Raw genomic sequence first — 56,874 nt, forward strand, 5'->3', positions numbered from 1 at the left:
ATATTGTGCGTTTGGTTAATTGGTGGCAGGGAGTTCCATTTGCAGCTACCCGATGTTCTCGTTTTGCTGCTCTTGGGCCGACCGGTTGACCTATGTCTAAACAAATATTAATTTCGCCAGCGGTATCAATTTTGGGGGACTTTTAGAAGCAAATTGACTCTTGTTCCCCCCAAAGTTGGGGGGCTAGGGGGGCAAAATTCAGTATCAAAAAACTTGGGAGATATCCTCTTAAACCTGTAACCTTCAACCTGTAACCTTCAACCTGTAACCCAATCCAACGTTACTTAAGAGAAAAGAATCATGACCAATCAACAACCGATCACTGCTCCTCAAGACCCAGTTAATTCCGGAGATACCGAATCAATGATCATCGCTCAAGATGTTCATAAGTGGTACACCAGCAACCAATTTCATGTTCTGCGTGGTGTCAGTCTAGAAGTCAAGAAAAAAGAAGTAGTGGTGATCATGGGGCCTAGTGGGTCTGGAAAATCCACGTTTATTCGGACATTTAATGCTTTAGAAGACTATCAAAAAGGAAAAATTGTTATTGATAGCATTGAACTCTCCCATGACTTGCGAAACATTGATACCATTCGCAAGGAAGTGGGGATGGTGTTCCAACAATTTAACTTATTTCCTCACCTGACTGTACTGCAAAATGTCACCCTTGCTCCCATTTGGGTGCGCCGCTGGAAAAAGGCAAAAGCTGAAGAAATTGCCATGCAGCTGTTAGAAAAAGTCGGTATTCTCGAACAAGCCAAGAAGTATCCCGGTCAACTGTCAGGGGGACAACAGCAACGGGTAGCTATTGCCCGTGCTTTGGCAATGCAGCCTAAAATTATGTTATTTGATGAGCCTACCTCAGCTCTAGACCCCGAGATGGTGCGAGAGGTACTCGATACCATGCGATCGCTTGCTGATTCTGGGATGACTATGGTTTGCGTTACCCACGAAGTAGGTTTTGCTAGAGAAGTGGCAGACCGAGTGGTATTAATGGCTGATGGGAAGTTGGTGGAAGAAAGTACACCCCAGGAATTTTTCAACAATCCTCAACATGAACGTACTAAGCAGTTTTTATCCCAAATTTTATAAGATTGATCATACTGATCATACTTATAAGATACAGTGAATTTTCTTACCCCTACTCCCTACTCCCTACTCCCTACTCCCTCTTAGAAGGTATATAACCTTCTACAACATAATCCGATCCTATCTGACGCCAACTGACTCGTTCTAAGGTTAGAGCATCAGTCATGAGTGTCAAGCCCAAATCTCCTACCGGTGAGGGACCACCTTGACCACCGATGATTTTGGGAGCAATAAAGGCTACGATTTTTTGGACTGCACCATCTGCGATCGCATTTGCAGCTAAGATACCACCACATTCCCATAACACACTGGAAAGCTGCCTGTCATATAAATATGCCATTACTTGAGAAGGCGTCAGGGGATTCAATACCACCACCTCTACACCCTGGTTGACCAGATGTTGATATAAATCTCCCTCAGTTCCGACCTCTGTAAACACCAACGTAGGTACATCATCCGTCTGCCAAACACGAGCATCTCTGGGTAAGTCGAGGGTGCGACTCATGATCACCCGTAGGGGATTCGGTGCGTTTGGATTGTGGCTAGTCAAATTGGGGTTATCCTGACGCACCGTATTACCGCCCACAATCACTGCATCGCAAGCTGATCGCAGTTGATGCACCCAACTGCGGGACTTTTCCCCTGTAATCCATTTGCTGTGACCACTAGTAGCAGCAATTTTGCCATCTAAAGTCATGGCATACTTGAGAATTCCCAATGGACGCTGGTAAAGAATGCGATGAATAAAGCCTTCATTGAGCTGACGGCAAGCAGCCTCTTCCACACCTACCACCACTTCAATCCCAGCCGCCCTTAACCGTTCAATACCTTTTCCAGATACCCGTGGATCAGGGTCCACCATCCCCACCACTACTTTAGCGACTCCAGCCCTAATTAACGCTTCTGTACAAGGAGGGGTTCTACCATAGTGATTGCAAGGTTCCATATTCACGTAAACCGTTGCTCCCTCGCCATTTTCTCCAGCCTCTGAGAGGGCAAACACTTCCGCGTGAGGTTGACCAGCAGCGGGATGAAACCCTTCCCCAACAATTTCCCCATTCCGGACAATTACACAACCGACTAAAGGGTTGGGTGTAGTACGTCCCTCGGCTCGCCTTGCTAGTTGGATGCACCGCTGTATCATGGCTTGCGCCAAGGGAGTTTCAGGAAAAGATGTCACAGGAGAGTTGTCCATTCGTCTCTTACTATTGAGATTTTATTTGTAATCATCAGCATTTAATTAACTTTAACTCTAAACTTCATAAAATCAAAATTGCTCGCAAACAGCTCACCCAAACTAATTACTTACAAACTAATTACTTAACTGTGGAACCTGCCAGAGTTTGATTATCTTTTTCCCACCACTAGTAGCAATTGTCTGGCAATCAGGACTAATCGCAAAATATTCAATTGGATTTGGAAAACCATTTAGAGTATAGATTAGTTTTTCATTAGCAAAATCCCACACTTTTATCGTTTTATCTGCACTTCCACTGAACAACTTCTTACAATTAGCACCGATAGCTAGTTCTTCCACATAATTGGTATGATCATTTAGACTGTTGACTTCTTCCCCAGTATCTAGATTCCAAACTTTGATAGTATTGTCAGCACTAGCACTAAACAATCGTTGTCCATCCGGACTTATAGCTAGAGAATTAACAAAGCTATCATGACCTTTGAGAGTCCGGAGTACTTCCCCAGTGTTGATATCCCAAATTTTAATCGTCTTATCGGCACTCGCACTAAATAGTTCTTGCTCATTCTGACTAATTAATAAAAAGTTAATTGAACTTTTATGACCTTGGAGAGTGCGGATTTCTTCTCCCGTGTTGATATCCCAAATCTTAATCGTCTTGTCGGCACTAGCACTAAATAATTGTTGTCCATCCGGACTAACCGCTAAATGATTAATATAACTTTTATGACCTTCGAGAGTGTGGATTTCTTTTCCCGTGTTGATATCCCAAATCTTAATCGTTTTGTCGGCACTAGCACTAAATAATTGTTGTCCATCCGGGCTAATAGCTAGATAATTAACAAAGCTATTATGACCTTCGAGAGTGTGGATTGCTTCTACCGTGTTAATATTCCAAATTTTAATCGTTTTATCGGCACTAGCACTAACTAATAATTCGCCATCTTGACTAATGACTAGATAATTAACCCAACTTGAATGAGCAGTAAAGGTCTTAGTGTTAACTACAGATATTTCTTGAGATTTTCTCAGGGAAGGATTGTAGGCTTGATACAATAGCCAACCACCAGAACCAAATAAGCCAACCACCAGAGCCAATATCCCTCCTAACCACCCTCTTCTTCTTGGGGGTGTTACAACTTCTGTTTCTATAGAAATATTGGGTTGAGATTTAGTTTTAAATCTTTGGTTGGTTGTACTCGCTTCTATATTAGTCTTAGCCTCCGAAATACTAATCAAAGAATAAATATTAGCTATATCATTTAAAATTTGCTGAGTCTTCTGAGGTCGAGCTGCTGCCGTTGGAGCCATCAAATTATCAATAAAGTCGGCTAGCTGCTCAGATATTTGAGGAGCATGCTCACGCCAATGAAATTGATCATTTAACGGATCATAAACACTCTGATCGGTGACTGATTTACCAGTCAGTAAATAAACAAAGGTTCGCCCTAGAGCATAAAAATCAGACTGTGGGACTGCATACCCTTTTTCTTGCTCTGGGGGAGTATAGCCATGGGAACTAATCTTGGTAACACTGCCTCCACCACCAATTTCTGCTAGGTAGGTATAGGTCAACTCTCTAGCAGTGCCAAAGTCAATCAATACCAATTGCCCATTGGCACGGAGCATGATGTTTTCTGGCTTGATATCGCGATGGAAATAGTTTTCTTGGTGAACAAGATGCAAAATCTCTACTATCTGCTTTAACCATTTAAGGGCTTGCGGTTCTAGAATTGGGTGATTGCCCTGTTGCCTCATCCACTGCTTCAAGTTAAGTCCATCAATTTTCTCCATGATGATGCAATGCAGGGGCTCTTTACTATGTCTAGCAAAAAACTGAAAGTACCCCTCTGGATCGATTTGAGGGATACCGGGATGAGTCAGCTTGCTCAATACAGCTGCCTCTTGGCGAAATAGTTCAATAATTCTCGATTTCGAGTTGTGCTCTGGCTTAAGCACTTTCAGAATTTTTGGTACTGCCCCGTTGTAAGCTTCGTAAACCTTACCAAAGCCACTTTGGTCACTCAACAGGCGCATCACCCGATAGCGACCTTGTAATAACAAATCTGAGCCACAATGGCGACAAACCAGATTCGTCATGTTCCCTGGGTCATCTGGCTGAAGGCACAGGGGATTGATACAGTAGCTCATGCCTAGCTACAAAGAGATAGTGGTCTTATCCCAATATTAGGATGGGGGTCTTGAATTAATCTACTCAAAGCAATATTTTCGCTCATTACGCCCCTAGTAGCTCAACAGCAGGATTAAACAGATCAATATATATATAGGTTTTTTTCTATATCCTAGTATAAATTGGCTGTCATGGAATGCAATTGTTGCCTAATTTTGTCTAAGTGCTGCTCCAGTTCCTTAGGCAAAAAGTTAGCTTTTTTTATTTAACTATTTATAGTTAAAATTAAACTATCAACCGTCAACCGTCAACCTTTAACATAGTTACCTCAAAGAATACAAAATGGTATCAATGTCCCCTCAAGCAGGTGGCAATCTACACTAAAGCTGGTAAATTGTAAAGAAGTATGTCAAAAAGCCCAGCCCAGCCCAGAACTAATCTATGAACTGTGTTGCTGCCCCAGACAGGCAATTATCCCGATTTTACCTGCCTCAAAATACAGTCCCCTACTTGCAACAACTGACCGTATTCTGTGATTTTGACGGTCCCATTGTTGATGTTTCCAATCGCTACTACACCACCTACCAGCTAGCACTAACCGATACTCAAGGGTTCTACCAAGCTCAAGGTATAACCTTACCGATCCAGACCATGAGTAAACAGCAGTTCTGGCAAATGAAGCAAGAACGCATCCCTGACGAGGAAATTGCCATGCGCTCAGGGTTACGAGGAGAGCAAATCGATTTCTTCTTGGGGCGTGTGATCAAGATTGTGAATCAATCTGCCTTATTGAACAAAGATCAGCTGCAACCAAACGTAAACTGGGCCTTAGCTCTGCTGCATTCTTATGGCATCCGACTCGTTCTGGTGACATTGCGTTGCACATCCCAGGTCAAACAGATATTGAGAAATTACGGTTTAACTCGTCTTTTTAGCGGCATTTATGGGACAAGAGAAAACCACCATGCTTATCAAAACTATGCTCAGGTCAAACAGGAACTTCTCCAACAAGCACTGTCTGAGCATTGTTCTTCTTCCTATACCGAACAATCTCCGCTGGCTGAACCGTCCGTATCTGCTTGGATGATTGGTGATACAGAAGCCGATATTCTCGCAGGACAAGCCCTCTCAATTCCCACCATAGCTCTTACCTGTGGCATTCGTTCTGAATCATATCTCAAGCGGTTTGAACCCACTCATATCTCTAGCGACCTACTTTGTGCCACCTCTTATCTATTAGAAATTTCTAGAGCTGTTGGCTCTACCGAACTTGCTCTGTAAAAGCGATGCAGTGGCTCTACAGGCGTTTCCCTCACTCGCGCTTTGGATCAAGACACTGTTATAAAATAATTAGTATAATCCTGATTGAGCGGGAGTTTTAGTTTTTGATCGAATAATTTTTTATAAATCAACCGCCCAATCATAAATTAGTGAGCAATAAGCGCGGTTTTATCGATACTAGGTGCGGTAGAGCCATAACCTGCTAACCTTAAACCTCCAACCTGCTAACCTTAAACCTGTTAACCTGCTAACCTTAAACCTCCAACCTGCTAACCTTAAACCTGTTAACCTTCAACCTGTTAACCTTAAACCTGTTAACCTTCAACCTGCTAACCTTAAACCTGTTAACCTTAAACCTTAAACCTGTTAACCTTCAACCTTCAACCTTCAACCTTCAACCTTCAACCTTCAACCTGCTAACCTTAAACCTTGGCCTTTCGGCCACGCTACGCGAACAACCTTCATAAAGCATTAGGATTCCTCCATTGAATTGCACCACTGCCACCATCGATTGAGTGGATAGTAGACGACTGGTGCCCAAAGACTACTGAGAATGGCAGAACAGATGGCAATACGCTGATGGTCTGTCCAGATTTGTGCTAATTGGCGAGAGCCTTGAAAACTATGCTGAATAGCAGTCACTGTTTCCCCAACAATCGCCATGCCAAAGACAATTAAAGCTACTGAAATAAAATCTTCCTGAATATACCGTTGCTTTTGAATTAGAGCAGTCAAGACCCCCACGATGGCAAGGCTATAGACATGGGTAGGCTCAGGGAATGTCATACCATCTTGCACTAATCCCAATACCAACCCTGCAAATGCTCCTTGAAACGCTGTGCGTTTAATGCTCCAGGCCACAACCCAAATCAACAGCCAGTTGGGAGCAATTCCCAGTAATTCCATTCCCGGTAAACGTGTCAGTAATAATATTGAGCAGAGGATAACTGAACTAACAGTCACTGCCCAATTGATTGTGCGACGAACCCAAATAGAAAACTCAGACGTGTTGGTCATGGTTAATTAGTCATGGTTCATTAGTCATAGGTCATGGGTCATTTGGATGAATAATCACCCACTCCAGATAACTCATCGGGGCTGTCAGCTCAATAATCGCTTCTGGCGCTGGACTTTTGTCAAGAATAACAGACTCTACACGTCCTAGGGGTAAACCAGCTGGGAAAAGCTGGCTGACACTGGAGGTAGCCACAGCATCACCAGGACGCACGTTTGGCAGTTTATCAAAAAACTGCATTATTGCCCGATTAGTTCCTTGTCCACCCAAAAAACCCATGCTACGGCTACGGCTGATCACGGCACCTACCTTACTAGTGGGGTCACTGATCAGCAAAGCACGACTGGTGTGGGGTGTCACGCTAACGACTCTACCCACTACACCCCCAGGTGCCATAACAACGAAGCCCTTTTTGATCCCAGCTTCACTCCCTCTTCCCAGAATGATTTCTTGCCACCAACTATCAGCGCTACGTCCCACAACAGGCGCAACAATTCTTAGTTTATTCTGGGTTTTTTTATAACCTAACAGCTCTTTTAGCTTCTGGTTTTGAGTTTTGAGTTCCTCTACCTGCTGTTGTAGTTCCAGTGTCCGCGCATTAGAGAGGCTTTCTTCTTTAGCAGGTAGCGATTGAAAAGGGCGGCTTATCAATTGATAGATTTCAAAAATTGTTGCACCCTGAGTTCTTCTAAGTAACCAAGCAGCAATGAGGGTAAGACTCCCCAGCATAATTGCTACTCCATGTCTCCCCCACCAGCGACGCAGCATGTACATAGCCTATCCATAAAATAGTCAGATTTTGGCTAACCAGTAAGTTTTTACACTAGCCACACTCAATCTACACTCTTCATATATTTAAGAAAAATACTCTTTAAGGTTGATGTTTAATAGCTGACCACTACATATTACGGGAACGCCCACTAAACACCCGCTCTAACTGTTTGTAGTTCTCTAATACTCGACCAGTTCCCAAAACAACACAGCTGAGGGGATCAGCTGCCACATGGGTGACAATGCCACTTTCATGACTAATAAGTGTATCTAATCCTTTCAATAAAGCACCACCACCCGCCAGCATAATACCTCTATCAATAATATCAGCCGCTAGCTCGGGGGGAGTCCGTTCTAGAGTGCGCTTAACAGCATCAACAATAACAGAAAGGGGTTCTGCCATACTTTCACGAATCTCTGGTCGTTTGATCGTGACAGTTCGTGGTAAGCCAGACAGCAAGTGTAATCCTCGCACCTCCATGGCAGCTTCATTATCCTCAGGTGTTGGATAGGCTGAGCCAATGCGGATTTTGATGTCTTCTGCTGTCCGTTCCCCAATCACTAGGTTATGGACTTTTTTCATATACTGAGTAATCGCTTCACTCAGTTCATCTCCCGCCACACGCACTGATTCACTTAGAACTGTTCCCTGCAAACTGAGAACTGCTACCTCAGTGGTGCCTCCACCGATATCAATAATCATGTTACCGGTTGGTTCTGCTACAGGTAATCCAGCACCAATGGCTGCTGCTACTGGTTCATCAATTAACCTAACTTCTCTAGCACCAGCCTGTAATGCGGCTTCCATGACGGCTCGTCGTTCCACACCTGTGACACCGCTAGGGATACCAATCACAATCCGAGGTGAAACTAGGGCTTTGCCTTCGTTTACCCGCTGGATGAAGTGCTTCAGCATCAGTTCAGCGGTATCGAAGTCGGCAATCACACCATCCCGTAAAGGACGTAGGGCAACTACATTACCTGGGGTTCTTCCCAACATCTTTTTTGCCTCTTCGCCTACGGCTAGAGGAAGCTTTTCGTCTTGATCAATGGCAACCACAGAAGGCTCTTGAAGAACAATGCCCTTACCAGATACATAGACTAAGGTGTTAGCTGTACCCAGGTCTATACCCATGTCCCGTGACAGGGAAAAGTGATTCAAAATACTCACTAGTTTCTACGCCTCACAAAATGCTGTGTACAACCGAAATTGCACCGGAACTGTAACTGAGGTGGATTCTATTATGTTTTTTCCAGTTAGTCTAGTACGCTAGTACACTAGGTGATCATGATTCTCCGGATACTATTTGGAAGAAATTTCTGCAAATACACCTAGCTGCAAATACATAACGGTTTCACCGGCTCAAGTTAAGCTCAAGTTGACTAGAATACTCTGGATGATTGACTTGCTTCGGTCACTTAAAATAAGTCTTAAAATAAGTTAGTAATTGTTATACACCAGCTCAATCTGCTATTGTAGAGCCATAATCAGTACAAAAGTACCAATATAACTATGAGTCTCAATGTTGTCCATTTAGTCGGTCGTGCAGGTACAGACCCAGATGTTAAGTATTTTGAGTCTGGCGGTGTATTGTGTAAACTGGCCCTGGCAGTGAGACGACGGACACGCAATAGTGATCAGCCTGACTGGTTCAACTTAGAGATTTGGGGGAAGACGGCGGAAGTAGCTGCTAATTATGTGCGTAAAGGTAGCTTAATTGGTGTAAAAGGGTCTTTGAAAATTGACACTTGGAGCGATCGCACCACCGGAGCTGATCGCTCACAACCTGTGATCCGAGTAGAGCGCCTTGATTTACTTGGCTCTAAGCGTGATAGTGATCCGAGCGCTGTAAGTAGCTATGATAACACCGAATTTTGAATAGTTTTGATTTACACTCACACCTCTTTACTAGTCTAGCTATTAGCTTCCCAGGAAGCTAATAGCTCATGAGTATAGGTAACGCGAGTTCTTCCTTCGGTCGTCGCCCTAAGTATAAGCTAAAACACTTATGGCTAAAATACTTATGGTTAAAATACTTAGTTCTACTGCTTAACTAATGCTATGAACTAGATGTATTGCTTTTCAGCCAATTCCTGTGTAATGGTTATTACTTACCAGTTGCCGATCACTAGTTGCACATCCTTAAGACCACATTTTCTGATCCTACAGGTTCACCAAGAAGCCGTCTTACCTCAGTTTATGACCTGGCTAACCAGGTGGGCACCGTCGAATCTCGCTTGAAGTTTCTGGGTATTTTCCCAGTCTACTGCCGCCAATCCGATTAGTTCCCTTATATAAATGAGCATAGATCAAAAAACACTATTGGCAGTCACCAACTTCCCAGTAAAACCTGCTGACTCTATTGTAGTAGTTGATCAAAATATGTGCAACATCTAGGTGTTTGAGCACGGAAATGCCTAGCAGGAGAAAATAGTGTAAGACTTGACTGATTTTATTGATATTGGAACTATTGCGTGACTACAATCATTTCCTTAAATACTAACCATTTCCAAACCTTAGACTTGTCTCCAGCTCAGACAGTGATTGAAGGGTGGCTGCAAGACGGTGCGATCGCAAACTATGAGCAGCAGCTAGGCTTTAAGATTGATTTTGATTGCGATCCTGAGGATCCTCGGGAATTCTCAGAAATCCCAGAGGTGCGGTTATGGTTTGTGCGCTTGGATGCTACCTATCCCTGGTTACCTTTTCTACTAGATTGGAAATCTGGGGAATTCGTCCGCTATACTGCTATGCTAGTGCCTCACCAATTTAATCGTACAGAAGGCATCCAGTACAACTCTGAAGCCTTAGAAATCTTCGTGATGCAGAAAATCTTTGTACTAAGTCAGTGGTTAAAGGAGTGGGGTATACAGAGCCCATCCCGCCTCAAGTCGATGGCTCAGTTACTCGGCTATGAACTTGATGATACTTTGTTTGATCTGATCGAGACTTCAGGGGGTGATATTAAGTCCGGTTGAATACCCATCATAAAGAAGATTGATGGGGAGATGGGTAGATGGAGCCGGGGCTGATAAGTATAATAAACGCTATAGTTGGAGAAGAGATACTATCAAAGGGCAGTTTATGCCTGCGCAAAGTACCTGTGCAAAGTATAACTCCACATCGGGTTGATGATCTATCTTAATCAACCCCTATAGCGTCAGCTTCCCATCTTAAACAGAGTTTGGGGAAAAGAGAAAAGCGGCTGATGATTTCCTCAAGACATACTGGTATACTAGCTACCCCAAATTTGCTCTAATACAGTTTCCGGTTTGATATCGGCAATCCGACCGGTAGGTGATTGAATACCGTATACCCCCTCCTTGGCAGGTAGTAGTTTGTTTGCCTCTGTCGGACCAAACAAGGCAATGGTAGGAGTACCAACAGCTACAGCTAGATGCATCGGTGCACTATCGGTACACAGCATCAAATTAGCACCGGCAATCATGGCTGACAATTTACCAATATCTTCTGGAGCAGTAACCTTGAGGTCACGATGGTACTCCATCATCGCCTGGCACCATTCTGCATCCTCTGGCCCTTTTAGCAAGACAATGGGCAGATCTGGTTGTTTTTGGCGAATGTCTTCAACAATCTTCTGCCATTTCTCAACTGGGTAGATTTTATCAATTCCTTGGGACAGAGCGAGTTGACTAGAACCGCCATGAATAAGAATGTAGCCAATTTCTGGAATCTCTAGCTGTTGCTGTTGAGCTTCTGCCCATTCAATATCTGATTTGGGAACCCTAACAGCGAGTTCTTGACAAGGAACGTTAATACCGAAACCTAGTAGTAAGTCATGGTACATATGGGCAGCATACTGCTCAGTTTTTAGGGGCACAGGGTTGGTAAAAAACAAATCCCTTGAACCAGCTTGGTAACCAATTCGACGCACAATACCAGTCATCCAGAGCAACAGCCCAACTGACCACCGACGTCCTAGGGTCATGGCAGCATCGTACTCGCGATCGCGGATCACTCCCAACAAGTTACCAAAATCTGCGAGACCATTGCGGTCTTTAAAATCAAAGGTTAGAACTTCATCGACTGACTGACAAACCCGATAAGCCCCCTTGGCTCGCGGTTCCACAATAACGTCAATCTCAGCTTTGGGATAATACTGTTTTAGTTGTGAGAGGGTGGGAAAGAACAGGATTTGGTCGCCAATTCCACCAGGAACAAGGGCTAGTATTCTCATCTCAAATTGCTTGAGCTTACGGATCAGATTAATTTTAACTTGACGCTGGAAGGACTAATTCTGAATTCTATCGAGGGCATATTATCCTAAGCTCAGGCATGAAGCAGCAGCTAAGAGGTAGAAAATCGTGCATTTATTAATTCCAGCAGCCGGAATGGGACGACGGATGGGGAGCGATCGCAATAAGCTTCTTTTAACACTTCTAGGTAAACCAATACTGGCTTGGACACTGCTAGCAGCAGAGAAAGCCAGTAGTATAAGCTGGATTGGGATCATGGGACAACCCTATGACTGGCCAGAGTTTAAAGCAATTCTAGCTGAACTTGCCCTATCTAAACCTGTGGAGTTGATTGAGGGGGGGGAAACACGGCAAGAATCTGTCTATAATGGCTTGCAGGCTTTACCAGCAGAAGCCAAAAGGGTGTTGATTCACGATGGTGCTAGATGCTTAGCTACCCCTGAGTTACTGGCACGGTGTGCCGAAGTCTTAATGGGTTGTCCCGGTCTAATTGCCGCTGTGCCAGTGAAGGATACGATTAAAGTGGTGGATGAAGCCAATCTTGTTCAAGATACACCGGATCGGAAGGGATTGTGGGCAGCACAGACACCCCAGGGATTTGAGGTGAAGTTGTTGAAACAGTGCCATGACCAAGGACGTAAGGCTGGCTGGGAAGTTACGGATGATGCCGCTTTGTTTGAACGGTGCAGCTTGCCAGTCAAGATTGTGGAAGGGGAGGAGACGAATTTGAAGGTAACTACCCCAGTTGATTTAGCGATCGCAGAATTTATCTTGCGCCAGCGTTTTGATCTCAGTGAGACCAAATCTAGTTAATTAATTAATTGATTATAATTAATCATCGTTTATGTTGCGCCAGGGAATGGAAAATTTCCACGTACCAAAAATAAAATTACTATGGACATCCAACAACGCCACCCTTGGCCAGTCAATAGTGAAGAAGCTAAAGCAATTCAACAACAACTACAACCTGAGGTAATTTTTGAAGATCAGTTGGGGGAAGTGCAGTATGTTGCGGGTGTAGATGTAGGTTTTGAGGAGGATGGCGCTATATCACAGGCAGCAGTAGCAGTTTTAAGCTTTCCCGACTTGCAGCTGAGGGAAAATGCGATCGCATCCAGACCCACTACCTTTCCCTATGTACCAGGCTTCCTATCATTCCGAGAAGTCCCTGTATTACTGGATGCTTTGGAAAAAATTAGCATTATCCCTGACTTAATTTTGTGTGATGGTCAGGGCATTGCCCATCCTCGTCGCTTTGGTCTTGCCTGCCATCTGGGGGTACTGACAGATATTCCCACCATTGGTGTGGCTAAGTCCCGATTCATTGGTGATCATGAGGATTTGCCCGAAAACAAAGGTAATTGGCAACCGCTGAGCCATGATGGAGAAATCATTGGAGCCGTTGTGCGTACTCGGACTGGAGTTAAGCCAGTCTATGTTTCCATTGGTCATCGCATCAGCTTACCCACAGCAATTGATTATGTGTTGCGCTGCACATCTAAGTATCGATTACCAGAAACAACTCGCTGGGCTGATCAACTAGCATCAAAGTGAATTTAGAATTTAGAATTTAGAATTTAGAATTTAGAATTTTCCATTCTTCCTTCTTCCTTCTTCCTTCTTCCTTCTTCCTTCTTCCTTCTTCCTTCTTCCTTCTTCCTTCTTCCTTCTTCCTTCTTCCTTCTTCCTTCTTCCTTCTTCCTTCTTCCTTCTTCCTTCTTCCTTCTTCATTCTTCCTTCTTCCTTCTTCCTTCTTCCTTCTTCCTTCTTCCTTCTTCCTTCTTCCTTCTTCATTCTTCATTCTTCATTCTTCATTCTTCATTCTTCATTCTTCATTCTTCATTCTTCATTCTTCATTCTTCATTCTTCATTCTTCATTCTTCATTCTTCATTCTTTTGGTAATACCTCTTCTTCTAATCGATTAACCCGTTCCTTGAGTTCTATTACTAAGGTAGCGAGACGCTTAAACATTGGGTGCTCAGGGTCTACCCTGCTATAGGTATCAGTTGGTGATTGTATGTGGTGTTGACTGGGTCGATTACTGTCAGGAATTGACTGGCTGACCTGACGTAACTGAGACTCTAACTGATTGATTTTAAATCTCAAGTTAGTTATCTCAGATTCAACAGAAGCAATCCGGGATTCTACAACAGTTATAGAAGCTGTGGCGGGTGGAACAAACTGTGAGATAAAAATTCCTAAGATTAATCCAAAACCGAGTATTACGATTGTTCGTTTCAAAGTACTTCCACCCCATTAGTTATCTTACTACCCATTATGACTATAGCAGTTTTCAATTAGGTGAGGTACAAATTTTTGGGTAATAGGTAATAGGTAATAGGTAATAGGTAATGGGGAATCCGGAATCGGGAATCCGGAATCGGGAATCGGGAATCCGGAATCGGGAATCGGGAATCGGGAACAGGGAAAAAATCCTGTGTACCTCATTAGGTTAGAACCCGCTATAGTTCATGTGGACTTTCATTGTAAGCATTGAACTATTAGCAGTTAGCTGAAGGGCTAAAGGCATACTATTAATGGCTGATAGCGGATAGCGGTAGGCTGAATAGTTACATTGATAGTTACATTGGGATAGCCAAGATCTAACAAAAAGAGCGAGTCACTTATGAAATCGCTCTTTTTGATAAGGGGATAAATAGTTAAGGACAAAGTAGAATTATAAATTTGTCTGAGGGATATTTTAACCCAAAGACATAGCTCCTTAGACATAGTTTGTCTCTCCTCCCTGATTGATTGATCAGGTTTTAGGCTGTTTCCAACCAGTCATAAATTTTATCTAATTGCTCCAGAGTTACCAAACCATACTGCCAAAGAATCATTGGCCAAAGTCCTGGATCTTGTTCCCGGTGTCGTTGTGCGATCGCAATTGAATCTCTTGAAATTGCTAACTCTTCTTGGAGAAAATGCAAGAATTTTGTATAGGTTTTTGGTGCCATTAGTTGTCTTTCACCTCCTTTAATAGGCTCTATTTTGGAATTAGTAATCTGAATGTGTAAACCATCAGTAGCCACTATCTCATCTGTCCACTAGGAAATTACAAGCGTCGGTTATAACTGACATAGAAACAGTCAGGAATTTTCAGGTTTTAAGGATAATTAATCCCATAGGAAAAGAGTTAACTTTCCCAATCATCACCCGACTAGGGTTTAGGATGACAGGACTAGCACTCTAGTACCCCTGTGTAAATTTTCAGGGTTACAAGGCTGATTACCTGTGTCCTAAATCACTGCCAACCTGAGATTTTCGTCAACCTAGAACAGCAATATTATGTGTCTTGATGCAGTCGCTCATGGGGGAAACCCCCGCAGGTCGGCGCTGCATCGCTTTCTTTCCAGTATCGAGATGAAATACCCTACTAGCATCACCCCTAGACCTTGCCAACACAGTGAGTTGGCAAGACCCTGGTAGCTCATATGGTTAAGTCAAGCAAAATTCGACAGTTTTAAATACACACTCCCTAAGGCGCTTGAGTGACAAGCGTCTGTCAAGTTAAAAACTTTGGCTGGCGTACGCTATAACTGACTACTCTCTCACACCATCAACTTAGCGATTCACCGCTAAGACTCAGTAGCGTCACCCCTACCCTTGTTTTCCCAACCTTGATTAATTATGTCAAGGGTAGCCATTAGTAATCAAGGGTATAGTCATTTGCGAGATTTTTACATCTGTCTTAGGAAAGATTACCCTAATTTAGCTTAATCCGCCAGAAGCCCCACGACAGAGGTAAGCATTTAACTATAGATCCGAAACGTAAGTAATCGCTTACTTCTGACTTCTGACTTCTGACTTCTAACTTGCGCGTAGCGCTATATTAGTTAGGTGCGGTAGTACTCCCATCCAGAAATTTGACATTTACCTGGTCACCTACTTTCAGACCCAGTTCAGCCGCACGTCCGCCACGAAGTTCAATCACTTGGTCAATAATTTTCATTCCTGGACCATAGGTAGGGCATTCATCGGTTTCGCAGGGGGGGACAGATTTTGCGATCGCTTTTACTTCCCCATTTCTTAGAAAGACCATATCCAGCTCGATTTTAACATTCTTCATCCAAAAGCTGACAGGTCGTGGTGGGTAGAAGCCAAATAACATGCCCCGATCCGGTGCTAGAGATAGGCGATACATCAACCCCATTGCCTTTTGCTCACGGGTCTGTGCCACTTCCAGCGAAATCCGCTCACCTGCGATTTCAGCTTCAGCAGAAATTGGTAACATTTGACCTAATTTGGTTGGTGATTGTGATACTGATGGCGCTGTTGCTGGCGGTTGACCAGATTTGACAGAGTTACTATTTATAGTGTCTTCTGGAACTGACCCTGCTGAACAGCCCATCAGTAAAATACTTAGTGCTATTGAACATAGAGTGATTTGAAACTTCATAGCCCTTTTCCCTATTATCAAGTATCAAGTATCAAGTATGAAGTGGGGAGTCGGGAGTCGGGAGTCGGGAGTCGGGAGTCGGGAGTCGGGAGTGGGAAGTGCGAACCATGGCATTGATTGGTTACTCAGCCACTAGTATAGTTTCACCCAACACCGTTCAAGCTCCAACTTCTAACCTCCAACCTCTAACCTCTAACCTCTAACCTCCAACCTCCAACCTCCAACCTTCAACCTCCAACCTTCAACCTCCAACCTTCAACCTTGGCCTTTGGCCACGCTACGCGAACAACCTTCAACCTTCAACCTTGGCCTTTGGCCACGCTACGCGAACAACCTTCAACCCCACAACCCTAAGCCTCCCGCAACACATAACCAACACCACGCACCGTCTGGATTAATCGCCTTTCACCTTCATCTTCAATCTTGAGACGTAAATAGCGAATATAGACTTCGATGACATTGGACTCTCCCATAAAGTCATAACCCCAAACATTTTCCAAAATTTGTTCGCGAGTTAATACTTCCCTCGGATGGCTGATCAAATACTTGAGCAGTTCAAACTCTTTCATGGTCAAATCAATGACCCGTCCATTGCGCATTGCTCTACGCTGGCTTAGGTCTAACGTTAGTTCTCCAAACCTAAGCTGCTCGGAGCCTCCTGTTTTTGGCTCTAGATAAAGGCGCACCATTTTTACAAATGGCTCGGTACGATAGGGTTTAAGGAAATAATCATCAGCCCCTGCTTCTATACAAGCCACTCGATCCTCTACTCGGTCATGAGCCATCAGCATGATTACAGGTACGCGAGAGCCTTCACGTCTGAGCTGATCGCATAATCTCAGCCCTGATTCTCCTGAAAGGGCTCTATCCACAACCACCATTGCTGGCTGGAGTTCACAAGCTTGATGGCAAGCAATGGCGGCATCAAGGGCAATGACGGTATGATAACCTGCTTCTTTCAAGTCCTGACTCAGCCGTTCCGCCAATATTTGATCGTTTTCTACAACTAAGACACAGGGATTCCTTTCCAGGGTCAGATTTGGCATAGATAATGCTTGTCAGCACAAGCTGCATATAACTATGGTGAATACCAACCCTGTTTTAGCATGTCCTCATTAAATATTGCTGAGTGGGTAAGTTGTAAAAAAAATAGCCGTAGAAATATTATCCACGGCTATTTAAATGACTTATGTCACTTAGTTCCCAAACCGAAACTGATGTGATCCTATTTGATTGACCTTGGTCTTTCGGCCACCCTACGGGACCAGACCGGAGCCAAGGCTCTGGGGGGAAGCCCCCCCAGAAATTTAAGGTGTTATGGCAACAGCCAATACTTCATCATGGTTGTCTTCACTTCTCCTGGCGTTTCAGTAGGCTCCAGAGGGCTCCAGTCGGCAATCTCCCCATAGCCAAGGGAATAAAACCTTTGCATACTATAGATTACGGCTTGACGAGGACCTTTTAGAGTGTGCTCAACAGGTTGTTTCTTGAGGTTTTGGTTAATTTTTTTTGACATAAGTCGAAACTTGAAATCATTGTTGCTTTATATTGATTATTGTAATGATTATATTTTGATTTGTCAAGGGTTTTTAAAAATATTTTTGGGTAAGTTTTAGAGGTAATAAAAAAAAGCGTTTGCGTAGCGTCTCTTTCAAAGAATACCGTAAGCTAATGCGCTACGCGCACGCTATGCGAACAGCTATCAGCTATCAGCTTAAGCGCTACGCGCACGCTACGCGAACAGCTAATAAGTCGAAGCCTGTGCCACCAATTCCCGATTCCCGATTCCCGATTCCCGATTCCCGATTCCCTTGTTTTCAGCTAACCGCTGACCGCTGACTGCTTACAGTTTGATTAATTTCAACTTCTGCAATCGGACGCTCAAATTCTGTGATAGTCTTGCTAAAGTTGACTTGACCGATAACTTGCCATTTTAGTTGAAGCTTAGGGGTATTATTCAGATAATCGTAGCTACCTTCAAGGATAGTAATTTGGCTAATCGTGTGGCTTGTAAATGTTTGTTGAGCTTGATACTTGTTAGCTGTTGATAAATTATAATTTTCGATTAGTTCTTTGTAGTTATTTAAAATAATCCCTGTAGTTAGGGAAGCCAATTTTTCTAAGTTAGTTAGGTCAGCGTCGTAGATATCGATAAAAAACTCTTGTTTAAATTCCCTGGATGTAGTAATTATTGTGGGGTTTTGTTGCTCCGGATGTAACTGTTGTGGATGGGTTGATCTAAATGTTGAGGAAATTTCCCATTTACCGGGATAGATGCTGATGTGTGGTAGTGTTGTTGGTGATTCGGTAATGGGTTGAGCAACAATTTCTATTTGAGGTGTAGAGATGTCTTGAATTAGTTGTTGCTTAAGCTGCTCGCTGATTTGGGATAGTAAGTGTTGAATCATTTTTTTTAGATAATGGGTAATAGGTAATAGGTTATGGGAGTTAGGCAGCCGTTTTTGAGGTCTGATTCTGTGTGATTTTACAAACAACAGTCTCTAGGGTAAGGAATTGTTTCCTAGATTCAAGTATACATCCATATACGGGCGGGTTCCCTGCTTGTGTCTGGTTTAACTACATTACCCATTCCCTATTAACCATTATCATTACCATTACGATTAATGTTACTATAGGTATAGCTATAGTTAAGTAATGACCTAAATGTGAAAACCGATACCATATTCTATCGCCTGTTCCAATCGTTTCCCAGCATCTTCTTTGAATTAATTAACCATTCCCCTACAGAAGCACAAGCTTATCAATTCGCCTCTGTGGAAGTCAAACAACTAGCATTTAGAATTGATGGAGTATTCCTGCCGACAACCACCACAGCCCAACAACCGATTTATTTTGTAGAAGTCCAATTTCAGAGGGACTCTGAATTTTACTCCCGCTTCTTTACCGAAATTTTCATGTACTTAAACAAAAACAAAATCAGCAATGATTGGCGTGGTGTGGTGATTTACCCGAGCCGCAATGTGGATAAAGGAGCTACTCAACAATATCTTGAATTACTCGATTCCCCAAGGGTATCTCGGATTTATCTCGATGAATTAGCCGAGACCTCTGCACCATCGGTGGGTATAGCCACAGTACAGCTAATTGTAACCGAGGAAGATACTGCGATCTCACTTGCTCAAGACTTGATTCAACGAACCACTGAGGAGGTAGACAATGAACCACAAAAGCGAGAACTTCTACAATTAATAGAGACCATACTAGTGTATAAGTTACCCAAACTCAGTCGCACGGAGATAGAAGCAATGTTTAGCTTAAGTGATTTACGGCAAACTAAAGTTTATCAGGATGCTTTAGCCGAAGGTAGGCTTGAAGGCATACAAGAAGGCAGACTTGAAGGTATACAAGAAGGTAGACTTGAAGGTAAAATTCAAGGCAAATTAGAGTCGATACCTCGGTTGTTAGCGTTGGGTTTAACCGTAGAACAAGTTGCCCAAGCTTTAGAATTAGAGGTTGAACTTGTGAAACAGGTGCTCGAGCAGTCAACGGATCCCTAAAACAACAAGCATCCCATAGAAAAATCGCATTCCCTAGGCTAGGTGGGCAAATAATGAGAGTTTGGCAATTTCCTCAGCAGTCATGTCCATTTGCCCACCCTACAAGATCTAAATTACTCAATTCTCAATTCTCAATTCTCAATTCTCAATTCCCGATTCCCGATTCCCGATTCCCGATTCCCGATGACATTCTAAATTCTCAATTCTCAATTCTCAATTCCCGAAGGATTCTATCGCCTAGGATAAACTTGTGGTCTCTCGGCAGGCGGTTTAGGCTCGGGACATACCACTTGATCAGGTCGTAGGTTCTTTGTATAATTGGTAAATCGCTCATTTCCAGAAAAAAAATCCGCCTGCGGCGGAAAAGGGTAAAATAAAAAAGGGTAGAGGGCAAAAGGGCGAAAGGGCAAAGAAGAGTCCACGCCTAGGAACAAACCACCCGGAAACCGAAGTGCTTGAGCCTGACGTCCGGCGAGTTGTATTCGCGTTCGGCACAGCGGCAGGCCCTCTGACGGTAGGCCAAAGATCCACCGCGCAGCAGCCGATTATCATTCTTATTACCACTTAGCCATGCGCTACCGTCTACTGGGGCATCATCATATTTGCCATGCCAGGTATCTTCACACCATTCCCATACATTACCCATCATATCATACAATTTCCAGTTATTCGGGATTTTTTGTCCTACTCGATGAGTTTTGGAATCAGAATTACCACTGTACCAAGCATACGCTCCTAGTTCTGACTCATTGTCACCAAAGTAATATCTAGTTGTCGTACCTGCTCGACAGGCATATTCCCATTCCGCCTCACTGGGCAAACGGAATGTTCGACCCTTGAGTTGACCCTTAAATTTTTGATTGAGTCGCGCACAAAATTCTCTGGCTTCATACCAGTTGACCCTCTCAACTGGTCGAGACTCGCCTTTAAAATTAGATGGCTCTGCATTCAAGCTCCTGTCAACTTGCTTGTAACTAGCAACGGCTTGCCACTGCTGCTGGGTTACTTGATACTTCCCCATCCAGAATGCTGGGACATTTACCTGATGCTGGGGTCCTTCGTCAGCATCCCTACCAAACTCATTGTCGGGCGAACCCATCAGGAAGCTACCTGCTTTGATGGGTTGTATTTCTAAGATAACCCCGTTACCTAAATCAAAGATTCCTGGAATTAAACCCAACTTTCCTAAGGTGCTGTTGATGTAGGTGATGATGGCTTGTTCCGTGGGTACCACGATCAGGGAGGATTCTCTGGATTGGCCGATGGTCTCACTAAATTGCGCTACTTCTACGCCCTGCCCCAGTTTCAGACTGCCATTGAGCTGTGTAGCACCCTCTACCGTCAGCGTCTCACTGACTTGGAGCTTTTTAGTTTCAAACGACTCTCTGGCGCTATCTTCTACCCCTTGCACTTTCTGGTCTACATAGGTTTTCACTGCCAGTTCCGTGGGAACAGCTTGATTCGAGTTGCCTCCTAAGGTACCATCCCTGGAAAATTCATTGACCGCTTCTCCTAATTCTAGTTTCAGGTTTCCCTTGACTTCCAGTTTAGCGGTGGGATTATTGTCTGTCCCAATCCCTACGTTGCCTTTAACCTTCAGGGCGTCTTCAATGGTTAGAGGTCCCTGGAAGCTTGTTGCTTTTTGTTTTATGTCTTGAAGAGTCTTCCCCAAACTGTCAATTTCATCCATGGCAGCATTCCCATCTTCCGAAAGGATCAAATCTCCAGCTTTTTTCTGTTTTCGGTCAAAGCCTTTGGTCATTGCTTCCTCATAGTTATCACTAAAACAAAATTTACCACACGAGAGTTAACTTAAATTGCTCGCTCTTGGTAATTTTAGGAAAGGTCACTCGATTATACATGATTCCCTGGCTTTGTTCTGGGCTATTGAACAAACCCGCCTCAGTCAACTCAACTGGCTGTTTATCAGGTTCCCCAAAATCCAGGTCTACAGACAACAGAATTTTACACTTTTTACTGTCACCGTCTCCAGTCTCGATTAAATCTTTGCCGAGGTCAAAGGGTTTAAGTTCTTTACGAAACACTTCATTTTCCAATTGGATATCATTAGCTGGAGCAACTGTGCTGCCCCCAGTCCCTAAGGCGATGTAGCGAATCGGGTCAATGGTTTGATTAGTAAATAACTTGGCAACTAATTCCCGCCCTGTGTAAACAATCGAGTTGTCAGCTTTAACTTCCTGGACCAGCTGAGCTTGAGGATTATATTTTTGGATAATCAACCTACCTTTCATGTCGAGGTTTTCGGCAATTTTCATAGAATTAAGAATCGGGAATCGGGAATCGGGAATCGGGAATCGGGAATCGGGAATCGGGAATCGGGAATTGGGAATCGGGAAGTTAGAAGTTAGAAGTTAGAAGTTAGAAGTTAGAAGTTAGAAGTTAGAAGTTAGAAGTTAGAAGTTAGAAGTTAGAAGTTAGAAGTTAGAAGTTAGAAGTTAAAAGTTAGAAGTTAAAAGTTAAAAGTTAGCATTTACCAGGTTAGTGAGGTATATTTAAGTTTTTTATCCCGACTCCCGACTCCCGACTCCCGACTCCCGATTCCCTACTCCCTACTCCCTACTCCCTTTCTTCAACCAAAACCATTCCCGCTATCAAAGCCCGTATAGTCAAATACTCCACAAGTAAGCAGGTTATCAGACATTTCGTGGACTACTCCCTCTGGATAGGGAACCTGAAGACTACTAATAGTCAAGGTATCTTCGGCAAGATGTTCTTCCAGAAAAGGAGAACGCTCGACTCCCAACCGTGCTACCATCTCGTGAGTTTCCTGAAAGCGCTTTTCATAGGTAATCATCCCCAGAACACCAGCGGCTTTAACCTTGTCAATAATTCCAGCAATTTGATGGCGAGGATGGTCCCCTGCTTGCTGAAACTTATCAGTAAAGCCGGGAATATCCCAAGGAATTTTTACCTCAAACACCCCTGGGGTGAGTTTGTAGAATCTCATTTCCAGAGAGACGGCGGGTTGACTCAAGGCAAAGGTGGTTTCACCAAAGCGCTGTTGGTCAAATCGTGCCAGGGGAACCCCCTCAGCTAACTGGGCTTCCAGCCGCCAGCGAGAGGTTTGCGTTGGTAGTTGGGGCGTTCCTTCTGTTGCATAAGGTTTACCGTTGACTTCAACAGTATTCTCTCGAAAGGACAATACATCGGATGCCCTCGCTTCTCCTTGGTAAGTAACCGATTCTTCAGTATCGCACCTAACAACTCGCAAATTGTATAATACCACAGGCAGACTTGGCTGAACTGCCAGGAAAATTTCGATTTTCTCAGGCTGCGGGTTGGGGTTATATACCTCAAATTCTGCCCCAAGTCTCAGCACGTAGGAATGTTCTGGCTGATTATGAGGATGCAACTGAGTCAGCCGAGGCATGAACTCTTTAATTTCAATGGTTTCCTTAGCAGCTTGAGCTGCGGGAGAATCTCCTAAAATTCCCAAGTTGGCTGCCACCAAATCAATAATCCCTTGCTTGGTAGCTGCTCCTTGACGGAGGATTTGAATCAAACCTTTGAGTCGCTCTCGGTAAGGAGCATAACTCTTGGCAATCTCATTGGGATAGGCGGCTTCTAGCAATTGCCGATTCTGGATAATCAGATCATTTCCCTGGGGAGGGGTTTCTGGTCGGGGTTGGTCGGTGTCTTGGTAAGTTTTTTGGTATAGTGAGGGGTCTTGAAGACACCGATTGAGTCCGTTTATTAACCCCTGTTCTACCTCCGCCAGAGTGGGTATAGGGCTAGGGCTGATATAGTCTGGATAGGCAGCCTCTAACAACAAGCGATTGAGACGTTGTCGGTCTTCCCCGATTGGTTGTTGTGCCAGCAATGGCTGAGCTGCTTTGCCAAGAGTCAGGGTTTGGAAGTATGGCTTATTTTTCCGATAGAGGGAGGGATTAAGCAGCTGTTGGTTGAGTGTTTGCACCAGTGCCTGCTCTAGGGGTTCAGGAAGCGGGGGGAAACCGTCATAGTGATTGAGCAGTTCTAGGGTTTCTGGGGGCAAGTGAATTTTGAGATAATGACTGAGTTGATCGGTAGCAACGGTAGCAACCAATAGCTTAATGGCCAGACCGGGCAGATCCCTGAAAGACTCTAGGTTAAATTGAGCCTGGGAAACCTGATAGCGCTCCAGAAGGGTCTTGGTATCGTGATCAAGTTGCGATCGCAAATACTGAGACAGTTCATCCCTGCCTTCATGAAGTTTCTTGGCCAAGTTACTGACATTTTTAAGACTCCCTGGACTAAACTGGTGACTAACCTGTACCAGTTGAGAGGTGCCCCCTAAAGCTTCTAGGTAGAGAGCAAAAAGTTGATCTAAATCTCCCTTTTTGTTAGCAATAAAGCCTTGAGACCCTTCATTGTCAGCGGTATCCACATGATGGGAACGCATCACAGCGAGCAAGTCGGTTTCCCCTTGCTCTAGCAAGACGCCAAAGACATCAATAAATTGGTAGAGCAAACTCTCAACATTGGCTCCGTCATAGAAGTGAGGAAACCGATTGGTGATGCTGGTGGTTTTGCCGCGTTTTTCCATTACCTATTACCCATTACCTACTCAAAGTCCCCCTTTCTAAGAGGATATCTGAAAAGTTTTTTGATACTGAATTTTGCCCCCCTAGGGCGTGTTTTCAAAGTTTTCCGCAAGATTATGATCCCCCCCAGCCCCCCTTAAAAAAGGGGGGAGCCATAGTCAAAGTCCCCCTTGCTAAGGGGGATTTAGGGGGATCTCCGAGGCAAGAAGACACGCCCTAGCCCCCCAATTCTGGGGGGAAGAAGCATCCAATTAGCTGGGAAAAGTCCCCCTTGCTAAGGGGGATTTAGGGGGATCCCCACCTCATGGGATAGAGAATTGCTACATTACTTATCTTCAATTACAATTTCCAAAGTAGACGACTTTTGGAACTGAATCTCTGCGCGTTCTACAATCGCAATGGGAATATTGTCCTGATAGGAGCTACCCTTGGCTCTGAGTTCAAGCTGATCAATCGTGTAGCTAGAATCTCCGAGAAAGCTTCGGAGTGCTTCCATTAACTTCTCCTGATTTTCCTTTGAAACTTGGCCATTGCTGATGAAAATCTTAAGGATTTCCTTGGCCAGATTGCCTGCCTTAGTCCTGATATCCACCAGGAGCAGAGTTTTCAATTGGTTATAATCCAGATTTTCTCCCACTGCTAGTTTGGGTAACTGCTCCAGAGAGGGAGTCACAATACTTGTAACTGCAGCTTTCATGGCACTCTTAAGTTGTGCTGGGTCAACAGTTTCGGGAACCGCAACCGCCGGAGTTAGCCTTAAAATCAAAGTAGCGATCGCAACCTCAACAACCTAGATATCGCTGGTAATGATAAACTTATCAGCATCACCTAACTGAGTTTTTTCAAATTTGTTTACCTGAATTTGCTTCTGGTCTCGGTCAATTCTATCCTCAGCATCTTCCCCATTAATAAACCGAAAATCCTCCAGTTTCCAATTAATATCTAGCACTGATTCTACGGTTTTTGCTTGCTTAACCAGCTGCTCAAGTTGAATATTTTCTTCTGGTTGGAGTTGCTCAAAATAAGCACTAACCTGCTCCTCAACCTGTTGGTAAATGTGCTGCTTCTCTTGTTGGGTAACTGTAACCGGTAGGATTAACTTCAATGCTCCAGTAATGGTGAGTAATCTCTCATAGAGAAATACCGAACTGAGCTGAGCCTGCTCCACAAACGTGACCTTAACGGTTTCGCCATCAAAGGGAATCCCTGGTTGCCAGAAGGAGGGAATTAACTTGATTGCTTCGATGGTGGTGATTGTTTCAATTCTTGCCTTAATCTCACTTTTAACCACTTCCTGGGATGGTTTGAAGTCAGCAAAATATTGTTTTAGCGCTGTTTCAATTGCCTGTTGTTTCTGGTCATCTAGTGCTTGAGCCTTAATTTGTAAGGCTACAAGCAGGGGTTTGATTTCTGAGGCAACGCGAACCGAGTGGGGGGTGAACTTTTCTAAGATATCTACTTCTAGCCGTTTCACTGGCGTTTCGGAGGATTTATAGTGCTGGGTAGACAGTTCAGTGCCTTCTGAATTACGAATACTGGTCGTGAGGGTAAAATCAACTAAATCATTGACACCGTTGCAGCCTAGTATCTTCCTCGTGAGTTGAGAGATCAGCAGGGGTTGACCCATTTTCTGGTCTTTGAGATGGGAGATAATTGTCTGCTGGACCTTTTCTTCCAACTGTAGCCGTTCCTCTGGAGACAGTTTCAGTTCTGGTTGGAGTTCAAGTTGGAATACCCCATCAACGTTCACTGCTGTCGCCGGTTTAAGTAATGGGTAGATTCCCGCTGCCTTAACTCGGTCAATTTCCTGTTTGAGCTGACTAACTTTCTCAAGATCTGTAAAATCAATGCCATCAACGAATATTTCAATAATGCCAAAGTCTTGCCGTGAAATAGGCCGCTCATTGCTAACCGTAAGAGTTACCCTATCAACCACTAACTCTTTCCAAGTTGCATTAGCCTGAGCTTCCCCAGCTGCTCCAGGAATACCAGCCTCTACCTCCACCTCCACTGCTGGATTTTGACCTGCTGAGAGGATTACCTCTTGAGTGGTGTGATAGTCTTTAGTTTTTGTGTCTGAGACTTGGAGTGTTATAGTTGTCCCTTTGGGAACCTTAAGCTCTTCAGTAAGGGACTCACGATGAGTAACCATTACCTTGCCCCTAGGGAAGTGGAAGTTTTCTCTAACTTGCACTTCCCTCACCCCAGGTAAACTCAACAGAGCATTCCGGATGGAAGTAGTATTACCGCCACTGGTCGCCAACAAGGTTTGCTTGGCTCGTTGGCGCAGTTGTTCGTCACTCTCCTGTAGTTTACCGGTAAATCCCAGGGTTTCTTGATTATTAACTGACTTCACCCCCACTACCGGCTGAGGCATCACCACAATGGTTTCAGCTTCAGTTTCCTCTGTTTTACCCCGTCGTAGAGCCTGGACTCTCACCTGGGCAGTGGTTTGGTCTTTGGAAATCTTGCCTTCTTCAATGGTCTTGTAGGCTTTTTTGGGAGACTCCTGGGTATCTTCCGTAGTTACTAGTGTACCTTTGGGAATAAAAATATCTTCATCAATGCCGATATCTCGCGTAAAGGTAACTTTTCCGGTAGCATAGTCCGGTTCTCCCCGCTTAATGCCTAAAATGGCAACAACTTTGTCAAGGTCAATGCCTTCGGCGGTATCCACAAAACCAGAGAGATATACCCGTTGCATCTGCTCGTAGAGGACGGCGAGTTCCCAAGCAAAAGATTCGTATAGAGTGCGCACCACACTGCCTTCTTGAAAATCAGTTAGTGTGGGAGGAGTGCGACTCTGCATGGCCTCGAACAGTTGAGCAAAGCCTTTTTTTTCAAAAACCATCAAATTACCCTCCAGGTAGGGAAAAGCTCAGGGTCAAGGGTGTTTCCTGGCCTACAGCTTTAAGGACTAAAGTTGCTACGAGTGTATAACGTTGCTGACGAGAGGGAGGCTCAAAATCTATGGCCTTGATTTCTTCTATCCGAGGTTCTTGAGCTAGACACTCACGGATATAGAGATTAGCAAGGGAGCGAAGACGATTATTATTTTGTTCACCCACTAACAGGTGGAGCCGTGACCCATAATTGGGATGTCCCAAAGCGGCAAGCTCCCCTTTACGGGTGTAAAGGCGATTGAGAATTGCCTGAGCCAAATTATCTAAACCTGTCGCTGTGGCCAAGTCACGATTGACACTTTGAAGGTCTACGAATTGTCGCTCAGAAATGAATTGTCCGCTGTGGCGGCGAGTGAATAATAAATCTTTTTCCATTTGGTGATGGGGAATGGGGAATGGGGAATGGGGAATGGGGAATCGGGAATCGGGAATCGGGAATCGGGAATCGGGAATCGGGAATCGGGAATCGGGAATCGGGAATCGGGAATCGGGAATCGGGAATCGGGAATCGGGAATCGGGAATCGGGAATCGGGAATCGGGAATGGCTGATGGCTGATGGCTGATGGCTGATGGCTGATGGGGAATGGGGAATTTTGCGATCGCACTAAACTGATTTTACAAACAAGCTTGTAGGGTGGGCAAAAACATTTTGATTCACATGAGTATTCTAGATAAGATAACTTTGCCCACCCTACTTTAATTGGTATTTTTTTGACTGCTCTCAATTTACGCTGAAACTCAGGAGTAAGTTGCACCTCAACTAACGGAGCGTCAGTCAATATCAATTCCCTCCCAGATTTGAGAAATGGGTAGGGTTTGTCCAGTCACAGCTTGCTGCCAAGATTTGCGAAAGCTTTCTGCTGAAAAGTCAGTATTATCGCCTTCTGGTATAGTTTTAATTTCTAGGGCATGGTTCTTTTGAATAATTGTGGATAGTATTTTGAGTAGTTCAAGCTGCTCTACTAATGAAAGGGACTGAGCAATGTTGACCGCTTCTTGAAGCTGTGATTTCATTAATCTCCTCTATTTATAATTAGAGCAATTTTATATCCCATCAGGTAAAAATTGATCCCCCTAAATCCCCCTTAATAAGGGGGACTTTGAGGTTGACAACCGTGCCTCATAACTACGATAAACACTATATAGTGTCTACAGTAAAATAATAGAATATTCTTTACCCATTCCCGATTCCCGATTCCCGATTCCCGATTCCCTATTACCCATTACCCATTACCCATTACCCATTACCCATTACCCATTACCTATTACCTATTACCCATTACCTATTACCTAAATTGGTAACTCCTTACCTGCAACCGTCAAGCCTTCAGTTACCTCCAAATTGCCGTTAATTTTAAGAGTTTTTGATGGATTGAGAGGGGACAATTCGATATCACCTTGATCAGAAATATTAAGGCGTAAAATTTCCTCTCCCTTCATCGTGATCACCAACCCCGCCTTTGCCTCTGAGACATCCAACACCAGCTCATCCTTAATCGTGATTCCCTTCTCAGCCACCAGGGGTCCGGTTGCCGTTACGTTGTTATTCGTTTCTAGGGAAATACCATCCTCTTGATGTAAACAAATTAGAGCATGACCAGGACTTTTTTCACCATTCTTTTTACCATGAGGACATTGCTCATCTGTCCCCTCACACCAACCATTTTCATCAGGTTCCTCAATGGGGCTAGGCATATCATAAGGACAGACGAAAATTTTGAGGTAAACAGGATGGTCTCCTTTTAGATCTTGAATTGAGCCATTTAAAAATTTATAATCGCTATTTGCCCCTTTGATTCTAACCATTACCCCACCTTGGTATTTCTCGCCTTTGCCTGAATTGAATTAATCTTCTCTGTTGGCACCATCACCGGACAGGGAGCGCCGAGGTTACCCACATGGGTGTGGGTACTCAGAATAATATCGTCACTATCACCAACCGCATTAGCCGGTAACCGTCCACCAACTTGTACAGAAGCCGTACTTGCATCCCCAATCTTGATCGAACCTACACTTTTGACGGTGACATTAGAGCTAGCTGCATCAATGGTGATGCCCCCACTTTCAACTTTAATCTTGCAGGTGCCGTTATCAATAGTGATATTACCACCAGATAAAGCCACGGTACATTTTTCGTTTTTCAGGGTAGCATCTCCTCCTTCCAGGGTGACATGGCACTTTTCGTTGGTGAGATCAATTTTTTCATCATCGACAGTAATCACCTGTTTCTCATTTTTACTAGTAATAGTAACTACCCCCTCCTGATCAATTTTCAAACTACCCCCGTCTTTCGGGTTATTTTGTAGGTAGAATTCCTTTTCCTTGTTGACAGGGGGTTGGTCTTGGTCATTGTAGAGCCGACCAATAATCACAGGAGCATTGAGATTACCCCCAATAAAGGTAACCAACACCAAATCCCCAACATTGGGAATATTAACCAGTCCTAAATGGGGGGTTGCTACTGGCACTTTGCGCAATTCAAAGTCTTTGCCGTCTGGCTGTTTCTTGTTCTTTAACTTGACTGAACATTGGTAGTTGTCCTTGTCACTCTCAGAGGTATGGGGAAACACCGCTGTCACAATCCCCAACTCAGTAGTGTAAACTTTACGTGCTTCCTGCCGAGCAACCTTCTGCATTACTCCAACAATCGAGTCTGTCACACTTCCTCCCAATCAATTACAGTACAAAAACCACTACGGCGATTGAGACGGTGGCTCACTCCCGTGACTTTGAAGCTACCATTCAGGGTAGCCATCGGCATTTTTGACACCTTGATCTCATCTCCTAGCTTGACATTAGCATTACCTAGCACCTTTATTTCACCCCGTTGCTTCTGGCGCTGCTTAGCCAAAACCGCCTCAGCCATTTTCTGAGCAACTGCCTGGGTACGAGCTGTGGGGTCAGTCAGTCGTAGAGTCGTAAAACCAGAACCGGAACCAGCAGTACCCTTAACCTCTTTTTTCGTAAGCCAAGAGTAAGCCTGTTCTCCTTGTCCTTGACTGCTGGGACTTTCCCCGTAAATTTCTACCTGCTCAACCCCAGGATGGGGTTGCTCCAATTCCAAGGCAAGAATGTCTTCCCCATACTTGAATTGATGGGTACTGGCAGGTTTATATTTAGCAAATACAGCTTTGTCTTGGGTGTTGGCATAGAAATCAAAGCCACATTGTTGTGCTAAGGTCTCGAGCTCGTCATAGGCTGACCTCAACTCTCCCACCCCATAGACCGAAAATTTCAGACCATTCTCCACTTGCCCCACCTTCACCTTGCCCAACTTGAGAATATCTTTGACAATATCCCCAGCATTTGGTTTTTCGTAAACCCGATTTAACCGAGCTGCGGTCAAACTCCCAAAAGTGCTGGCCGCCTCAATCCTGACACGGTCAATACTCCAGTCTACCCTACTAACCTTACCGGTAAAGACTAACGTTTGCTTATTCTCATAGCCCAATTCCACCGCTACCGACTCTTCTGGGCTAATAGTTAAACCCTGTGGCAATCCGAGAACAAGACAGCAGGTATTAACCGGAATAGTTAAAGAACTATGCGATCGCAACTCAATGAGCTGCGTTTGTTGCCCAGCGTTACAGACAACGCTACCAATTTTAATGGTGTAAGCAATTTTTAACATCAGGAGAATTTAGAATTTGGAATTTAGAATTTAGAATGGGGGATGGGGAATCGGGAATCGGGAATCGGGAATCGGGAATTGGGAATTGAGAATTGGGAATTGAGAATTGGGAATTGGGAAAATTAGCCATCGAGATCAACTTTACATAGCACTACTCTGCCTAATACCTACTACCCATTACCCATTACCTATTACCCATTACCTATTACCCATTACCTATTACCCATTACCTATTACCCATTACCTATTACCCATTACCTATTACCCATTACCCATTACCCATTACCCATTACCCATTACCCATTACCCATTACCCATTACCTATTCCCTATTCCCTATTACCTATTACCTATTCCCTAACTAAACCGGCAAAGCATTCAACAAGCGATCAAAAGAATCAGCCACATCCTCCAAACCAATATCCAGTTCACTTTTTAGCTGCTCAAGCCGTTGCCGCAGTGCTAAAAAAAGCTTATTAATAGCTGCTCGCAATTTTTCGGTCTTTTGCACTACTTTTTGCTGATACTGGCTATCTAGAGCATCACCTACTGCCTGAGGAATGTCTCTTAATAGTTGGATTATATTTCCATGTAACTGGTCTAGTTCATCAACAATGTTTTGAGGATAAATCTCTTTGAGCTTGTCTTTTAAATAAGGGAAAATTGATTCCATATTCATCACAATCAGGTCTTGGGTATAACTCGCTTCGATTAACAAACGGTTAAAGTGAACCAGATCACTTTTATAGTCACCTAAACTTAAAACTTTAACCTCGGTAGTCAAGGTTACTCCCTCAAACCGTTGGTTATTGTAGAAGTCTTCCTGGAGCAGCAGGTTATTCAACTCTCGAATCACCGCTTGTTTAGTTCCTTCTGTCTTCGCCTTTAGCAACAATTTAGTATTATCAGAAAGCTTACTATTGATGTACTCAGAAACCTTATCCTGGGGTTGAGCAAGTTTTTGGATTAAACTATCAATATCTTTAAAGTCACTCTCATCAAAGGAATTCAGCAGTAGCTTCGGCCTCAGAGACTTTAAGGTTTCCAAAGTTGTTGTATATGTCCCTTCGATTGCTTTTACCACATCATTATTCAGACTGTCAATGGCATTCTTAACCCCATTAATTGCCTGACGAATTTGGTCTCCTAGCGTCTGAGCAACCTGGCTGAGAATCTCCACTAATCGTTTCGGAGCATCCTCGATAATTTTGATCACATTGCCAATGTCACCAAGAACAGTACGAGGCTGCTCTAGTAATTTGTCTAAAGCTTGGAGAATTTCCCGCAGAGGATTGACAATCTGTCGGTTGAGTTCATCGGGAATAACTTGCTTGAAGTTAGCAATTACCTGCTGAGGAGAAGTGCGGTTGGCACTTTCTTGCAAGCGATCGCGTTGGCTCTCATTCCCCTGGAGTCTAGTGGTGTCTGTAACGATAGTATTGACTTGTTCGAGAACCTCTTGGGGGGAAGTTGCAGTAAAGTTTTGATAAAGGTTTTCCAAGCGTTTTCGCAAATCTTCATAATCTACAGCAATTTCTGCTGGTAGAGTTGGCAAGCTGGCTGCTGGTGGTGCTGCTAGAGTTGCTACCGCCTGCTGATAAGCTGTCACTTGTCCGGCAACGCCATCGGTTGCTAGATTGGGAGTCTTGTTGGTGTAAGTTGCGATCGCGTTTTGGAGTTCCTGCAATTGCTGTGTCAAACCCTGCTCATCAACTGCATTCACCTTGGTCACGATCCCATCTCGGATTTTCTCAACCTCTTGAATTTTTTCGGCAAAACTGAACCTCAATATCTCCTGCAAAGTGTTCCAAAAATCTGACTTGAGGACATCTGACAACCCGATATTCGCCATCAGCTTATCTACTTGACTCAAACCATCCGTCACTTTGCCCACAAGCTTCTCGACAGGTAAATTATCTAGCTGGGTTTTGACAGTTGCCAGCTGCTGATTCAGGAAATCTGTTATCGTTTTGGGAGATAAGGACTCAATTACCCCTAACAACTTTTCGTATAATTCTTCTAACAAATCCAACAATTGCTTGGGATTAATCACTTCTAGTTTTTCAATGATATCATTATAAAAGTCTTTAACTGGTTGAAGAAGTATAGAAGGCTTGTACTCATTTAATTTATTGATCACAGGAGTAAGATAGGGCTCGAGAAAATCAACCACCAGAGTACCAGGTTGTAAAGATTCAATTTTGTCGTTAATTTTATTAAATTCCCCTTCGATTAAAGCCACAATATTGTCTAAGGGAGCTAAAATATCATCAAAGGCAGCTTTCAACTCAGGGTTAACGACACCCGGAACATCCACCGCTTTAATTACCTCTGTTCCCACTTTTAGTGCGGTTTTAACCGGGGTACTAAGGGTAGAGACATCAACCGCTTTTAACTCCTTCTCCAAGTCATTGCTTTTGGTTACCACCACTTGAAACGCTGGTTTAAGGGACACTTCTTTGAGATTGTCAGTAATTGTCCCCATACCCTCTTCAGCTTGTTTTAGGGCATTAGTAATCTGAGGACTGTCCAAAATGGCACTAACTTTGTCAAACAGCTCATTGATTTTATGGTCTAACTGCTCTCGGTTGAGCTGGGTTTTAATTTGAGTATTAACACTTTCAATTGACGTTTTTATGTGGTCAGTTTGCTGTTCGAGGTTTTTAGAAAATTCATCAACTTTACCAACAATAGTTGTGGAGGCTTCATTACATACTTTTTTAAATGGTTTAACTAATTCTTGGGACTTACCATAAGTATTTTTAAGAAACTCTTTAACCTTTTGACTAATTTCTTCAAGATAGCTTTTGACTTTATTTAACAGCTCTTCTCCCTGCTGAATTTTGTCGGTAATAGCTTTGGTGACTTTAGTAGCAATCTCCTCAACCTGACTAATTGCTTGTTCAATAACCTTTGGTATTTTATGGGCAAACTCCCTGAGTTTATCGGTAATAGTTTTAACTTTAGCTGTCAGAGTCTCAATATAAGTCTTGATTTTATTAAAGAAAGGAACTAAACCTCCTGTAGTAGCACCACCTTCTGTAGTACTAATTAATTCCTCTAAAGCAGTTTGTAAATTTGTGATATCAAAGTTTTGTAAATTTGCCAGAGCTGTCTTTGTGCTAGCATCAATGCTCTCAAATTCTCTAGCAATCGCTCTAGTTCTTTTTATCAGTTCTTTAAATTGCTCTTTTTTTAGGGAAGTAGGGTCTTTTAGGGAATCCAGCAGTTTGTTATATTCTGCTATTAATTCAATTCGCCGCTTAATATTACTTTCAATGCGGCTAATAGCCTTGGAAGGAAGTTGTTCTGCTAAGGAGTTAATCTGTTCCTTAAAAATTTCGGTGAGGGCTTGTGACTCAAATTTTTTCAGTAATTCATCTGGATCTGACAATTTATCGAGTAATTTTTTTAGTCCTTTGAATAAAACATCCAAGGTGCGAACAGGTAGCATCCCTGCCTTGGTGACAAATTCTTCAAATTCCCCAAAGATAGTTGGTGTGCCTGTAGGCAATTCTCCGATACTGAAACTACCTATCAAGTCTTCAGTTAAAGAGCCAATAGTATTTTTAATTTCATCAGCAATCTTCAAGTCTCCGAAATCAGCTGCTTTAGGTAAGGGAATGGCTGCGGTAAGGCTCTCGAAGTTAATTTCTGTGAGTTGGTCGATTTTTCCAGATAATTCTGCTTTCAGTTCCCCAGCAGATAAAGGCACCTGGGCAATTATATTCTTTACATTTGTAAAATCGACCTGAGGAAGCTGCTCTTCTATTTGCTGCTGATAATTACCAACATCAGGAAGACCATTTTGAGCCAGTTGAGCAACAGTACTTTCCGCTTGAGTACATTGATTTTGAGCATCAGCAAATGCTACTTTAGGATTAATGTCTTTGAATTGCTCGACAATAGAGAGTGCCATAATCTTGAGTCTGATTAACTTAATCTTGTGTGTAAAAGCTGGTTTAAAGCTAAAAACGGCAACTTAAATCCCAAAAATAGCTTTTAATCCTTCTGTTACTTTATCTAAATCTTTTGTGGCTTCTTGTACGGGTTCTAAAGCTCTTTTTAACGGTTCAAATGGGTTAGTAATTTCAGGAATAGTACCCAGTTGTAGAGCATCAGGAAGAGTGGCAACATCCATCAGATTCTTCGCCTTAACCTGAATCGAATCGTCTACCTTAGCAACACCTGCAAACCCTTGACTACTAGGAGGATCAGTATACTCAGCAATGGTCAAAGTATAGCTGAACTGCTCTGGCTCCTTAGCTAATTGAAACACCTCAAATCGTTCCACAATAACCTGGCCAAAGTAGCTTCTGCCAACAATTTCGGCAATAAAATCCACAGGTTTCCGCTGTTTGTAAATTTGTCGCAGTTTCTCCAAGTCCTTACTTGCTTGAGAACCGTAAAAGATACCACTAATCCCTAAGAATACTGAATCCCGTCCCAAGTCCTGCACAAGGTTTCCTGCCATACCAGGAACACGATGGGAGATCAAATTCGCTTGCTCTAGGGTGACCAGCCGATGCACCCGGTTTAGCTTAATTCCTCCTAACTCAATAGCCATGATTAGCTGCTCCCATAAAATCTACGGTATTCGCGACTGACTTTGCGAGCGATCGCGTCCATAATCTCATCTAAGTCCATTTCTGGTGTACCGTTGCGGCTGATCATATCTGTTTCAACCTCTGTTTCTAGCTTGCTGGGATCGGAAGAATGGGTAATGGGTAATGGCTGATGGGTAATAGGTAATGGCTGATGGGTAATAGGTAATGGGTAATGGGTAATAGGTAATGGGTAATGGCTGATGGCTGTTCGCGCAGCGTGCGCGTAGCGCATAGGCTGATGGCTGATAGCTGATGGCTGATGGCTGATAGCTGATGGCTGATGGCTGATGGCTGATGGGTCACTGGAAGTTTGAAAAGCCTGGGGTGGGGTAACATCAATATCCGCACCCGAGGGAAACCTCTGTAAGCTTTCGGGACTCGCACCACTAATTTCTTCACCACTCCCATAGTCATCAATCAGTTGATCGGGAGTTGCATGTGTAAATAGTACTTGATCTCCCGTGTGCTCCAAGTCCTCCCGATCTACTAGGTTTGAGTGCAATTTGGGATCAGAGGCACTAACCAGATTAGGGTTTGCTAAATCTAGCTGTTCCTGGGAAGCTAATAATTCGGCAAGTTCTTTCAAACCCTGAACATTACTGGAATGCTTTGGTAAGACTGCTTCATTCCTCTCCAGAGTCGGTTGTTTAGATCGAGGTTGGGTTGAGGGAGCAAAGGAGGAAGAAGGGAAGAGTTCTTCATCTGGCGTCATCTCCTGTGCAGGAGTAGTTGTGGGCAGCTTCTGCCCTGTGCCCTCTACCTTCTGCCTTCTTGTAGCCCCTGATTCCACCCTAGACAATTGTACATCCCCTGAAGTAACAAAAACTTCGCTATTATTTTCCTTGCTTACCTGATCTCCACCGACTGGTGTTGACCAACTATCCTCTATGGTTGGATTAGGAGTTGGGTGTTGCTCAATTGAAGTATGCATGGGCGATGGTCTGGTTTTGGAAAAGCCCCCATTATCCCCCGAGCGAGCAATCCCTCGCTCGGGGGACTTTGAGTATGGCTCCCCCCTTATTAAGGGGGGCTGGGGGGGATCTAAATCTTGCGGAAAACTTTGAAAACACGCCCTAGGGGGGGCGCAATCATACCCAAAATCAGCATCAAAAGGAGTTGCTAAACCTTCTGGGATAAACCCGGAAGTCAGCCACATCTCCAAAGCTGTTAATTCTTCACCTAGCTGCCCAACCTGAGATACAACTTCCTCGAAACATCTTAGTTCAGAGCAATCCTCACTCGTCAAATAATTCCCAGCTAACCCCCCTGCGGTGTATTCACCAATCAAGGCTTGAAACTCACTACGTAGGGCTTCCCCAAGAGCCACGAGAGCCTGATTGATATTAGGAAAGCTTTCCCCAGGAATCGCCATGACTAATTTCCTCATCTAACAGTTGTAAGTAGATAGAGACTTGCCCCATGGTCATTGTTTGCACTTGTTGGGGAGTCCAGCCAAATGCACGGGCTAAACGGTAGCTGGCTTTTACCAATGGGGAAGCACTCAAGCCATTTACGTTTTTTTTTCCGTCAACCCACTGATTTGTCTAATTTGAGCGATCAAAAAGTTAACCAACCCCAGATGCATCTTTTTGACTTGTTCTAAGGAAAGCGCTGGCTTTACCAGTGATTCCTTGATCATCAACAAGGGAATTAAGCTTGGATCATTTTTCCCTGCTTTCATAATTAGCCCAAAGGTACCAATAGTCAAAGGACGTAGCTGCACAACCACATCAGGCTCTGACTGCTGATTGCTTTGAGTAGGTTGCAAGATATGTGGAGGCACTACAACATTAAAGATAACGGTAGAACCAGCTAGGAGTTCTTCTGGTGTTGGTTCCATTTGAGCATTCAATTCATTAGTTATTTGTCATTGGTTAACTCTTTTCCTCTGCACTAATGCGTAAAGCTTTAAAGCTAACTCCTTCCATCACAAAATCATCTTCAGGTAAGTTAAAACTCCAGCTTTCAAACTTAACACCAAACACAGTAAGGGTACTACTTTGGTCAGGAAAGGCTGGATTTTTCAGGGCAATAACGATATTAAAGGAAGGTTGAGGAATTGCGGCAACTGGTGGAGGACTTGTTGCTCCATCACCCAGCAGCAGCCGAATTAAAGCCCCATTAACATGAGCTCGTTGCACGAAGCCAGAAACATTGATATTTCCGGGACGCAACTCCGTTGGGAAACGCTTACCAATTTCGTGGTAAGGTCGTAACTCATTTTCTACCTTGACCGTTACGTTCTGTAAGCGCCCAACTATACTCGAAAATTCATACTCACCAATTAAACTATCCGCAAGTTTACCTTCTACTGACTCACTGTCATCGACAGCTAGAACTAACGAGGCATCAGAACCGCGAAAGACATTAACATTGGGCATACTAGTCCTCCTAAATATTTCCGAAATTTAAGGATTTTCATCCTTCGTTGTGAGGGCAGCTGATGGTGCGTGACTGTCTTTTTTTACTCGAGATACATCGTCACCTGGATAAAGTCGATGCTAAAGGTTGGCATTAGAGTCATGGTAACCACCACCTTCCCTTCTTTTTCTTGAGCGCGGGTTGCTGATACATCAAGTTGATAACTTACCAAGGCTTCATTATCTACCATGCGCGTCAAGAAAGCATTCAGGGTAGCTTTCATAGCTCCCCGCACTCGTTCATTATTCAACTTACCTATATAGGGATTGCAACTGCTACGAACTCCGTAGATTGCATAGTCTACAATCCGTCTGGTAGTGATTTGCTTCCAGGCTCCATCATCAGTGGTTATTCCCTTAACGATGCGAAATCCAGCCCGTTTTTCTACTGTTAAAACATGCTTTGTGACCAGTTTTTCCAGTTGTGTACTGTTAAATTCCGTAGTTAGACCTTCAATTGTTAGGGTTTTGTTAGTGGGACTGGTTTGTACAGGCAACGAAGAAAGCATCCCAGCCACAGCAGCAGCTAGGTAACTACCGGGTAGCTTGTTTTGCTTTCCTTGAGATGAAACCAAAATTCCCGGTGCTGTAAAAATGATGCGGTCATTGTTGACGGTGTGACCAGTAATAGTTTCTAAGCTATCTTTACCGTTGGTAAAGCCACTACCAATGATGCCAATGCGCTCTCGCTTGATTCCTGCTGTTGTCTTCAGGTGTCCCTCTAGAGCGGTTAACATCGCTGTTTTGCTAACATCTTGCCCAGCCAGTAGCACAATGTTAACGATTTCGTTTTCTAGGAGAGCTAAACTTCTTTTGTAATCGTCACTGGCGGCATCAGCACCATTGTTGCCTCCACTGAAGTTGGCATCATTTACGGGGTTTGGTTTTCCCGGTTTTATAGTCTCCTCAGCCTCCACCAAAGCGGATTTTTGATTAACCTCAGTCTTGAGTTCCTCAATTGTTTTTACTGAGTATGTTTCCTCAATTCTGTCCTGGAAGAGTTTGACTGTTATTTCTGTGTTAACTGTAACTGTAATCTTGATCTCATTGCCCCAATTACCAGGAGTTTTAGCTTGCAGCGTCAGCAATGTCTCCGAATCCGATTTCAATTCATATTTTGCCTTAGAGCAGCTTGACTTTGCAGCTGTCCGCACGGCATAAACTGTTTGCCCTCCATTTTGATAAATCAGCTCTAGAGCACGAATTAATGTAAGTTCATTTTTAGTCCCATCTTGCCACTCGTCACTTTTCCCAAAAATTTCCTTAGCTTCAGACAAGCTACCGAGCAATTGCACCTGGTCTACAAGTCCTTTTTCCGCTGTGCCAACAATTCCAATGTTCCCTGTAACTACCCCGCCAGGACTAATTAACCCCTGATCACGCACCTCAATGTAAGTGCCTGGTAAAACCATCGTCTGAGTCATGAAAACCTCCACAGGAATTCAACGATCATACTAATTATCCTGCGCACTTTAAAATTTTACTAGTGCATCACTACCATCGGATTCCAGAAGATAATTGCCCTGAAAAATTAGTTAAACTTTGTACCGGGTCTGAAATAGCCTATAATTAGGAGGTTTGTCCAGGGCAAAACCATCTAATTTTTTTATACAAATGACTAAAATTATGTACTGAGGATTTAACACGAGGATCCCTGTCTAAATAAGAAGTAGCGATCGCCATGGTAGTTTAACTTAACGATAATTCCTGTTATAGCAATTCTCTATGCCATGAGGTACAAAGGGATCCCCCGTTGGTCCCCCTTATCAAGGGGGACTTTTAGGTTTAAAAGCGTACCTCATAAATCCTAGAAACGCTATAGAATTATTTGCTCTGATCAGATCCTGATATCCTATTTCCCCTAAAGCCCTTATGTGCCCAGATGTTTCTATCCCTCAACCAGACCTCAGTAGCAATGGTTCAAACGTCCAAACCATGACTAATGTCAGGGAGTCAGTCTCACCACTGGTAAACTCAATTCCGCCATTGTTAGGAGCTTCTATAGTAGAGTTAACCAGCTGGATACAACAACAGGGACAACCAGCTTATCGAGGACGTCAGTTACACGGATGGATTTATCAAAAAGGAGTGCGATCGCTTTCTCAAATTTCTGTCTTTCCTAAACAGTGGCGTAACACCCTCGCCGATGTCCCCATTGGTCGGTCAACGTTACACTACCGCTTAGAAGCAAAGGATGGTACGGTAAAATACCTGCTCCAGTTATCAGATGGTCAAATTATTGAAACTGTGGGTATTCCCACACCAAAGCGTCTGACCGTTTGTGTGTCTTCCCAGGTCGGTTGTCCCATGGCTTGTGACTTCTGTGCTACTGGTAAAGGCGGATTCACTCGCAATCTAGCTCGCCATGAAATTGTCGATCAGGTTTTAACAGTAAGAGAAGATTTTCAACAACGAGTCAGCAATGTGGTGTTTATGGGTATGGGAGAACCCTTGCTGAATACCGAAGCTGTGGTAGGTGCAGTCAAGTCTCTTAATCAGGACCTGGGGATTGGAGCGCGATCGCTTACTATCTCAACAGTTGGTATTCCCGGTCGTATCCGCCAACTCGCTCAGCATCAACTACAAGTCACCCTTGCCGTCAGTCTACATGCCTCAAATCAGCAGCTACGGGAGCAACTGATTCCTAGTGCCAAGCACTATCCTCTCAAAGCACTATTAGATGAATGTCGAGACTATGTAAACTTAACAAGTCGCCGAGTGACGTTTGAATATATCCTTTTGGGTGGACTGAATGACTCTCAAAAACATGCTGTTGAGTTGGCTAAGAACCTGAGGGGGTTTCAGAGTCATGTCAATTTGATTCCCTATAACCCCATTAGTGAGGTAGATTACCAGCGCCCTAGTTACCGCAGGATTCAAGCCTTTGTTGAAGCTCTTAAGCAGCAACACATTGCTGTCAGTGTACGCCATTCCCGTGGTCTTGACAAAGACGCCGCTTGTGGACAACTTAGAGCATCTAGGAGTACTTAGAAGTAGAGAAGTAGTGTTTTGTGGAAGTGAAAAAAAAACACAAGGGATGTTTTCCTGACCCTTGTGTTAAAAACCTACCCTTGTGAGTTCGGCGTTGCTGAATCTTCGAATGAATAGGAGTAGAGTGGGCATCCTGCCTGCCTTCGAATGAATAGGAGTAGAGTGGGCATCCTGCCTGCCTTCGAATGAATAGGAGTAGAGTGGGCATCCTGCCCGCCTTCGAATGAATAGGAGTAGAGTGGGCATCCTGCCCGCCCGAAAATAAGCATGAAACTGGCAAGATGCCAGTTCCACGCAAGATGCCCATTCTACAAAACTCTTAAAATCATTCCCTTATTAAGCAACGCCGTGAGTTCGCCCCCTCACCCCCTCATTGCTTAAGCACTAGGAGCATAGATGCCAGGGGCATAAGCCTCAACCACCCTGCCAGTGCGAGAGCAGCTAATCATTAAATAATCACAGACGGGGCATTGAGTCTGGGTTAGGTGAGTGTTTTGACAATAAATCTTTTGAGCACTACTGCCACAATTAGGACAGTAAACGTTCTGTGTTATCTGCATGTTAAACCTTGTTTTATTCAGTCAGTTATTAAAAAATGACTGCCTCTAACAAGCACCGACCCTGGTTCAACCATCTACTAGTACCGCTTTGGTAAATTCAAAATGAATTATTCAAAATTCAGATCCCGGTGCGCTTTCCGTAGGCGAATTAAATTCGCCACGGGTCGCACCGCAAGCTGATGATGTAAGCTTTTCGTTGGTTTTGAATGGTAGCTTTACTTTATTTGTGCTGTCTTGTACTAGTTAGATATAACCACTCAACTGATTAATCTGGAGGCAGCAATCGTTAATCTTTCCTTAACTATTGTATTTAAGTCTTATTTTTTTGGGAATTAATTTAACAATACTTAGCAATAGTGTTTACATATTTTAATATTCCGCACAAATTGGCACTCCAAGACTAGGTGATTTTTATTAAAAATAAGCTTCTATCCTATTGATACCTAATTGATCCCTGATTATTTGCTGTAATTTTTTATACAAATACTTGATAATATCTACCGTAGACAAAACTAGTTTTATCACAAAATATGTGAGATATGATACCGTACTCGGTTGATTACTTATCATAATCATATCTGAGATCGGGTAATTGGATCGGGTAATTGGTCATTGGTAGTTGACGATTCTCGATCCATCTGTTAAATGGGTTAACCAATCCGTTGCCCCATCTTCAATAGCAGACACTAGCGTAAGCATATGCGCTACAGATGGTGCTACTTGAGGTGCCGTCAGCTTAAAATAAACCTCGTTCGCGTAGCATGCCCATCGCGCAAACAGGATAATTTAATAGTTCGAGATTAATCAGAATTGAAAGTCTGGGGATTTGCGAACAGCTTTGTGGCACAGGCTTCGACGCTGTGACCCATCGCGCATAAGCTGATACGCGACACGCTGATAGCTGAATGCTTACACACTAGCAATCGCCCTATTGCTGGAAATTAGAGATGTCCGGACGGGATGGTTTGATGAAAAGTAAGAGTGTTATAGCACTACGCATTAAGCTTAGGACATTCCTAAACTCAGCAAACTTAGTCATAGCTTACTTCTGACTTCTGACTTCTAACTTCTGACTTGCGCGTAGCGCTATATAAGGGGATAGCTTGGTAAAATTTGGGCAGTATGGTGGTAGAGATCTCAGTAAATAGACTACTTAAGTATTAATTGCAAACAGACTATCTGATCAATTAACACTTCTTAACTAATAATGAATAAACACTATATCTTTTTTACCAGAAGTACTTTACCATTACCCAATGCTGCCCACTTAGTTCATGATGTCAATTCCGCCAATGCTGCTGCTAACCTTGGTTATTCTACTGTTTTAGTCTATCTCCACCCCCCAGAGAAATCCCTAAATCCCTTAGACTGGGTTTATCCCTTTAGGCTCCAACAGCCACCGGAAAACGTGACCAAGTTTTACAGTATTCAGGATCAGCTCAAGGTGGCTCCCCTAGCTATGCCTTGGCCCATTGGTCACATCAAAGGCAAACTGACTAGCCCCAGCACAATCGTTTGTCGTTACTATTTTCCAATTCATATTTTTCCCCATACTCAAATCTTACACACGTTGGATTGGAATTTAGTCAAAACAGCCATCAAGCATGGTATACCAGTCATTTATGAGCGGGAACATTATAAAAAAAGTGACTATGATCAATCCATTGTCCAAAACCCACTTTTTCAAGTCGCAGTCACCGTAGCTGATAATATTCGGGACGATATGATTCGTAGGGGTATGCCCCCAGAAAAGATTATCAAACTCCATAGTGGCTTCAATCAGTCTTTTTTAGTAAGACAACCAGAACAAGCCTCTGAATGGCGCAAAAAACTTTTGGTGGATAACCGCCAAAAGTTAGTGGTCTATTCAGGAGGACTCTATCGCTTCAAAGGGGTAAACTTATTAGTTGATGTTGCTAAGGAATTACCACAGATTCAATTTGTCTTTGCTGGTGGCAATGAATCTCAAGTACAGTCTTATCAGCAGCTAGCTAAAGAAAAACAAGCTAACAATGTTACCTTCTTAGGTTATATTCCCCACCAGCAGCTTCCCAGCTTACTCCAAGCTGCTGATGTTTTGGCTCATCCTCACTGTTCTGGTGAGGCGGCTAGCTTTACGTCTCCTCTGAAGCTCTTTGAGTATATGGCTTCAGGAACTCCGATTGTGGCAACGGAAATTCCTCCGTTGATGGAATTTAAATCGTCCAGTGCTATTGCTGGCTGGTGTGAACCAGATAACCCAGCTCAATTGACTCGTTGCCTCCAGCAGGTATTAGAAACCTATCCCAGAAACGTGAATGGTTATGCTGCTCAAATTGAGTGGGGGAGTCAGTTCTCTTGGGAAAATAGAATGGCCAAAATTATGAGCAATGTAGCAGAATATATGCATCCTATAATATCTGATTAATACGGTTACATTTAGGGTTAAAGTAAGCATTTAGCTATTAGCTAATGGGCTACAGATGGTGCTACTTGAGGTGCTTTTGAATCAAAGAGGTAAGCATTCGTTTAATCTCAGTTAAGTCAAAGCGCTTGTGGCCTGTGCCACAAAGCACCTCAAGTAGCGTGGCCAAGGGCTTTTCACCAGACTTTCAATTCTCATGAATCTCTCAATAATTAAATTACAGCGGTTTGCAAGTCCCTTAGGTACAAAATTTTCGGTTTTTAGGGAGCAGGGAGCAGGGAGCAGGGAGCAGGTAAGAGGAAAGAGGAAAGAGGAAAGAGGGAAAAGAATCCTGTGTACCTGATAGTTATGCAAACCGCCGTATACGCAAAGAGGTTTATGTTAAACTTTTGGCGTAGCGTGAGCCATTCGCGTAGCTTGGCCAACGGCCAAGGCTCACGGCTGAGCACTGATGGCTGAGCACTGATGGCTGACAGAGGAGTACCCACCAGCTCCTGATAAGTGGGTATAAATAAACCCACTTACTGATCTCAATTTCGGTTATGCTTACTAAAAATACTTATAGATCTCGAGAGCTCGAGATCGGGGGATGATATGATGAGGATATCAGCTAAAGAAGAGGAAAGAATAAGACATGACCACATGACCATGTCAGCCTCCTTCACCTGATCGTTTCATGTCTAATCTAAGGACTTTATTAAAAACCTTCTAAGATAAGTTTATCAAGGATCAGTTAACTAGATAGACTCATGACAATGCCCAACTTTTTAATCATAGGTGCAGCTAAGGCTGGAACTACTTCAATTTATCGATATCTAAAGCAGCATCCGCAAATCTACATGAGTCCTGCCAAGGAACCTAGGTTTTTTGCTTTTGAAGGTGAAAATTTAGATTTCCGTGGGTTAGGAGATGAAAAAGAAGCTGATTTCATTGTCACTAATCTTGACGCCTATCGTAACCTATTTAAAAAAGTAAATAATCAAGTAGCTATTGGGGAAGCATCTACAAGTTATCTCTACATTGCGAAATCTGTTGAACGCATAAAGTACTACATTACCTAAGGCAAAACTGATCGCCATTATTCGAGATCCAGCATAAAGAGCCTATTCCAACTATTTACATTTAATCAAGCAAGAGCGCGAACCACTGGATTTTGCTGAAGCTCTTGCCCAAGAAGAGGAGCGGATCAAAAATAACTGGTGGTCTTTCTGGTACTATAAACAACGGGGAATTTACTATGTCCAACTAAAGCGTTATTTTGATGCGTTTGACAAAAGCCAGATAAAGGTTTATCTATACGAATATTTGACTAATAATTCTCTAGGTATGCTGAAAGATATGTTTGTTTTTTTGGAGATAGACGATACCTTTACCCCAGATATATCTGAAAAAGTTAGGCAAGCTCCTCGCCTTCCCAAGAACAAAGCGTTGGAATCATTTTTGAACCAACCGCACCCAGTTAAATCAATTCTAAGTCCATTGCTTCCTACTGGCCTAAGGGATAAACTAGTTAACAAGATTAGATATTTAAATCGTGGTAAACCTAAGTTAGCACCAGCAGTGCGGAAGCAATTGATTGAATTCTATCGCGAGGATATCCTCCAGCTTCAAGATTTGATTGGTCGGGATATTTCCCAATGGCTAAAGTGTTTAAAATTAAGTGAAGCAGTAAGTTGACAATTAAGTTAAGTAAGTTAAGCTTAAACTAAGCTGATCAAATTATTATCAACTTCAAATTGATGAGTTAGGGAATTAAGCTATGTCCAAAACTATGGACAAAAAAGTTATCGGTATGATAAGTAGCTATAAGGCACTGAAACCCAGTCCTGTTGATTGGCTATGGAAGCAAACCCCTCGTCCTTTGGGGGTTTGGAAAAATATTCAAATGATAGCTACTGCACCTCAACCGGATTTTTTACTGCTATACAACTTTAACGAATTTTATGACATCAAACCAGTTAAACCCAAATTTGGCAATTTTTTTGGGCTAGCTCACAAGCCCCCTGAGCCTAAGGTCGCAGATCTCAAGACTCTCTGGCGGGGAGTGCCGAAAGAACGGATTATTTCTTTGGTGCGGGAACCTCCCTTCCCAGAACGGGAAGAGATCCGAATTAATGAATATAAGCAAGCTCAGGAATACTGTGGCTATGTATGTGGTCCTGATGATTTTGCGCCAATTCCTGACTATATGCCTGCTATTTCATACCACAACAATTCGTTTCGTGAATTGCATGAAATGGGACCACCTGAAAAAGCTCGTTCCTGTTGTTGGATTACTTCCGGTATTGCTCGCACGGCTAATCATCGTCAGCGTTTGGCGTTTTTGAGGCTGTTGAAGGACAGTAATCTAGAATTTGACGTGTATGGACGGGATTTGCCAGACTGGGTAAACGGATATGGAAAAGTAGGGAATAAGTGGAATGCGATGGCTCCTTATTACTACAACCTGGCGATTGAAAACTATGCTGGTAATGATTGGTATGTGAGTGAAAAGTTGTGGGATGCTTTATTAGCCTGGTGCTTACCCATCTACTATGGTGGTTCTGCTGCTGATAAATTATTGCCTCCAGGAAGCTTCTTGAGACTGCCAAGTGAGGATGAAAAGGGCTTAGCTTACATTCAGGAGGTGACGGCTACACCGGATGCGTGGCATGAGGCTCTAGATGCGATCGCAGAAGCACGTCAAATTATTTTACATGAGTTGAATTTACTCAACTTCTTGTCTAAGGTAGTGGAAAAACTGGGGTAAGTCTAGATGAGCACAGGAATTTATACATTGGCTAATGATGTGGTTTACAACCAACTGGTAGCACTGCTCAATAGCATAGAGGTTAATGCTGGGAAAGAGACTCCAGTTTGTGTAATTGCCTACAATGATCAGTTAGACAAGGTCCGTCAAGAAATTGCCACCCGAGATAATGTAACGTTGCTGGATAATCCAGAACTATTTGCCCGTTGGGAAGAGTTTTCCTACCATGTCTGGAAAACTCACCCTGATGCCTTGCAAGAATGGCAGGAAAAAGGCATTAAGACGAAATTCTATCGGGTTGGTGAAAATCATCGTTACTGTGCCTTTGATCCAGAGAGTCCATTTGAAAAATTTATCTATCTCGATGCTGACACTCTGGTGATGGATTCCTTATATTTCGTCTTTAAGCAGTTAGATGAGAGTGATTTTGTGGTTTATGACTTTCAGTATAAAGACCCAGCACATATTTTTAACGTAGCCTCACCGAAGTTACTGGAAGTATTCGATGAATCCCAGATTAATTCAGAAATTTTCTGTTCTGGATTTTATGGGGCTAAGCGGGGATTATTTCCTGAAGAGCAGCGAGAATGGTTAGTTTCTCAGTTAGCTAATGGGGAAGCAGAAGTTCTGTATAAGCGAGCGCCTAACCAATCTGTACTCAACTACATGAGGATGAGGTCTGGGTTATCGATCCATAATTTGGCTCTGAGTTTGCCTAAAGATCAAAGAACAGGCAATTCCGTAACATCTCCTCACTTTGAAGTTCTGGATAATCTACTTTATGATCATGGGAATAGGCTGACTTATCTTCATTACATTGGAATCAAGTCAAAAGTTTTCAATAAACTGTGTGCTGGGGAGAATATCGACTTTCCATACCGGGATATTTTCTTACATTATCGATATTATCATCAACCAGAGAAACGTCCTCGGTTTACTACTAAAGCTAAACCTTACAACCAGCCTCCTAGTTTAACCACTAAAGTATTCAAGAAGTTAGGATTCAGTCGTTGAGGCAAATTTTATGAATCGTGGAATTTACATCACTGCTAATGACCGGGTGATTGAGCAGTCTATTGCGTTACTAAATAGTATCCGCTGCTACGATACCGATACCCCAATTGTTTTGATTCCCTATGATGACAATTATCAAAACGTCGCCCAAATTCTTCAAGAGTCTTATGGGGTAGAGATTTATCCAGATTTGGCGTTTATCGAACGCCTGTCTACTAAGCTACACGAAATTTTCGGGGAGGGATTTTTTGCTAGACCGAATCAGTTCCGGAAACAGGCTTGCTGGTTTGGAACCTTTGATGAATTTATTTATATCGATACCGATATCGTTGTTTTTGAGAAGATAGCGGATACTCTTGACTACCTGGCTGACTATGATTTTATTTGCTGTGATTACCAGCATGTCGGGGGAATTGCCAATGTTTTCACCCCCAAAGTTATTGAAGATAAGATTTTTAGTGAAGCGGAACTGAAGGATATCTTTAATGGGGGGTTTTGGGGAGCCAAGAAAAATAAGATTAGTGAAGAAACTTTATATGAAACCTTTGCTGAGTGTGCGGCTAATCCCGAGTACTTTGACTTTTCCCAGAAAACCTCCGATCAGCCGATTATCAACTATATGATATTGAAGCAGATGCACCACCGATTTAATATTGTGCGTAGACCAGGGGGAGCTCCAGGAAATTGGGCAGGTAGTAAACAATTTCAAACCCAAGGAGTACGACTTATTGATCCAAATTTGAATCAACCCCTACAATATCTACACTGGGCTGGTATTCGTATTCAGCCTGGTTGTCCTTACTGGGATATCTGGAAACATTACCGCTATTTGAATGAACCTATGCCAGAGGATGAGTCTTTGCAGACTAAAACTCAGAAGAGCTTATGGGAACAAATTACCAACAAATTACACAAATCACTGAAAAAATAAAGCGGATTTAGTCCTAAAAAGGTGACAAAAAGGGTTAAGGGAATAGTGTTAGATGTCAGTTTGATTTTAATTGACTCACAACTTCCTCTGTAAAGTCCGATGCTGGAGAAGCAGAAGATGTTGAGTCGGTGCTGATTAAACCGAAATCTGACGATAAATAAAGTACTAAGGTGAAGGTTATAGCTAAGATAAGTTTTTCGAACATTTTACACTCCTCTAGTCGCAACGTCATCTAGTAGTAACGTTATTAAGTAGTTACCCCTATCTTCAGTATCCTGATTTTTTTTGGGATCGTAGGTGATCCTGTGGTAATAGGGGTTGTGACAATTGTCATAACCTTAGGTGACGTAAATCATCGACAAAAAGTTTCTTTTGTGCGAATAAAAATAGCTAGGGCATGTCGTCAGTTAGAGAATTGACAACCAGTCAGTGCAGCTATAGAACTGAGGGGAGTCAGGAAAACTCAACTAAGGAGGAAGTAATGCGTCGGTATGCCTTGCGTCTTCGATCAGTGGGAGCGAATTAAGGATATGCTACCTGGCCAGGAGGGCGCTTGTTGGTGGAAATGCCAAAGATAACCGCCTATTTGTTGAAGCCGTACTGTACCGATACCGTGCAGGTATTCCGGGTTGTGATTTGCCGGAGAGGTTTGGCGATTTTCGGTCTGTGCACAAGCGTCATAGCCTAGGGTCTGAAAGTGGTGTGATAGAACGTGTATTCAAGACACTCTCATTAGATGCAGACAACGAGTACGCTGCGCTCGACTCAACAATTGTACGCGCTCATCAACGAGGGTGCTGGTGCAAAAAAAAACACCAGACGATAAACCTGAAACACAAGCAATTGGACGCAGTAAGGGTGGTTTATCTACCAAAATTCATGCCACCTGTGATGCACGCTGGTAATCCCACAGGGTTTCATCTGACCCCCGGTCAAGCACATGATTTGCAGGGAGCTGATGCGTTACGCGGGTGGTATACATGAGATTGGTGCACTGCTTGCAGACAAGGCTTACGATGCGTCAGAGCGGGTGCTCAAACGATTAAAAGAAGCTGACTGCCAAGCTGTCATTCCTCCTAAAGTCAATCGTACTCAACTTTGAACATATGACTTGCACATGTATAAGTGGCGTCATCTGATCGAAAACTTTTTTCAGAAACTTAAGCAATACAGGGCAATAGCAACTCGCGCTTGATAAAACTGCTCGTAATTTTTTGGGAGCCATTCATCTCGCCGCTTCTGTCATCTGGCTTAACTGACGACATGCCCTAGAGAGTGGGTTGACTCAGAGATGGGGTGATGGGGTGATCAGGTGATGGGGTGATGGGGTGACGTTAATTGAACAGATTTTGTGACGCATTCCCCCACCTGGCCTACGGCCACGCTGCGCGAACGTTCAGGTCCGGGTCAAGGAACGACAAATTGTGTTATAATTAATTTAGCTTGAGCGGTACGGCAAAGGACAGAACAAGATTCTGAGCAACCTAGAGGCACGACCTCTCAACGCCAGGGAAAACAAACCTATAAATCCTGTGTAGTCGGTTTATATACGTCAGACTCTAGGTAAAAGTTCCTAATACAAGCCCCATAGCGGAAACGACTTGGGGGAGCACTCCAGCAAAAGTCCTGGGTGTTCGGCGGGAATGCCGCCTGTCGCGAGGGATAAACCCTTGTAATCAAGACGGACACCCCCACCACGAGAACGCAGGTGGGGGAAGCATTCATGTTAATTCAAGTACGGCGAAGGATTTGGGAGATCAAGGATTTTGATCTCGGTATAGTTGTGTCGAAATACTTTGTCCTAGTCATGGTTTCTCAAGTTTGTGAGCAATCTCAGGATTACTAGTACAGTGCGGCGGAAATGACGCACCCATTAAACAGCTAAGACCTTGCCTTTATAAGTCCACTTGAATGGCTTCGCCATAGTACGATTAAAGTAGTCAATAAAATCTAAAATTTGGGTTTTCAGGTCAAAAGTACTAATAAAATTGCCCCGTTTTAGTAGTTTACGTACAAGAATGCTGAACCATATTTCAATTTGATTTAACCAAGACGAATGTAATGGGGTGTAATGAAAAACAATTCTATGTGTTGAGTCACTTAGAAATGCCGCTCGTGTTTTCATCGATTTAAGTATTCCAGATTTACCTTTAATACCCAAATCAATATCTAAACCTTCTTTTTCGGCAACAAGACGGACTAAAGTTTCGGATTGATGGGTATTAAGGCAATCCATTATCAAATTCCACTTCTTGGCATCGGGGTCACTTTCAATAAGTTTACGAATGTTTTGGGCAAAGTCTTGCTCGTTTCTGGTTTCCCCACAAGTTGCTTCGTCTACTTGACCTGTGACAACGTCAAAATTAGCAATTAACGCTTGTGTTCCATGACGGATATATTCAAACTCTCGTCGTCTCACCTTTCCTGGTCGCAATGGCAGGTCTTTCTCAAAACGCTCTATTGCTTGAATTCCAGTCATTTCATCAATACATACTGTTCTTTCCCCTAAAACAGCACGCTCAAACGCACTTATGTATAAATTACTTATATTTTGGACTTTAGTATCAAATTGTTCATCAAGAGGGGGGGGTTAACCAGTAACGGCTCTGGTGTGGTTTGATTTGAGCTTCTTCTAATAATCTTCCCACATGACGCGGCGATATATCTTCGACGATAGCTTGTTTTTTCATTTCTTCAGCTAATTCTCTTGCTGTCCAATTATTTATAGGTCGTCCATAATCTTCTGGTTCCGAACAAGCAAGTGCAAATAATTCTACTACTTGCTCCATCTTAAACTTTGCCGGGGTGCCACTGCGTTCACTATCTTTCAATCTTTCCATTACTGGCACTGAACGTTCACTCAACTCTAACCATCGATTCCGCCATCTACGAGCCATATATCTACTGATATTAAGTTCCCGTCCGATTTCACGATTATTACTACCTTTATCTGCCAGTAAGATTATTTTGGCTCGTAGAGCTACTTGTTGTGATGTGTTATGTCGGTTGACTAATTTTTCCAGTTCTTGGCGATCGCCAAGAGTCAAACTTAATGATTTTGGAGCTAACCGTGCCATGTTCGTGTTACACTCATTCGCCCTGACTACTATTTTCTTAGTATCTCATGGAATGGGTGCGCTATTTCCGCCGCACTGTACTAGTTAAGTTTTTGAGCCTCTAGCGGCAGCACTGACCCAATCGACTAAAAAGGTCAAAATGACGAAACAAAAGAGACTACTACACTGCTATAGTCAAAGCTGCTCAATTGTTCGGTCAGCAACAGACCTAAGCCTCCAGCTACGACTTACCAACCATGACAGTCTCCCGGATGCAGACTTCCCAGCGATAGAGGATATAAGCTAGGAAACGGGGCAAGTTAATCGGGAGTATCCCATAGAGAAATAGCAGCATTCCCGGAGTTCCCTGGGCTTTCAAGGCTTCTAAAGGAGGTTTTTCCAGGTTTTCGTTGGTTTCTGTCATTAATGTGCCTAGAATACCAAGGTTGTTTAATCCGAGTGCGATCGCACTGGGTAAAATTCCAGGAAACAGGACAAACAGGGCTACTATTGCCCAAATCGGTGCGGGAATGGCTCGGCAAAAGAGTAGGACTATCCGAGGCACGCACCAGTATTGTCCAACCTTGTACCGACGCAATAGTTAATGCCTTGGGATTGGGATTGAGCAATCCACCGGGAAGGAGAAAATTATGGGCTGCTGGAAAAGACAGCACCATGCCAGCAATACCAGCACCAGCAATCGCTAGTATCGACATGGCAAGGGTTTGGATGGAGAGAGTAAATAACTGTGGGAATTGCACTCCATTAATTTGTTGTGGAAATGACCCTGTAGAATGCCATCATGTCTTTTGGGTGACTCAAGCTTCGGCTCCGAGTTGGATTAAAGCCTCAGGATTAACCACAGATGAGCAGGGATTTATTCTAGTTACTGATACCTTTGGTCTATCCTGCAACGGTCTAGTTCATCCTGAACAACTGCTGCGCAAAAGCGGGATGAAACCTGGTCAAGTGCTGATTCTGACTAAAGCCATTGGGACGGGAACTCTCTTTGCTGCTAATATGCGCTACCAAGCCAAAGGTCGCTGGATTGAACAGGCAGTGGAATCGATGTTACTATCCAATCAAACCGCCGCCCAAGTCTTTCGTGAATGTGGCGCAACAGCTTGTACTAATATTACTGGATTTGGAGTGTTAGGGCATCTCCGGTAAATGGTTAAAGCCTCAAACGTAGGCGTGGAATTAGAGTTAGCAGCAATTCCGATTTTACCAGGAGCAATAGAAACTGTAGAAGCAGGAATAACTAGTTCTATTCACCCTAAAAATTTACAATTATCTATCTACATCAAGAATAGATTAGACGTTAGTCATTTACCTAACTACCCGTTGTTATTTGACCCTCAAACCTCTGGTGGAATTCTAGCAGCTATTCCAGCCGAAAAAGCTGATGAATGTATTAATAAATTGAAAGCTTGCGGTCATCAACAAAGCAGCTTAATTGGTCGGGTAATCCCAGCTCCACAAGCTATCTCGAGACCTATTACTATTATATAGCAGTTCTCAATTGGGTGAGGTACTTTCGTTCTGGGTTAATGGCAGTAGGGAGTAGGGGGTAGGGAGTAGGGCTGCATCGCTTTTTCCGATCAAGAGCATAATGAGTTGAAACAGGCCAGCCTTATGGAAAACAGAGCTATCAATTATAAGGTACGCCCACGCCATTAGGGATTATTGATCTAAATTTAAAAGAGAAAAACTCAAATAAGTGCCCCTATCCATCCCTACCGTAAGACGAGTGGGGAATTCCGCTAACAGCGCGTTAATTCAACTTATTAATGAAACTCCCCAGGCAAGATTCGAACTTGCGACCAATCGGTTAACAGCCGACCGCTCTACCGCTGAGCTACTGAGGATTGCCAAACAATTGCTCATCACATCTACTTATTATAATCATAAAGTACAAAGTCTGGCAAGTACTTTCGCAAATTTTTTTTAAATCACTGTTGTGTCGGGAGTTTTGAGTACTTTTTCAGTTAACGATTATTAGTTAACAGTAAACAGTCAGCTAACTATGAGCCAGTCAGTAGTCAAAATTCATTAGTCAACAGTCAGTAGTCAACAATAATATCCTAATGGTTGACTTCTTGCCACTGTAACCCATGCTTGAGTGGGGAACGGCTTGATTCAACGTTGACGTTGAGCAACGGTTTTTGGTTAACCCCTGATTGCCTTTGTTTTTCTAACACTGCTCTGGCTAAAGCAGCTTGTCGTTCCACTTCTTCCTTTAAATGCTGCTTACGGGAATACTCAGCTATCTTGATTCTCGCTTTCTGGTAGGTGGGGGTTTCTTTAGGGATTTGAGACAAATACACTAGCGCTTTAATAAAGTTCCCCTGTCCTCCTTGTTCATAGGCTTCTTGTAACAAGTACTCTGCTCGAATCTGTTGCTTTTGCTGATATTCCTTCAGCTTTGCTTGGACTTTAGCACCGGTGCGGGTTTCTGGATGGATTTGTTCGAGTAGTGCGATCGCATTGCTAAAGTCTTGGGCTAATGCTTGTTTGTAGGCTTGCTTTAATAACCCTTGGGCTTCTGCTTCAAGGCGAGGTTTTGCCTTGTTGACTAATGGCTCCATCTTCTTTTGCCAATAGCCAATTGAGGGCATTTTATGGTATCCCTCAAGCACATCTGACCATCGTTCTTGATAAAAGGCTTGCTCTGTAGCCTTAAACAGAGCTTCAGCACTTTGCCATTGTTGCTGCCACTGTTGAACCGTATTTAGGGATTGTTCATAGATCAGGCTATCGCTAGGAATCGATTCTGCTAGTGCGATCGCTTCCTCCAAATCACCGGCTTGATAGTGTTTGATTGCCTTTTGTAGAATATCAAATTCAGAACGAGACGCAGAAGCATTCAGTAAAGCATAAAGTCCGATTAAAATGGCTATAGCATTGGAGCTTGCTGCTCCCACTCCGATTCCTTTCAGTAAAGGTGGCAATTTTGGCCAGCTATACAGGGCGAATTCACGGACATACACTTTCCAATCTAATGGCGGCTCATCAGTAATAATTACTGAGTCTTTATTACTAATTTTTGAGTTTTTATTGCTAATTTCTGAGTTTTTATTGCTAAGTTCTGATTCTTTATTACTAAGTTCTGATTCTTTATTACTAAGTTCTGATTCTTTATTACTAAGTTCTGATTCTTTATTACTAAGTTCTGACTCTTTATTCCTGAGTGTTTCCTGCTCAGTTTTGAGTCCTGAGTCAGATTTAGGCGTTGCCTGTTTTAATTGTTGTGAGCTAGACTCCCTAGTCAGTGCTGAGTGTTCAATGGTAACCCTTGAGTCAGACTGAGTATCTAGCACGTTTAATTCAAAAGCGTCATTGTCACTAAACTTGATACTGAGTGGTGAGTGCTCCGTTATCAGTTCTGAGTCAGACTGAGTATCCAGCACGTTTAATTCAAGAGTATTATTGTCACTAAACTTGATACTGAGTGGTGAGTGCTCCGTTATCAGTTCTGAGTCAGACTTAGCAATAGATACTTTTAACTGAGGACTTTGATTACACATCAGTGTCTTAAGTACGATTAAGGCATCAGTTGCTGACTGATAGCGGTCTTGGCTGTGGTAAGACACCATATGGTTGAGTACAAACGCCATTTGATCGCTAACCGATACATGTTTTCGCCAATCAATCTCACCAGTCTCAGGGTCAGCCAATTGCATTGGGGTCATCCCTGTGAGGGCGTGAATCGCAATCATTCCTAGGGAATAAATGTCACTGTTAGGAAGGGATTGACCAGCAAGTTGCTCTGGGGGTATGTAGGCGAAGGGGCGAATTGTCTTGGATCGATCAGAGGATGGGATCTCGGTCAGATGGGGTTCGATTGGCTTTGAATTAATCAGCTCAGCAGCACCAAAGTCAATCAAAACTAGCCTACGGTCTGACCCTCGTCTGATTAGGTTATTGGGTTTGAGGTCTCTATGAATTATCCCTTGACGGTGAATAAATTCTAGGATGCCTAAAACATCTTGTAATAGTTCAATGCACTGGTTTTCGCTAAAGCGTTTATTACTGTTTTGGCTGATCGGCAGTTCAGTACTAAGAGTTTCTCCGATAATTAACTTTTGAACTAAGTAAAATCCGTGGTGATCTTCAAAATAATCAAGTAGACGAGGAATTTGGTTATGGCTACCCAGTTTGATCAAGGTTTGAGCTTCATTGAGCCAGAGACGCTTAAGAAATTGCCATTTTTGAGGATCATCGCTTTTGGGCTGAAGATACTTAATCACATAGCGGGGATGGCCCTGTTGTCGGGTATCCTCTGCGATATAGGTTTTGCCAAATGCCCCAGCACTTAGAGATTCAATGATTTGATAACGTCCGTTCAGGAGCTTTCCCCATAGGTCATGATTTGGATTAATTTTCAAAGAATTTTTTCCTACCAGAATCACTTCTATTTAGTTTTTTTCAAGAAACCAACAGTGTTTCCGGAATTAGTGGTTTACAGAAGTAATTGGATTTGCTGTAGCATCACCCGGTAGGAAATGGGATGTAAGCAATCAGCTATATTAAATCAGCTATATTAAATCAGCTATATTAAATCAGCTATAGCAGTCGCCAGGGCAGGCGCGGACATGACAAAAGTCTCAAACCTAAGTAAGCGCAAGAGTTTGACTTCTGACTTCTGACTTCTGACTTCTGACTTCTGACTTCTGACTTCTGACTTCTGACTTCTGACTTCTGACTTCTGACTTCTGACTTCTGACTTCTGACTTCTGACTTCTGACTTCTGACTTCTAAAAACCTTCTATCCACTGGCAAGGCATTTCAAGGGAAGTCTGATCTGCTAACTATCTAGACCTTGAATAACTTCCAGGCCATCAGGAGCTGTTATGTATAAAATTTAAACTCCCCAGGCAAGATTCGAACTTGCGACCAATCGGTTAACAGCCGACCGCTCTACCGCTGAGCTACTGAGGATTGCCAAACAATTGCTCTTCACATCTACTTATTATAATCATACAGTACAAAGTCTGGCAAGTACTTTCGCAAATTTTTTTGAAATCACTGTGGTGTCGGGAGTTTTGAGTACAAGGAAAAGTCAACAATAAATAGTTAACACTAAGCAGTAAAGTAAATATAAGCCAGTCAGTAGTCATCAGTCAGTAGTCACCAGTCAGTAGTCAACAATACTATCCTAATCGTTGACTTCTTGCCACTGTAGCCCATGCTTGAGTGGGGAACGGCTTGATTCAACGTTGACGTTGAGCAACGGTTTTTGGTTAACCCCTGATTGCCTTTGTTTTTCTAACACTGCTCTAGCTAATGCCGCTTGTCGTTCCACTTCTTCCTTTAAATGCTGCTTACGGGAATACTCAGCTATCTTGATTCTCGCTTTCTGGTAGGTGGGGGTTTCTTTAGGGATTTGAGACAAATAAACTAGCGCTTGAATAAAGTTACCCTGTCCTCCTTGTTCATAGGC

61 protein-coding genes, 2 tRNA genes, 1 other RNA gene and 1 pseudogene are annotated in these 56,874 nt (G+C 43.3%); 22 read left to right on the plus strand and 43 right to left on the minus strand.

The features are described from left to right. Window positions 1–300: 300 nt before the first annotated feature. Window positions 301–1,092 carry an amino acid ABC transporter ATP-binding protein gene (locus F6K53_RS10555; protein WP_293030252.1) on the plus strand — a complete coding sequence of 264 codons (792 nt, stop codon included), beginning with the start codon at window positions 301–303 and terminating at the stop codon, window positions 1,090–1,092. A 70-nt stretch (window positions 1,093–1,162) separates the two neighbouring features. Here the strand turns inward: F6K53_RS10555 and ribD are convergent, their stop codons facing one another. Then, entirely contained in the window at window positions 1,163–2,284 is a 1,122-nt protein-coding gene (gene ribD, locus F6K53_RS10560) for a bifunctional diaminohydroxyphosphoribosylaminopyrimidine deaminase/5-amino-6-(5-phosphoribosylamino)uracil reductase RibD (RefSeq protein WP_293080651.1), read from the minus strand. A 117-nt stretch (window positions 2,285–2,401) separates the two neighbouring features. Next, entirely contained in the window at window positions 2,402–4,438 is a 2,037-nt protein-coding gene (locus F6K53_RS10565; protein WP_293080654.1) for a serine/threonine-protein kinase, read from the minus strand. Window positions 4,439–4,859: 421 nt separating this feature from the next. Here F6K53_RS10565 and F6K53_RS10570 point away from each other — a divergent pair, with 421 nt between their 5' ends. Next, on the plus strand, window positions 4,860–5,699 hold the full coding sequence (locus tag F6K53_RS10570) for an HAD hydrolase-like protein (protein WP_293071723.1): 840 nt from the start codon (window positions 4,860–4,862) through the stop codon (window positions 5,697–5,699). A 471-nt stretch (window positions 5,700–6,170) separates the two neighbouring features. Here the strand turns inward: F6K53_RS10570 and mreD are convergent, their stop codons facing one another. The 3 genes from mreD to F6K53_RS10585 all read right to left on the minus strand — a co-directional run bounded on the left by mreD (window position 6,171) and on the right by F6K53_RS10585 (window position 8,620). Beyond that, the gene (gene mreD, locus F6K53_RS10575) at window positions 6,171–6,716 is read right to left on the minus strand and encodes a rod shape-determining protein MreD (protein ID WP_293071722.1); all 546 of its coding nucleotides are present in this window, start codon (window positions 6,714–6,716) and stop codon (window positions 6,171–6,173) included. Between the two features lie 31 nt (window positions 6,717–6,747). Next, a complete protein-coding gene (gene mreC / locus F6K53_RS10580) occupies window positions 6,748–7,482 on the minus strand; it encodes a rod shape-determining protein MreC (RefSeq protein ID WP_364304417.1) in 735 nt (244 codons plus the stop codon). Between the two features lie 130 nt (window positions 7,483–7,612). Next, a complete protein-coding gene (locus F6K53_RS10585) occupies window positions 7,613–8,620 on the minus strand; it encodes a rod shape-determining protein (protein ID WP_293045218.1) in 1,008 nt (335 codons plus the stop codon). Window positions 8,621–8,998: 378 nt separating this feature from the next. Between F6K53_RS10585 and F6K53_RS10590 the strand changes: the two genes are divergently transcribed. Then, window positions 8,999–9,364 (plus strand): single-stranded DNA-binding protein, encoded by a 366-nt coding sequence (locus tag F6K53_RS10590; RefSeq protein ID WP_070393269.1) that lies wholly within the window; start codon window positions 8,999–9,001, stop codon window positions 9,362–9,364. Between the two features lie 289 nt (window positions 9,365–9,653). On the opposite strand, the gene ssrS is transcribed toward F6K53_RS10590, so the two are convergent. After that, a non-coding RNA gene (ssrS, locus tag F6K53_RS10595) (6S RNA) lies at window positions 9,654–9,836 on the minus strand. 124 nt (window positions 9,837–9,960) lie between these two features. Here ssrS and F6K53_RS10600 point away from each other — a divergent pair. Together F6K53_RS10600 and F6K53_RS10605 are read left to right on the plus strand one after the other, a co-directional pair. Then, a complete protein-coding gene (locus F6K53_RS10600) occupies window positions 9,961–10,464 on the plus strand; it encodes a CRR6 family NdhI maturation factor (protein WP_293071721.1) in 504 nt (167 codons plus the stop codon). Between the two features lie 22 nt (window positions 10,465–10,486). Beyond that, complete coding sequence (locus tag F6K53_RS10605) at window positions 10,487–10,618, plus strand: hypothetical protein (RefSeq protein ID WP_293080657.1); 132 nt, start codon at window positions 10,487–10,489, stop codon at window positions 10,616–10,618. 103 nt (window positions 10,619–10,721) lie between these two features. On the opposite strand, the gene F6K53_RS10610 is transcribed toward F6K53_RS10605, so the two are convergent. Continuing rightward, a complete protein-coding gene (locus F6K53_RS10610; RefSeq protein ID WP_293023943.1) occupies window positions 10,722–11,684 on the minus strand; it encodes a glycosyltransferase family 9 protein in 963 nt (320 codons plus the stop codon). A 127-nt stretch (window positions 11,685–11,811) separates the two neighbouring features. Between F6K53_RS10610 and ispD the strand changes: the two genes are divergently transcribed. After that, window positions 11,812–12,516 (plus strand): 2-C-methyl-D-erythritol 4-phosphate cytidylyltransferase, encoded by a 705-nt coding sequence (gene ispD, locus F6K53_RS10615; RefSeq protein ID WP_293047113.1) that lies wholly within the window; start codon window positions 11,812–11,814, stop codon window positions 12,514–12,516. An 81-nt stretch (window positions 12,517–12,597) separates the two neighbouring features. Next, window positions 12,598–13,257: a deoxyribonuclease V gene (gene nfi / locus F6K53_RS10620; RefSeq protein WP_293047116.1), complete on the plus strand. Its 660-nt coding sequence runs from the start codon at window positions 12,598–12,600 to the stop codon at window positions 13,255–13,257. A gap of 16 nt (window positions 13,258–13,273) precedes the next feature. Here the strand turns inward: nfi and F6K53_RS10625 are convergent, their stop codons facing one another. The 7 genes from F6K53_RS10625 to F6K53_RS10655 form a co-directional block, all read right to left on the minus strand. Next, window positions 13,274–13,504 carry a hypothetical protein gene (locus F6K53_RS10625; protein ID WP_293071719.1) on the minus strand — a complete coding sequence of 77 codons (231 nt, stop codon included), beginning with the start codon at window positions 13,502–13,504 and terminating at the stop codon, window positions 13,274–13,276. A gap of 87 nt (window positions 13,505–13,591) precedes the next feature. Then, window positions 13,592–13,945 (minus strand): hypothetical protein, encoded by a 354-nt coding sequence (locus F6K53_RS10630; protein WP_293047120.1) that lies wholly within the window; start codon window positions 13,943–13,945, stop codon window positions 13,592–13,594. A gap of 27 nt (window positions 13,946–13,972) precedes the next feature. Next, on the minus strand, window positions 13,973–14,152 hold the full coding sequence (locus F6K53_RS10635; protein WP_293023951.1) for a hypothetical protein: 180 nt from the start codon (window positions 14,150–14,152) through the stop codon (window positions 13,973–13,975). Between the two features lie 317 nt (window positions 14,153–14,469). Next, window positions 14,470–14,661 (minus strand): DUF2949 domain-containing protein, encoded by a 192-nt coding sequence (locus F6K53_RS10640; RefSeq protein ID WP_293023953.1) that lies wholly within the window; start codon window positions 14,659–14,661, stop codon window positions 14,470–14,472. Window positions 14,662–15,536: 875 nt separating this feature from the next. Then, window positions 15,537–16,103 carry a DUF192 domain-containing protein gene (locus tag F6K53_RS10645; RefSeq protein WP_075900041.1) on the minus strand — a complete coding sequence of 189 codons (567 nt, stop codon included), beginning with the start codon at window positions 16,101–16,103 and terminating at the stop codon, window positions 15,537–15,539. A gap of 350 nt (window positions 16,104–16,453) precedes the next feature. Next, window positions 16,454–17,149 (minus strand): response regulator transcription factor NblR, encoded by a 696-nt coding sequence (gene nblR, locus F6K53_RS10650; RefSeq protein WP_075900037.1) that lies wholly within the window; start codon window positions 17,147–17,149, stop codon window positions 16,454–16,456. 269 nt (window positions 17,150–17,418) lie between these two features. Continuing rightward, on the minus strand, window positions 17,419–17,619 hold the full coding sequence (locus F6K53_RS10655) for a hypothetical protein (protein WP_293023962.1): 201 nt from the start codon (window positions 17,617–17,619) through the stop codon (window positions 17,419–17,421). Between the two features lie 155 nt (window positions 17,620–17,774). On the opposite strand from F6K53_RS10655, the gene F6K53_RS10660 reads away from it, so the two are divergent. After that, window positions 17,775–17,942, plus strand: a complete 168-nt coding sequence (locus F6K53_RS10660) for a hypothetical protein (protein WP_293071718.1) — start codon at window positions 17,775–17,777, stop codon at window positions 17,940–17,942. Here F6K53_RS10660 and F6K53_RS10665 read toward each other — a convergent pair. Further along, window positions 17,921–18,511, minus strand: coding sequence for a hypothetical protein (locus F6K53_RS10665; protein WP_293046156.1), 591 nt, complete (start codon window positions 18,509–18,511; stop codon window positions 17,921–17,923). The two genes, F6K53_RS10660 and F6K53_RS10665, sit on opposite strands and share 22 nt — an antisense overlap. A 258-nt stretch (window positions 18,512–18,769) precedes the next feature. On the opposite strand from F6K53_RS10665, the gene F6K53_RS10670 reads away from it, so the two are divergent. Further along, a complete protein-coding gene (locus F6K53_RS10670; RefSeq protein ID WP_293080661.1) occupies window positions 18,770–19,621 on the plus strand; it encodes an Rpn family recombination-promoting nuclease/putative transposase in 852 nt (283 codons plus the stop codon). Between the two features lie 424 nt (window positions 19,622–20,045). On the opposite strand, the gene F6K53_RS10675 is transcribed toward F6K53_RS10670, so the two are convergent. Continuing rightward, on the minus strand, window positions 20,046–21,383 hold the full coding sequence (locus tag F6K53_RS10675) for a formylglycine-generating enzyme family protein (protein WP_293080663.1): 1,338 nt from the start codon (window positions 21,381–21,383) through the stop codon (window positions 20,046–20,048). Window positions 21,384–21,414: 31 nt separating this feature from the next. Then, window positions 21,415–21,861, minus strand: a complete 447-nt coding sequence (locus tag F6K53_RS10680) for a hypothetical protein (RefSeq protein WP_293080666.1) — start codon at window positions 21,859–21,861, stop codon at window positions 21,415–21,417. A 10-nt stretch (window positions 21,862–21,871) separates the two neighbouring features. On the opposite strand from F6K53_RS10680, the gene F6K53_RS10685 reads away from it, so the two are divergent. Further along, window positions 21,872–21,997: a hypothetical protein gene (locus F6K53_RS10685; protein WP_293074999.1), complete on the plus strand. Its 126-nt coding sequence runs from the start codon at window positions 21,872–21,874 to the stop codon at window positions 21,995–21,997. Window positions 21,998–22,211: 214 nt separating this feature from the next. On the opposite strand, the gene F6K53_RS10690 is transcribed toward F6K53_RS10685, so the two are convergent. The 9 genes from F6K53_RS10690 to F6K53_RS10730 form a co-directional block, all read right to left on the minus strand. Beyond that, the gene (locus F6K53_RS10690) at window positions 22,212–24,167 is read right to left on the minus strand and encodes a hypothetical protein (RefSeq protein WP_293080669.1); all 1,956 of its coding nucleotides are present in this window, start codon (window positions 24,165–24,167) and stop codon (window positions 22,212–22,214) included. Window positions 24,168–24,490: 323 nt separating this feature from the next. Beyond that, window positions 24,491–24,931 (minus strand): hypothetical protein, encoded by a 441-nt coding sequence (locus F6K53_RS10695; protein WP_293080672.1) that lies wholly within the window; start codon window positions 24,929–24,931, stop codon window positions 24,491–24,493. A 24-nt stretch (window positions 24,932–24,955) separates the two neighbouring features. Beyond that, the gene (locus F6K53_RS10700; RefSeq protein WP_293080674.1) at window positions 24,956–27,016 is read right to left on the minus strand and encodes a baseplate J/gp47 family protein; all 2,061 of its coding nucleotides are present in this window, start codon (window positions 27,014–27,016) and stop codon (window positions 24,956–24,958) included. Between the two features lie 4 nt (window positions 27,017–27,020). Further along, window positions 27,021–27,848: a GPW/gp25 family protein gene (locus F6K53_RS10705; protein ID WP_293080677.1), complete on the minus strand. Its 828-nt coding sequence runs from the start codon at window positions 27,846–27,848 to the stop codon at window positions 27,021–27,023. Further along, window positions 27,841–28,083 (minus strand): hypothetical protein, encoded by a 243-nt coding sequence (locus F6K53_RS10710; protein ID WP_075899936.1) that lies wholly within the window; start codon window positions 28,081–28,083, stop codon window positions 27,841–27,843. Before F6K53_RS10710 ends, F6K53_RS10705 begins: the two co-directional genes overlap by 8 nt. A 276-nt stretch (window positions 28,084–28,359) precedes the next feature. After that, window positions 28,360–28,875 carry a hypothetical protein gene (locus F6K53_RS10715; protein WP_293024002.1) on the minus strand — a complete coding sequence of 172 codons (516 nt, stop codon included), beginning with the start codon at window positions 28,873–28,875 and terminating at the stop codon, window positions 28,360–28,362. Beyond that, window positions 28,875–29,729, minus strand: coding sequence for a phage baseplate assembly protein V (locus F6K53_RS10720; RefSeq protein WP_081431195.1), 855 nt, complete (start codon window positions 29,727–29,729; stop codon window positions 28,875–28,877). Before F6K53_RS10720 ends, F6K53_RS10715 begins: the two co-directional genes overlap by 1 nt. Then, window positions 29,726–30,700 (minus strand): hypothetical protein, encoded by a 975-nt coding sequence (locus tag F6K53_RS10725; protein WP_293080680.1) that lies wholly within the window; start codon window positions 30,698–30,700, stop codon window positions 29,726–29,728. The genes F6K53_RS10720 and F6K53_RS10725 overlap by 4 nt, the downstream gene beginning before the upstream one ends. Then, a complete protein-coding gene (locus F6K53_RS10730; protein ID WP_158069594.1) occupies window positions 30,675–30,830 on the minus strand; it encodes a hypothetical protein in 156 nt (51 codons plus the stop codon). The genes F6K53_RS10725 and F6K53_RS10730 overlap by 26 nt, the downstream gene beginning before the upstream one ends. Between F6K53_RS10730 and F6K53_RS10735 the strand changes: the two genes are divergently transcribed. Then, window positions 30,807–31,064, plus strand: coding sequence for a hypothetical protein (locus F6K53_RS10735; protein ID WP_293080683.1), 258 nt, complete (start codon window positions 30,807–30,809; stop codon window positions 31,062–31,064). The genes F6K53_RS10730 and F6K53_RS10735 overlap by 24 nt on opposite strands. On the opposite strand, the gene F6K53_RS10740 is transcribed toward F6K53_RS10735, so the two are convergent. The 7 genes from F6K53_RS10740 to F6K53_RS10770 all read right to left on the minus strand — a co-directional run bounded on the left by F6K53_RS10740 (window position 31,061) and on the right by F6K53_RS10770 (window position 39,150). After that, on the minus strand, window positions 31,061–34,618 hold the full coding sequence (locus F6K53_RS10740; RefSeq protein ID WP_293080686.1) for a hypothetical protein: 3,558 nt from the start codon (window positions 34,616–34,618) through the stop codon (window positions 31,061–31,063). The two genes, F6K53_RS10735 and F6K53_RS10740, sit on opposite strands and share 4 nt — an antisense overlap. A 63-nt stretch (window positions 34,619–34,681) precedes the next feature. Then, on the minus strand, window positions 34,682–35,266 hold the full coding sequence (locus tag F6K53_RS10745) for a DNA circularization N-terminal domain-containing protein (protein ID WP_075899928.1): 585 nt from the start codon (window positions 35,264–35,266) through the stop codon (window positions 34,682–34,684). A 2-nt stretch (window positions 35,267–35,268) separates the two neighbouring features. After that, entirely contained in the window at window positions 35,269–36,678 is a 1,410-nt protein-coding gene (locus tag F6K53_RS10750; protein WP_293080689.1) for a hypothetical protein, read from the minus strand. After that, on the minus strand, window positions 36,650–36,811 hold the full coding sequence (locus F6K53_RS10755) for a hypothetical protein (RefSeq protein ID WP_293080692.1): 162 nt from the start codon (window positions 36,809–36,811) through the stop codon (window positions 36,650–36,652). Before F6K53_RS10755 ends, F6K53_RS10750 begins: the two co-directional genes overlap by 29 nt. Window positions 36,812–36,816: 5 nt before the next feature. Continuing rightward, entirely contained in the window at window positions 36,817–37,146 is a 330-nt protein-coding gene (locus F6K53_RS10760; protein WP_293080694.1) for a hypothetical protein, read from the minus strand. Window positions 37,147–37,180: 34 nt separating this feature from the next. After that, window positions 37,181–37,687, minus strand: coding sequence for a hypothetical protein (locus F6K53_RS10765; protein ID WP_293080697.1), 507 nt, complete (start codon window positions 37,685–37,687; stop codon window positions 37,181–37,183). Between the two features lie 83 nt (window positions 37,688–37,770). Next, window positions 37,771–39,150: a phage tail sheath C-terminal domain-containing protein gene (locus F6K53_RS10770; RefSeq protein WP_293080700.1), complete on the minus strand. Its 1,380-nt coding sequence runs from the start codon at window positions 39,148–39,150 to the stop codon at window positions 37,771–37,773. 511 nt (window positions 39,151–39,661) lie between these two features. On the opposite strand from F6K53_RS10770, the gene rlmN reads away from it, so the two are divergent. Next, the gene (gene rlmN / locus F6K53_RS10775; RefSeq protein ID WP_293024045.1) at window positions 39,662–40,717 is read left to right on the plus strand and encodes a 23S rRNA (adenine(2503)-C(2))-methyltransferase RlmN; all 1,056 of its coding nucleotides are present in this window, start codon (window positions 39,662–39,664) and stop codon (window positions 40,715–40,717) included. Between the two features lie 377 nt (window positions 40,718–41,094). Here the strand turns inward: rlmN and F6K53_RS10780 are convergent, their stop codons facing one another. Continuing rightward, window positions 41,095–41,277: a replication restart DNA helicase PriA gene (locus F6K53_RS10780; protein WP_293024026.1), complete on the minus strand. Its 183-nt coding sequence runs from the start codon at window positions 41,275–41,277 to the stop codon at window positions 41,095–41,097. Window positions 41,278–42,484: 1,207 nt separating this feature from the next. Here F6K53_RS10780 and F6K53_RS10785 point away from each other — a divergent pair. Then, window positions 42,485–43,684, plus strand: a complete 1,200-nt coding sequence (locus tag F6K53_RS10785) for a glycosyltransferase (RefSeq protein ID WP_293080702.1) — start codon at window positions 42,485–42,487, stop codon at window positions 43,682–43,684. A 257-nt stretch (window positions 43,685–43,941) separates the two neighbouring features. Here the strand turns inward: F6K53_RS10785 and F6K53_RS10790 are convergent, their stop codons facing one another. Continuing rightward, complete coding sequence (locus F6K53_RS10790; protein ID WP_293024030.1) at window positions 43,942–44,202, minus strand: hypothetical protein; 261 nt, start codon at window positions 44,200–44,202, stop codon at window positions 43,942–43,944. Window positions 44,203–44,430: 228 nt separating this feature from the next. Between F6K53_RS10790 and F6K53_RS10795 the strand changes: the two genes are divergently transcribed. The 7 genes and pseudogenes from F6K53_RS10795 to F6K53_RS10825 all read left to right on the plus strand — a co-directional run bounded on the left by F6K53_RS10795 (window position 44,431) and on the right by F6K53_RS10825 (window position 50,221). After that, a complete protein-coding gene (locus F6K53_RS10795) occupies window positions 44,431–44,742 on the plus strand; it encodes a hypothetical protein (RefSeq protein ID WP_293054638.1) in 312 nt (103 codons plus the stop codon). A gap of 244 nt (window positions 44,743–44,986) precedes the next feature. Then, on the plus strand, window positions 44,987–45,358 hold the full coding sequence (locus tag F6K53_RS10800) for a hypothetical protein (RefSeq protein ID WP_293080705.1): 372 nt from the start codon (window positions 44,987–44,989) through the stop codon (window positions 45,356–45,358). 94 nt (window positions 45,359–45,452) lie between these two features. After that, entirely contained in the window at window positions 45,453–46,430 is a 978-nt protein-coding gene (locus tag F6K53_RS10805) for a glycosyltransferase family 10 (RefSeq protein ID WP_293045967.1), read from the plus strand. 6 nt (window positions 46,431–46,436) lie between these two features. Next, window positions 46,437–47,444 (plus strand): Npun_R2821/Npun_R2822 family protein, encoded by a 1,008-nt coding sequence (locus tag F6K53_RS10810; protein WP_293045953.1) that lies wholly within the window; start codon window positions 46,437–46,439, stop codon window positions 47,442–47,444. Window positions 47,445–47,454: 10 nt separating this feature from the next. After that, window positions 47,455–48,375, plus strand: a complete 921-nt coding sequence (locus F6K53_RS10815; RefSeq protein ID WP_293080708.1) for an Npun_R2821/Npun_R2822 family protein — start codon at window positions 47,455–47,457, stop codon at window positions 48,373–48,375. A gap of 481 nt (window positions 48,376–48,856) precedes the next feature. After that, window positions 48,857–49,634 (plus strand): annotated as a pseudogene (locus F6K53_RS10820) (IS5 family transposase). Window positions 49,635–50,098: 464 nt separating this feature from the next. Then, a complete protein-coding gene (locus F6K53_RS10825) occupies window positions 50,099–50,221 on the plus strand; it encodes a hypothetical protein (protein WP_293080711.1) in 123 nt (40 codons plus the stop codon). Between the two features lie 27 nt (window positions 50,222–50,248). Here the strand turns inward: F6K53_RS10825 and F6K53_RS10830 are convergent, their stop codons facing one another. From F6K53_RS10830 to F6K53_RS10840, 3 genes are all read right to left on the minus strand, one after another. Further along, window positions 50,249–50,923: a transposase gene (locus tag F6K53_RS10830; protein ID WP_366511345.1), complete on the minus strand. Its 675-nt coding sequence runs from the start codon at window positions 50,921–50,923 to the stop codon at window positions 50,249–50,251. A gap of 28 nt (window positions 50,924–50,951) precedes the next feature. Continuing rightward, entirely contained in the window at window positions 50,952–51,452 is a 501-nt protein-coding gene (locus F6K53_RS10835; protein WP_293080714.1) for a helix-turn-helix domain-containing protein, read from the minus strand. A 220-nt stretch (window positions 51,453–51,672) separates the two neighbouring features. Continuing rightward, the gene (locus tag F6K53_RS10840) at window positions 51,673–51,855 is read right to left on the minus strand and encodes a hypothetical protein (RefSeq protein WP_293080717.1); all 183 of its coding nucleotides are present in this window, start codon (window positions 51,853–51,855) and stop codon (window positions 51,673–51,675) included. A 2-nt stretch (window positions 51,856–51,857) separates the two neighbouring features. Between F6K53_RS10840 and F6K53_RS45805 the strand changes: the two genes are divergently transcribed. Together F6K53_RS45805 and F6K53_RS45810 are read left to right on the plus strand one after the other, a co-directional pair. After that, on the plus strand, window positions 51,858–52,601 hold the full coding sequence (locus F6K53_RS45805; protein ID WP_366511344.1) for a hypothetical protein: 744 nt from the start codon (window positions 51,858–51,860) through the stop codon (window positions 52,599–52,601). Next, on the plus strand, window positions 52,602–52,943 hold the full coding sequence (locus F6K53_RS45810; protein WP_364302074.1) for an AIR synthase-related protein: 342 nt from the start codon (window positions 52,602–52,604) through the stop codon (window positions 52,941–52,943). 284 nt (window positions 52,944–53,227) lie between these two features. Here the strand turns inward: F6K53_RS45810 and F6K53_RS10850 are convergent. From F6K53_RS10850 to F6K53_RS10870, 5 genes are all read right to left on the minus strand, one after another. Then, window positions 53,228–53,299 (minus strand) — tRNA-Asn (locus F6K53_RS10850). A 216-nt stretch (window positions 53,300–53,515) separates the two neighbouring features. Next, a complete protein-coding gene (locus F6K53_RS10855; RefSeq protein ID WP_293080720.1) occupies window positions 53,516–55,819 on the minus strand; it encodes a protein kinase in 2,304 nt (767 codons plus the stop codon). 178 nt (window positions 55,820–55,997) lie between these two features. Continuing rightward, window positions 55,998–56,213, minus strand: coding sequence for a hypothetical protein (locus F6K53_RS10860; protein ID WP_293080723.1), 216 nt, complete (start codon window positions 56,211–56,213; stop codon window positions 55,998–56,000). 87 nt (window positions 56,214–56,300) lie between these two features. Beyond that, a tRNA-Asn gene (locus F6K53_RS10865) sits at window positions 56,301–56,372 on the minus strand. Between the two features lie 217 nt (window positions 56,373–56,589). Then, window positions 56,590–56,874 (minus strand): hypothetical protein (locus F6K53_RS10870; RefSeq protein ID WP_293080725.1); only part of this gene is annotated, 285 nt, incomplete at its 5' end.

This window comes from Moorena sp. SIO4A1 (assembly GCF_010672065.1).
Taxonomy (GTDB): Bacteria; Cyanobacteriota; Cyanobacteriia; order Cyanobacteriales; family Coleofasciculaceae; genus Moorena.

Bases quoted from the DNA above. Each gene is read 5' to 3' on its own strand.
- mreC (WP_364304417.1), bottom strand. From the start codon at position 7,482: ATGCTGCGTCGCTGGTGGGGGAGACATGGAGTAGCAATTATGCTGGGG.
- F6K53_RS10660 (WP_293071718.1), top strand. From the start codon at position 17,775: ATGCGCTACGCGCACGCTATGCGAACAGCTATCAGCTATCAGCTTAAG.
- F6K53_RS10655 (WP_293023962.1), bottom strand. From the start codon at position 17,619: ATGTCAAAAAAAATTAACCAAAACCTCAAGAAACAACCTGTTGAGCAC.
- F6K53_RS10715 (WP_293024002.1), bottom strand. From the start codon at position 28,875: ATGGTTAGAATCAAAGGGGCAAATAGCGATTATAAATTTTTAAATGGC.
- F6K53_RS10760 (WP_293080694.1), bottom strand. From the start codon at position 37,146: ATGGAACCAACACCAGAAGAACTCCTAGCTGGTTCTACCGTTATCTTT.
- F6K53_RS10740 (WP_293080686.1), bottom strand. From the start codon at position 34,618: ATGGCACTCTCTATTGTCGAGCAATTCAAAGACATTAATCCTAAAGTA.
- F6K53_RS10685 (WP_293074999.1), top strand. From the start codon at position 21,872: ATGTCGAGGTTTTCGGCAATTTTCATAGAATTAAGAATCGGGAATCGG.
- F6K53_RS45810 (WP_364302074.1), top strand. From the start codon at position 52,602: ATGGTTAAAGCCTCAAACGTAGGCGTGGAATTAGAGTTAGCAGCAATT.
- F6K53_RS10810 (WP_293045953.1), top strand. From the start codon at position 46,437: ATGAGCACAGGAATTTATACATTGGCTAATGATGTGGTTTACAACCAA.
- F6K53_RS10795 (WP_293054638.1), top strand. From the start codon at position 44,431: ATGACAATGCCCAACTTTTTAATCATAGGTGCAGCTAAGGCTGGAACT.
- F6K53_RS10750 (WP_293080689.1), bottom strand. From the start codon at position 36,678: ATGGCGATTCCTGGGGAAAGCTTTCCTAATATCAATCAGGCTCTCGTG.
- F6K53_RS10625 (WP_293071719.1), bottom strand. From the start codon at position 13,504: ATGAAGAATGAAGAAGGAAGAAGGAAGAAGGAAGAAGGAAGAAGGAAG.
- F6K53_RS10555 (WP_293030252.1), top strand. From the start codon at position 301: ATGACCAATCAACAACCGATCACTGCTCCTCAAGACCCAGTTAATTCC.
- F6K53_RS10780 (WP_293024026.1), bottom strand. From the start codon at position 41,277: ATGCAGATAACACAGAACGTTTACTGTCCTAATTGTGGCAGTAGTGCT.
- nblR (WP_075900037.1), bottom strand. From the start codon at position 17,149: ATGCCAAATCTGACCCTGGAAAGGAATCCCTGTGTCTTAGTTGTAGAA.
- mreD (WP_293071722.1), bottom strand. From the start codon at position 6,716: ATGACCAACACGTCTGAGTTTTCTATTTGGGTTCGTCGCACAATCAAT.
- F6K53_RS10675 (WP_293080663.1), bottom strand. From the start codon at position 21,383: ATGACCAAAGGCTTTGACCGAAAACAGAAAAAAGCTGGAGATTTGATC.
- F6K53_RS10610 (WP_293023943.1), bottom strand. From the start codon at position 11,684: ATGAGAATACTAGCCCTTGTTCCTGGTGGAATTGGCGACCAAATCCTG.
- F6K53_RS10725 (WP_293080680.1), bottom strand. From the start codon at position 30,700: ATGTTAAAAATTGCTTACACCATTAAAATTGGTAGCGTTGTCTGTAAC.
- F6K53_RS10635 (WP_293023951.1), bottom strand. From the start codon at position 14,152: ATGAGGTACACAGGATTTTTTCCCTGTTCCCGATTCCCGATTCCCGAT.
- F6K53_RS10785 (WP_293080702.1), top strand. From the start codon at position 42,485: ATGAATAAACACTATATCTTTTTTACCAGAAGTACTTTACCATTACCC.
- F6K53_RS10645 (WP_075900041.1), bottom strand. From the start codon at position 16,103: ATGAAGTTTCAAATCACTCTATGTTCAATAGCACTAAGTATTTTACTG.
- F6K53_RS45805 (WP_366511344.1), top strand. From the start codon at position 51,858: ATGTGCCTAGAATACCAAGGTTGTTTAATCCGAGTGCGATCGCACTGG.
- F6K53_RS10835 (WP_293080714.1), bottom strand. From the start codon at position 51,452: ATGGCACGGTTAGCTCCAAAATCATTAAGTTTGACTCTTGGCGATCGC.
- F6K53_RS10665 (WP_293046156.1), bottom strand. From the start codon at position 18,511: ATGATTCAACACTTACTATCCCAAATCAGCGAGCAGCTTAAGCAACAA.
- F6K53_RS10745 (WP_075899928.1), bottom strand. From the start codon at position 35,266: ATGGCTATTGAGTTAGGAGGAATTAAGCTAAACCGGGTGCATCGGCTG.
- F6K53_RS10840 (WP_293080717.1), bottom strand. From the start codon at position 51,855: ATGACAGAAACCAACGAAAACCTGGAAAAACCTCCTTTAGAAGCCTTG.
- F6K53_RS10585 (WP_293045218.1), bottom strand. From the start codon at position 8,620: ATGGGTATAGACCTGGGTACAGCTAACACCTTAGTCTATGTATCTGGT.
- F6K53_RS10565 (WP_293080654.1), bottom strand. From the start codon at position 4,438: ATGAGCTACTGTATCAATCCCCTGTGCCTTCAGCCAGATGACCCAGGG.
- ribD (WP_293080651.1), bottom strand. From the start codon at position 2,284: ATGGACAACTCTCCTGTGACATCTTTTCCTGAAACTCCCTTGGCGCAA.
- F6K53_RS10690 (WP_293080669.1), bottom strand. From the start codon at position 24,167: ATGGAAAAACGCGGCAAAACCACCAGCATCACCAATCGGTTTCCTCAC.
- F6K53_RS10770 (WP_293080700.1), bottom strand. From the start codon at position 39,150: ATGACTCAGACGATGGTTTTACCAGGCACTTACATTGAGGTGCGTGAT.
- F6K53_RS10815 (WP_293080708.1), top strand. From the start codon at position 47,455: ATGAATCGTGGAATTTACATCACTGCTAATGACCGGGTGATTGAGCAG.
- F6K53_RS10805 (WP_293045967.1), top strand. From the start codon at position 45,453: ATGGACAAAAAAGTTATCGGTATGATAAGTAGCTATAAGGCACTGAAA.
- F6K53_RS10605 (WP_293080657.1), top strand. From the start codon at position 10,487: ATGGGGAGATGGGTAGATGGAGCCGGGGCTGATAAGTATAATAAACGC.
- F6K53_RS10640 (WP_293023953.1), bottom strand. From the start codon at position 14,661: ATGGCACCAAAAACCTATACAAAATTCTTGCATTTTCTCCAAGAAGAG.
- F6K53_RS10710 (WP_075899936.1), bottom strand. From the start codon at position 28,083: ATGAAATCACAGCTTCAAGAAGCGGTCAACATTGCTCAGTCCCTTTCA.
- F6K53_RS10765 (WP_293080697.1), bottom strand. From the start codon at position 37,687: ATGCCCAATGTTAATGTCTTTCGCGGTTCTGATGCCTCGTTAGTTCTA.
- F6K53_RS10825 (WP_293080711.1), top strand. From the start codon at position 50,099: ATGTTAATTCAAGTACGGCGAAGGATTTGGGAGATCAAGGATTTTGAT.
- rlmN (WP_293024045.1), top strand. From the start codon at position 39,662: ATGACTAATGTCAGGGAGTCAGTCTCACCACTGGTAAACTCAATTCCG.
- nfi (WP_293047116.1), top strand. From the start codon at position 12,598: ATGGACATCCAACAACGCCACCCTTGGCCAGTCAATAGTGAAGAAGCT.
- F6K53_RS10570 (WP_293071723.1), top strand. From the start codon at position 4,860: ATGAACTGTGTTGCTGCCCCAGACAGGCAATTATCCCGATTTTACCTG.
- F6K53_RS10590 (WP_070393269.1), top strand. From the start codon at position 8,999: ATGAGTCTCAATGTTGTCCATTTAGTCGGTCGTGCAGGTACAGACCCA.
- F6K53_RS10700 (WP_293080674.1), bottom strand. From the start codon at position 27,016: ATGGTTTTTGAAAAAAAAGGCTTTGCTCAACTGTTCGAGGCCATGCAG.
- F6K53_RS10730 (WP_158069594.1), bottom strand. From the start codon at position 30,830: ATGGCTAATTTTCCCAATTCCCAATTCTCAATTCCCAATTCTCAATTC.